Annotated in this window: 49 protein-coding genes (2 of these 49 running past the window's edge); 17 read left to right on the top strand and 32 right to left on the bottom strand. The window is 60.9% G+C overall.

Annotation, left to right across the window (positions count from 1 at the left end):
- Positions 1–179, bottom strand: the 5' end (the start) of a protein-coding gene (locus F7P80_RS09855) for a LysR family transcriptional regulator (protein ID WP_151044413.1). 787 nt of this gene lie to the left of the window's left edge; 179 of the gene's 966 nt are visible here — the first part of the coding sequence; its start codon is at positions 177–179; the stop codon falls past the left edge of the window.
- Positions 180–322: 143 nt separating this feature from the next.
- Here F7P80_RS09855 and F7P80_RS09850 point away from each other — a divergent pair, with 143 nt between their 5' ends.
- Entirely contained in the window at positions 323–535 is a 213-nt protein-coding gene (locus tag F7P80_RS09850) for a hypothetical protein (protein WP_151044411.1), read from the top strand.
- Between the two features lie 147 nt (positions 536–682).
- On the opposite strand, the gene F7P80_RS09845 is transcribed toward F7P80_RS09850, so the two are convergent.
- Positions 683–1,618 carry a LysR family transcriptional regulator gene (locus F7P80_RS09845; protein ID WP_151044409.1) on the bottom strand — a complete coding sequence of 312 codons (936 nt, stop codon included), beginning with the start codon at positions 1,616–1,618 and terminating at the stop codon, positions 683–685.
- Between the two features lie 75 nt (positions 1,619–1,693).
- Here F7P80_RS09845 and F7P80_RS09840 point away from each other — a divergent pair, with 75 nt between their 5' ends.
- On the top strand, positions 1,694–2,161 hold the full coding sequence (locus tag F7P80_RS09840; protein ID WP_054067908.1) for a PACE efflux transporter: 468 nt from the start codon (positions 1,694–1,696) through the stop codon (positions 2,159–2,161).
- Positions 2,162–2,246: 85 nt separating this feature from the next.
- Here F7P80_RS09840 and F7P80_RS09835 read toward each other — a convergent pair whose 3' ends face one another.
- The 14 genes from F7P80_RS09835 to F7P80_RS09770 form a co-directional block, all read right to left on the bottom strand.
- A complete protein-coding gene (locus F7P80_RS09835; RefSeq protein ID WP_151044407.1) occupies positions 2,247–3,311 on the bottom strand; it encodes a homocysteine S-methyltransferase family protein in 1,065 nt (354 codons plus the stop codon).
- Between the two features lie 64 nt (positions 3,312–3,375).
- The gene (gene alkB, locus F7P80_RS09830; protein ID WP_151044405.1) at positions 3,376–4,035 is read right to left on the bottom strand and encodes a DNA oxidative demethylase AlkB; all 660 of its coding nucleotides are present in this window, start codon (positions 4,033–4,035) and stop codon (positions 3,376–3,378) included.
- Positions 4,032–4,841, bottom strand: coding sequence for an N-formylglutamate deformylase (gene hutG / locus F7P80_RS09825; protein WP_151044403.1), 810 nt, complete (start codon positions 4,839–4,841; stop codon positions 4,032–4,034). The genes alkB and hutG overlap by 4 nt, the downstream gene beginning before the upstream one ends.
- A gap of 24 nt (positions 4,842–4,865) precedes the next feature.
- A complete protein-coding gene (locus F7P80_RS09820; RefSeq protein ID WP_151044402.1) occupies positions 4,866–6,257 on the bottom strand; it encodes a formimidoylglutamate deiminase in 1,392 nt (463 codons plus the stop codon).
- Positions 6,254–7,408, bottom strand: coding sequence for a histidinol-phosphate transaminase (locus tag F7P80_RS09815; protein WP_151044400.1), 1,155 nt, complete (start codon positions 7,406–7,408; stop codon positions 6,254–6,256). Before F7P80_RS09815 ends, F7P80_RS09820 begins: the two co-directional genes overlap by 4 nt.
- On the bottom strand, positions 7,398–8,684 hold the full coding sequence (hutI, locus tag F7P80_RS09810; RefSeq protein ID WP_151044398.1) for an imidazolonepropionase: 1,287 nt from the start codon (positions 8,682–8,684) through the stop codon (positions 7,398–7,400). Before hutI ends, F7P80_RS09815 begins: the two co-directional genes overlap by 11 nt.
- A 59-nt stretch (positions 8,685–8,743) precedes the next feature.
- Positions 8,744–9,325: a HutD/Ves family protein gene (locus F7P80_RS09805; protein WP_151044396.1), complete on the bottom strand. Its 582-nt coding sequence runs from the start codon at positions 9,323–9,325 to the stop codon at positions 8,744–8,746.
- Positions 9,326–9,336: 11 nt separating this feature from the next.
- Positions 9,337–11,049, bottom strand: coding sequence for a urocanate hydratase (gene hutU / locus F7P80_RS09800; protein ID WP_151044394.1), 1,713 nt, complete (start codon positions 11,047–11,049; stop codon positions 9,337–9,339).
- 39 nt (positions 11,050–11,088) lie between these two features.
- Positions 11,089–12,642, bottom strand: coding sequence for a histidine ammonia-lyase (hutH, locus tag F7P80_RS09795; protein ID WP_151044392.1), 1,554 nt, complete (start codon positions 12,640–12,642; stop codon positions 11,089–11,091).
- Between the two features lie 67 nt (positions 12,643–12,709).
- On the bottom strand, positions 12,710–13,477 hold the full coding sequence (gene hutC, locus F7P80_RS09790; protein WP_151044390.1) for a histidine utilization transcriptional repressor HutC: 768 nt from the start codon (positions 13,475–13,477) through the stop codon (positions 12,710–12,712).
- A 23-nt stretch (positions 13,478–13,500) separates the two neighbouring features.
- Entirely contained in the window at positions 13,501–14,280 is a 780-nt protein-coding gene (locus F7P80_RS09785; protein ID WP_151044388.1) for an ABC transporter ATP-binding protein, read from the bottom strand.
- Positions 14,280–15,146, bottom strand: coding sequence for an ABC transporter permease (locus tag F7P80_RS09780; protein ID WP_151044387.1), 867 nt, complete (start codon positions 15,144–15,146; stop codon positions 14,280–14,282). The genes F7P80_RS09785 and F7P80_RS09780 overlap by 1 nt, the downstream gene beginning before the upstream one ends.
- A gap of 19 nt (positions 15,147–15,165) precedes the next feature.
- On the bottom strand, positions 15,166–16,101 hold the full coding sequence (locus F7P80_RS09775; RefSeq protein ID WP_151044550.1) for an ABC transporter substrate-binding protein: 936 nt from the start codon (positions 16,099–16,101) through the stop codon (positions 15,166–15,168).
- A 427-nt stretch (positions 16,102–16,528) separates the two neighbouring features.
- Entirely contained in the window at positions 16,529–17,911 is a 1,383-nt protein-coding gene (locus F7P80_RS09770; RefSeq protein WP_151044384.1) for an FAD-binding oxidoreductase, read from the bottom strand.
- A gap of 119 nt (positions 17,912–18,030) precedes the next feature.
- Here F7P80_RS09770 and F7P80_RS09765 point away from each other — a divergent pair, with 119 nt between their 5' ends.
- Positions 18,031–19,194, top strand: coding sequence for a Fe-S oxidoreductase (locus F7P80_RS09765; RefSeq protein WP_151044382.1), 1,164 nt, complete (start codon positions 18,031–18,033; stop codon positions 19,192–19,194).
- Between the two features lie 19 nt (positions 19,195–19,213).
- Here the strand turns inward: F7P80_RS09765 and F7P80_RS09760 are convergent, their stop codons facing one another.
- Positions 19,214–20,113, bottom strand: coding sequence for a LysR family transcriptional regulator (locus tag F7P80_RS09760; protein WP_151044380.1), 900 nt, complete (start codon positions 20,111–20,113; stop codon positions 19,214–19,216).
- 159 nt (positions 20,114–20,272) lie between these two features.
- Here F7P80_RS09760 and F7P80_RS09755 point away from each other — a divergent pair, with 159 nt between their 5' ends.
- The 6 genes from F7P80_RS09755 to F7P80_RS09730 all read left to right on the top strand — a co-directional run bounded on the left by F7P80_RS09755 (position 20,273) and on the right by F7P80_RS09730 (position 27,059).
- On the top strand, positions 20,273–21,166 hold the full coding sequence (locus tag F7P80_RS09755) for an HTD2 family dehydratase (protein ID WP_151044378.1): 894 nt from the start codon (positions 20,273–20,275) through the stop codon (positions 21,164–21,166).
- Between the two features lie 75 nt (positions 21,167–21,241).
- On the top strand, positions 21,242–22,408 hold the full coding sequence (locus F7P80_RS09750; RefSeq protein WP_054067899.1) for an acyl-CoA dehydrogenase family protein: 1,167 nt from the start codon (positions 21,242–21,244) through the stop codon (positions 22,406–22,408).
- Positions 22,409–22,426: 18 nt separating this feature from the next.
- On the top strand, positions 22,427–23,611 hold the full coding sequence (locus F7P80_RS09745; protein WP_054067898.1) for a CaiB/BaiF CoA transferase family protein: 1,185 nt from the start codon (positions 22,427–22,429) through the stop codon (positions 23,609–23,611).
- A gap of 44 nt (positions 23,612–23,655) precedes the next feature.
- The gene (locus F7P80_RS09740) at positions 23,656–25,020 is read left to right on the top strand and encodes an MmgE/PrpD family protein (RefSeq protein ID WP_151044376.1); all 1,365 of its coding nucleotides are present in this window, start codon (positions 23,656–23,658) and stop codon (positions 25,018–25,020) included.
- Between the two features lie 155 nt (positions 25,021–25,175).
- Positions 25,176–26,117 (top strand): tripartite tricarboxylate transporter substrate binding protein BugD, encoded by a 942-nt coding sequence (locus tag F7P80_RS09735; RefSeq protein WP_249041437.1) that lies wholly within the window; start codon positions 25,176–25,178, stop codon positions 26,115–26,117.
- An 81-nt stretch (positions 26,118–26,198) separates the two neighbouring features.
- Positions 26,199–27,059 carry an HpcH/HpaI aldolase/citrate lyase family protein gene (locus tag F7P80_RS09730; protein ID WP_151044372.1) on the top strand — a complete coding sequence of 287 codons (861 nt, stop codon included), beginning with the start codon at positions 26,199–26,201 and terminating at the stop codon, positions 27,057–27,059.
- Positions 27,060–27,128: 69 nt separating this feature from the next.
- Here the strand turns inward: F7P80_RS09730 and F7P80_RS09725 are convergent, their stop codons facing one another.
- Positions 27,129–28,436, bottom strand: a complete 1,308-nt coding sequence (locus F7P80_RS09725; RefSeq protein WP_151044548.1) for a Glu/Leu/Phe/Val family dehydrogenase — start codon at positions 28,434–28,436, stop codon at positions 27,129–27,131.
- Between the two features lie 376 nt (positions 28,437–28,812).
- Between F7P80_RS09725 and F7P80_RS09720 the strand changes: the two genes are divergently transcribed.
- Positions 28,813–29,766 carry a fumarylacetoacetate hydrolase family protein gene (locus F7P80_RS09720; RefSeq protein ID WP_249041429.1) on the top strand — a complete coding sequence of 318 codons (954 nt, stop codon included), beginning with the start codon at positions 28,813–28,815 and terminating at the stop codon, positions 29,764–29,766.
- Positions 29,767–29,833: 67 nt separating this feature from the next.
- Here the strand turns inward: F7P80_RS09720 and F7P80_RS09715 are convergent, their stop codons facing one another.
- On the bottom strand, positions 29,834–31,099 hold the full coding sequence (locus F7P80_RS09715) for an MFS transporter (RefSeq protein ID WP_151044368.1): 1,266 nt from the start codon (positions 31,097–31,099) through the stop codon (positions 29,834–29,836).
- 81 nt (positions 31,100–31,180) lie between these two features.
- On the opposite strand from F7P80_RS09715, the gene F7P80_RS09710 reads away from it, so the two are divergent.
- The gene (locus F7P80_RS09710; protein ID WP_054067895.1) at positions 31,181–32,077 is read left to right on the top strand and encodes a helix-turn-helix domain-containing protein; all 897 of its coding nucleotides are present in this window, start codon (positions 31,181–31,183) and stop codon (positions 32,075–32,077) included.
- A gap of 17 nt (positions 32,078–32,094) precedes the next feature.
- Here the strand turns inward: F7P80_RS09710 and F7P80_RS09705 are convergent, their stop codons facing one another.
- The 6 genes from F7P80_RS09705 to mnmG all read right to left on the bottom strand — a co-directional run bounded on the left by F7P80_RS09705 (position 32,095) and on the right by mnmG (position 38,115).
- A complete protein-coding gene (locus F7P80_RS09705; RefSeq protein WP_249041428.1) occupies positions 32,095–32,955 on the bottom strand; it encodes a class I SAM-dependent methyltransferase in 861 nt (286 codons plus the stop codon).
- A 14-nt stretch (positions 32,956–32,969) separates the two neighbouring features.
- The gene (locus F7P80_RS09700) at positions 32,970–33,884 is read right to left on the bottom strand and encodes a ParB/RepB/Spo0J family partition protein (protein ID WP_151044366.1); all 915 of its coding nucleotides are present in this window, start codon (positions 33,882–33,884) and stop codon (positions 32,970–32,972) included.
- A gap of 3 nt (positions 33,885–33,887) precedes the next feature.
- Positions 33,888–34,442: an RBBP9/YdeN family alpha/beta hydrolase gene (locus F7P80_RS09695; RefSeq protein ID WP_151044364.1), complete on the bottom strand. Its 555-nt coding sequence runs from the start codon at positions 34,440–34,442 to the stop codon at positions 33,888–33,890.
- 55 nt (positions 34,443–34,497) lie between these two features.
- Positions 34,498–35,268, bottom strand: coding sequence for a ParA family protein (locus tag F7P80_RS09690; protein ID WP_054067892.1), 771 nt, complete (start codon positions 35,266–35,268; stop codon positions 34,498–34,500).
- Between the two features lie 217 nt (positions 35,269–35,485).
- A complete protein-coding gene (gene rsmG, locus F7P80_RS09685) occupies positions 35,486–36,154 on the bottom strand; it encodes a 16S rRNA (guanine(527)-N(7))-methyltransferase RsmG (protein ID WP_151044362.1) in 669 nt (222 codons plus the stop codon).
- Positions 36,151–38,115 (bottom strand): tRNA uridine-5-carboxymethylaminomethyl(34) synthesis enzyme MnmG, encoded by a 1,965-nt coding sequence (mnmG, locus tag F7P80_RS09680; RefSeq protein ID WP_151044360.1) that lies wholly within the window; start codon positions 38,113–38,115, stop codon positions 36,151–36,153. The genes rsmG and mnmG overlap by 4 nt, the downstream gene beginning before the upstream one ends.
- Positions 38,116–38,358: 243 nt before the next feature.
- Here mnmG and gstA point away from each other — a divergent pair, with 243 nt between their 5' ends.
- On the top strand, positions 38,359–38,967 hold the full coding sequence (gene gstA / locus F7P80_RS09675; RefSeq protein WP_151044358.1) for a glutathione transferase GstA: 609 nt from the start codon (positions 38,359–38,361) through the stop codon (positions 38,965–38,967).
- Positions 38,968–39,141: 174 nt separating this feature from the next.
- On the opposite strand, the gene F7P80_RS09670 is transcribed toward gstA, so the two are convergent.
- Complete coding sequence (locus F7P80_RS09670; RefSeq protein WP_151044356.1) at positions 39,142–40,818, bottom strand: methyl-accepting chemotaxis protein; 1,677 nt, start codon at positions 40,816–40,818, stop codon at positions 39,142–39,144.
- 253 nt (positions 40,819–41,071) lie between these two features.
- Here F7P80_RS09670 and F7P80_RS09665 point away from each other — a divergent pair, with 253 nt between their 5' ends.
- From F7P80_RS09665 to F7P80_RS09655, 3 genes are all read left to right on the top strand, one after another.
- Positions 41,072–41,266, top strand: a complete 195-nt coding sequence (locus F7P80_RS09665) for a heavy-metal-associated domain-containing protein (RefSeq protein WP_054067888.1) — start codon at positions 41,072–41,074, stop codon at positions 41,264–41,266.
- Between the two features lie 142 nt (positions 41,267–41,408).
- On the top strand, positions 41,409–42,596 hold the full coding sequence (locus F7P80_RS09660) for an acetyl-CoA C-acyltransferase family protein (protein ID WP_151044354.1): 1,188 nt from the start codon (positions 41,409–41,411) through the stop codon (positions 42,594–42,596).
- A gap of 161 nt (positions 42,597–42,757) precedes the next feature.
- A complete protein-coding gene (locus F7P80_RS09655; RefSeq protein ID WP_054067886.1) occupies positions 42,758–43,969 on the top strand; it encodes a GGDEF domain-containing protein in 1,212 nt (403 codons plus the stop codon).
- Positions 43,970–44,066: 97 nt separating this feature from the next.
- Here F7P80_RS09655 and F7P80_RS09650 read toward each other — a convergent pair whose 3' ends face one another.
- The gene (locus F7P80_RS09650) at positions 44,067–45,035 is read right to left on the bottom strand and encodes a recombination-associated protein RdgC (RefSeq protein ID WP_151044352.1); all 969 of its coding nucleotides are present in this window, start codon (positions 45,033–45,035) and stop codon (positions 44,067–44,069) included.
- Positions 45,036–45,321: 286 nt separating this feature from the next.
- Here F7P80_RS09650 and F7P80_RS09645 point away from each other — a divergent pair, with 286 nt between their 5' ends.
- On the top strand, positions 45,322–45,885 hold the full coding sequence (locus tag F7P80_RS09645) for a Spy/CpxP family protein refolding chaperone (RefSeq protein ID WP_151044350.1): 564 nt from the start codon (positions 45,322–45,324) through the stop codon (positions 45,883–45,885).
- 1,451 nt (positions 45,886–47,336) lie between these two features.
- Here F7P80_RS09645 and F7P80_RS09640 read toward each other — a convergent pair.
- From F7P80_RS09640 to dinG, 5 genes are all read right to left on the bottom strand, one after another.
- Positions 47,337–48,287, bottom strand: a complete 951-nt coding sequence (locus F7P80_RS09640; RefSeq protein WP_054067884.1) for a TIGR03915 family putative DNA repair protein — start codon at positions 48,285–48,287, stop codon at positions 47,337–47,339.
- 3 nt (positions 48,288–48,290) lie between these two features.
- Entirely contained in the window at positions 48,291–49,580 is a 1,290-nt protein-coding gene (locus tag F7P80_RS09635) for a putative DNA modification/repair radical SAM protein (protein ID WP_151044348.1), read from the bottom strand.
- A 252-nt stretch (positions 49,581–49,832) separates the two neighbouring features.
- Positions 49,833–50,864: a porin gene (locus tag F7P80_RS09630; protein WP_151044345.1), complete on the bottom strand. Its 1,032-nt coding sequence runs from the start codon at positions 50,862–50,864 to the stop codon at positions 49,833–49,835.
- A 190-nt stretch (positions 50,865–51,054) separates the two neighbouring features.
- On the bottom strand, positions 51,055–53,478 hold the full coding sequence (locus F7P80_RS09625) for a glucose/quinate/shikimate family membrane-bound PQQ-dependent dehydrogenase (protein ID WP_054064975.1): 2,424 nt from the start codon (positions 53,476–53,478) through the stop codon (positions 51,055–51,057).
- 380 nt (positions 53,479–53,858) lie between these two features.
- Positions 53,859–56,024 carry an ATP-dependent DNA helicase DinG gene (gene dinG, locus F7P80_RS09620; protein ID WP_080025178.1) on the bottom strand — a complete coding sequence of 722 codons (2,166 nt, stop codon included), beginning with the start codon at positions 56,022–56,024 and terminating at the stop codon, positions 53,859–53,861.
- Positions 56,025–56,863: 839 nt separating this feature from the next.
- Here dinG and F7P80_RS09615 point away from each other — a divergent pair.
- Positions 56,864–57,472, top strand: the 5' portion of a protein-coding gene (locus F7P80_RS09615) for an undecaprenyl-diphosphate phosphatase (protein WP_151044343.1). Its footprint extends 240 nt past the window's final position; 609 of the gene's 849 nt are visible here — the first part of the coding sequence; it begins with the start codon at positions 56,864–56,866; its stop codon lies off the right edge, out of view.

The raw sequence follows: 57,472 nt of genomic DNA, 5'->3' as shown, positions 1-57,472 counted from the left end.
CCGTGGCGCACCAGCAGTTCGTCGCCCAGGGCATCACGCAGGCGGCGCATAGCATTGCTCACCGCAGGCTGAGTAAGTGACAACTTATCTGCAGCACGCGTCAGACTGCCCTCTGACATGACAGTGTCAAACACACGCAGCAGATTGAGGTCCAGAAAACGGAAATCTTCAGGGTGCATACGGCCGCCATTTAAACATCACCGCTGTGAATGAATGGAATTCAAAATATAAATTTGAAATGTTTTAGGGATAACCCTAGTATTCGGGTCCCGCACCCACTGAGGCCACAAGCCATTGCCAGGGTGCTCTGGAAAGCCACACCATGACTACCTCTACCTCCACTTACTCTGCCCGCATCAATCCCAACGCCTTGCTGCCCCGCCTGCTTCAGGCATGCCTGCAGCAGTGGAAGGCCTGGCAACAGGCCCGTCGCCTGGCCCGCGCAGATGAGTTGACCTGGAAACTGGCACTGCAGGACGCACGCATGATGGCAGACCTCTCGCGCGCCATGGATGCACGCGCCGCCAAGCACTAAGCGCTGTTGCTGAGGGTGTCAGACAGGCCGCTGCCCATGCAGCGGCTTTTTTGTTATTCAAAGCATAGCTGCCAGCGCTGGATTTATGCCGAATTGCGCATGAAAGCACCTGGGAAACCAATAAACACCAGCGCAACACGCTATTTTTTAAAGAGCATCTGCTGCTGAACGTGTGCTGCCAGCCTGCACACGCCTGTCCTTGAGCGTCTGCACAAACAAAGACGCAGCCAGCCCCAGCGTGCGTTCCTTGGACCACACCCAGTCCACAAACAAGGTGTTGCCATTGCTGATGTTGACAAAGGGAATGCGCAGCAGCTCGCCCCGCGCAATCTGCGCTTCCACCAGGCTTTGCGGTAACCAGCCCCAGCACAGACCGCTGGCAATCAGCGCCAGCGCCGCTGCGTGGTTGTCAGCCCGCCAGAGCTTGTGAGAAAACACAAAACGGGTGTCGCGCAAGCTCAGATCGCGGCTGGCCACCAGCACCTGCCGCATCGTGGCCAGTTGCGACATGTCCAGCGCAGGCAGTGCCCCTTCAGACTGCAATGCGCACCAGGGGTGCTGCGGTGACATGACGGCCACCAGCGTCTCATGCCCCTGCTCGCAAAAATCCTCACGCGCATCCATGGCCGGGCGCTCGAACACCAGCGCCAGCTGGGCGCGGCCGGTGTGCAGCATGTTCAGCGCATCGTCCTGCGGCGCTGCCAGCACTTCCACCACCAGCGAGGGGTACTGCTCCACCACCGGGCGCAGTGCCTGCGTCCAGTCTGTGGTCAGCAGCTCGGGGGCAATGGCCAGCGTCAGCCGCTGCTCCAGCCCTTCGTGCAAGGCCTGGGCCTGCTGGTTGAGCAATTGCAGCTGCTGCGCCAGCAGGCGCGCCTGCGGCTCCAGCGCCAGCGCAGCTGCGGTGGGCCGTGGTTCACGCCCAGTACGGTCAAACAGCTGCAGGCCCAGCTCCGCCTCCAGCTGCCCCATGGCCATGCTGACGGCCGAAGGCACGCGCCCCAGCCTGCGGGCTGCCGCAGAAAACGAGCCGCTGTCGAGCACGGTCAGAAACAGCGGCACTTGTTCAGGAGGAAAAGGCATGGGTGCAACCTATCAAGAAATCTGAAAAGACCTGACTTTCAATGTCAATTTTCTACACATAAACTCGGCCCCCATATGTCATCCATTACTACACAACAAGCCGTGGGCCTGCAGGGCCCCTGGCGCCGCGTCGTTTTTGTCGGCCTGTATGAAACCATTGCCATCATCGCCTGCAGCGCGCTGTTCATGGCCATTGGTCAGGAAGCCGCCTCTTCCGGCGCCATGGCCGTGGTCTCCTCGGCCATCGCCATTGCCTGGAACGTCATCTTCAACTGGCTGTTTGAAAAGTGGGAAGCCCGCCAGACCAAGAAGGGCCGCTCCGTGCTGCGCCGCGTGGCCCACGCTATCGGCTTTGAAGGCGGTATTGCTGCCATGCTGATTCCGCTCATGGCCTGGTGGTTTGATATCTCGCTGTGGCAGGCCACCGTGCTGGAAGCCGGCATTCTGACCTTCTTCCTGATCTACACCTATGTGTTTAACTGGGCCTTTGACCGCATCTTTGGTCTACCCGCCTCGGCCCAGGTGCTGCAGCCACAGGCCTAAATTCACACACAAAAAAATAGCTGCCAGCGCTTGATTCATGGGCGCTGGCAGCTATTTTTTATGGAAATCTGCTCTCGCAGTGGACTCAGGCCTCTGCCGGATAGAACAGCTTGCGGCCCTTGTCTGCCGAGACAGCCTTGGCAATCGCGCCGATGTGATCCGGCGTGGTGCCGCAGCAGCCGCCGACGATGTTGACCAGACCTTCGGCTGCAAACTCATGGACCAGACGGCTGGTCACATCAGGGGTTTCGTCAAAGCCGGTGTCGCTCATGGGATTGGGCAGACCCGCATTGGGGTAGCAGCTGATGAAAGTGTCGGACGCGGCCTTGGCCAGCTCCTGGATGTAGGGGCGCATCAGGGTGGCACCCAGGGCGCAGTTCAGGCCCACAGACAGCGGGTTGCTGTGACGCACGCTGTGCCAGAAGGCGGTGACGGTCTGGCCCGACAGGATGCGGCCAGAGGCATCAGTCACCGTGCCGCTGATCATGATGGGCAGCACTTCGCCCGTAGCATCAAACGCTTCTTCCACCGCAAACAGCGCTGCCTTGGCGTTGAGTGTGTCAAAAATGGTTTCGACCAGGATCACGTCCGCGCCGCCTTCGATCAGCGCCACGGTTTGCTCAAAGTAGGCTTTGCGCAGGGTTTCAAAGTCCACATTGCGTGCGCCGGGGTCGTTCACATCGGGGCTGATGGAGGCCGTCTTGGGTGTGGGGCCCAAAGCGCCTGCCACATAGCACTTGCGGCCATTGACGCTGTACTTGTCGCAGGCTGCGCGGGCGATCTGCGCGCTCTTGAAGTTCATCTCGCGCGCCAGATCAGCCATGCCGTAGTCTTCCTGGGCCACGGTGGTCGCACCAAAGGTGTTGGTCTCGATCAGGTCGGCACCTGCGGCCAGATAGCGCTCGTGAATGTCACGAATCACGTCAGGGCGAGTGATGGACAGCAGCTCATTGTTGCCCTTGACGTCACGGGGGAAGTCCTTGAAGCGATCACCTACCCCATCCGCGCCGGTATAACCGTCGCCACGGTACTGGGCCTCACCCAGCTTGAAGCGTTGGATCATGGTGCCCATGGCGCCATCGAGGATGGCGATGCGTTGTTGCAGCAATGCGGGCAGTTCTTGGGCGCGGGTGTAGTTAGGCAGGCTCATAGGGCTCGATTGTAGGAAGCTTGCCGATGCCCCAGCCGCTGACAGGTCGATGGGAGAGGCTGCTTCAGCCGCGATAGCTGCGCTGCGCCATGCGAAAGGTCAGATTCCAGCGCTGCGCACCCAGCAAGTGATGCTGCCCGGCCTGCAGCGGCCGTACACCATGAAACACCATGCGCGAAGCGCCGCCCCAGACCAGCACATCGCCATGCTCCAGCCGGAAGCTGCGCACGGGGTCTGAACGCTGCAGGCCACCCCAGACAAAGGTGCATGGCAGCCCCAGCGACACGGACACGATGGGCGCGGTTTGGTCTTTTTCATCGGCATCGTGGTGCAGGCCCATCTTGGCGCCGACGTCGTAGCTGTTGATCAGACAGACATCCGGATCAAAGCCCGGATAGCCCGCCTGCGCAGCCAGTGCCTGCGCCTGCTGCTTCAAAAATGTGGGCATGGCAGGCCAGGGCATGCCTGTGGCTGGATCGCTGCGCGTATAGCCATAGCCGCTGCGGCTGGCGGCCCAGCCCCATTCCCCGCAGTTGCTGGTGCGCACCGACATGGGTAAGCCACTGGCGGTGAATGCCGCCTGAAACGGTTGCTGGGCGAGCACCTGTTGTACGGCGGCGATCCATGCATGTGCATGGACGGCTGCCCAGCCGCGCAGCAACACCGCCCCGTCCGCAATGACCTGCGGGGGCAGTGGCTCTGCGTCAAACAGGGGCAGGGTCATGCAGTGGCAAAGGCCAGCGCCTTGCCAAGCAGTTGCTCCAGCGTGGGCTGGATGGCGGCAGCGCGTTCCGGCAGGTAATCAAAAGGCAAAGTTTCCTGCATATAGCTGCACTGTGTCATCTCCAGCTGCACCGCATGGATGTTGCGCGCCGGATCGCCATAGTGGCGTGTGATGTAGCCGCCCTTGAAGCGACCGTTGAGCACGGCAGTGTAGCCCGGTGCCTGCTGCGTAATTTCCAGCAGCGCGTGAGCCAGCGCGGGGTCACAGCTTTTGCCGTCGGCCGTGCCCAGGTTCAGGTCGGGCAGCTTGCCCGTGAAAAAGCGCGGCAGCACGGAGCGGATGGAGTGCGCATCCCACAGCACGACCTTGCCATGCACGGCCAGCAGGCGTTCCAGTTCTGCCTGCAGCTGGTCATGGTAGGGCTGCCAGTACAGGGCCTTGCGGCGTTCCACTTCCTCGGCCGCCACCGTTTGGCGCTGGTCCAGGTAGATCGGTGTGTCGTCAAAGGTATCGACCGGGCACAGCGCGGTGACACTCTGGCCAGGGTACAGGCTCTCGCCGTTGGGAGGGCGGTTCAGGTCCACCACATAGCGTGAATGCGTGGCCGCCAGCAGCGATGCGCCCATGGCCTTGGCAAAGGCGTAGAGCTGCGGCAGATGCCAGTCGGTATCGGGAACCTGGCGGGCTTCGTCGGTGAACGTCTGTGCAATGTCCGGCGGCACATGGGTGCCGGCATGGGGCATGGAAACCAGCAGGGGCACCGAACCCTGGTGGAAGGTGGACATGGGAAGCGAGCAACTGTGCATGACAGACATCTTTCTCGTCAGGGGCTAGGAAGCCGCCAGCATCTGCTGGCGGACGCGAATGAAATCATGGGCAGCCTCAGTGTGCAGCGCGTGCCGCCCCTGGGCCACACGCTGTTGGCCGGCCACCCAGACAGACTCCACGGCAGAGCTGCGCTGGCTGGCAAACACATGCCCGGCCAGCGCCTGATCGGCATCCAGCCCAGCCAGCGCCACATGGTCGGCAGACAGCAGCACAAAGTCCGCCTGCTGACCCACAGCCAGCCCAGCGATGGGGCGTGCACTGGCCTGCGCGCCACCGGCGACGGCCTGTTGCAGCAGCGCCGTGGCCACGGCTGGATGTGAGGCCGATGCGCCCACATTGCGCTGGCGCAGTTGCAGGCGCTGGCCGTATTCGAGCAGCATCAGCTCTTCGGCGACATTCACACAGACATGGCTGTCCGAGCCCACGCCCCAGCGTCCACCATGTGCCAGCCACTGTGGCAGGTCGAAGATGCCATCGCCGAGATTCGCCTCCGTGGTGGGACACAGGCCTGCCACCGCACCGCTGCGTGCAGCGCGCGCGTATTCATCGGTCGTCATGTGTGTGGCGTGTACCAGGCACCAGCGTGCATCGACAGGCGCATGCTCCAGCAACCACTGCACTGGGCGCTGGCCGCTCCATGCCAGACAGTCCTGCACTTCCTGTACCTGCTCGGCAATATGGATGTGCACCGGTGCCTGCGGCAGCAGCGCATGCAAGCCTTGCACGGCTTGCTGCAGACTCTGCGGCGGCACTGCACGCAGCGAGTGCGGGGCCAGACCGATGGCAGCACCCTGGGCCGCGCAGCGCGGGGCCAGTGCTTCAATCCAGCCAAGCAGCGCATCGGTCTGCTGCAGAAAGCGGCGCTGGTCCTCGCGGGCCGGCTGGCTGCCAAAACCGCTGCTCTGGTACAGCACTGGCAGCAGCGTGAGGCCCATGCCCACGGTCTGCGCCGCATCGAGCAATGCCTCGCACATGGCCGTGGGCGAGGCATAGGGCTGCCCGCCCGGCTGGTGGTGCACGTAATGGAACTCGCACACCGAGGTGTAGCCTGCTTCCAGCATCTCGGCATACAGCCAGGTCGCGATCTGGCGCAGCATGTCCGGGCTGATGCGCTGGGCAAAGCCATACATGAGCTGGCGCCAGCTCCAGAAACTGTCCTGGACTTGGCCTCGGTACTCAGTCAGCCCGCTGAAGGCGCGCTGAAACGCATGCGAGTGCAGGTTCGGCATGCCGGGAATCACATAGACGGCCTGCACCACACCCTGCGGCGGCACCTGGTCCACCAGCACCTGCGTGAACTGCCCCTGCGCATTCCAGCGCAGCAGCACATTGCACTGCCACCCTTGCGGCAGCAAGGCATGCGCCGCAAAGCACTGCTGCAGGTGCTCGCTCATGTTGCGTCCTCCACGGTCTGCATCGCCTGGACCAAGGCCTGCACCAGGCGGGTGTTGTCGGCCTCGGTACCAATGGACACGCGCAGGCAGTGGGTGTAGCCCGCTTCCTTCCATGGCTTGACGATCACGCCCTGGCGCAGCAGGGCTTCGGCCACGGTGGCACTGGGCCGGCCCAGGTCCAGAAACAGAAAGTTGGTGGCCGATGGTGCAATGCGCAGCCCCGCCAGTGGCTGGCCCGGTGCAGCCAGTGCCAGCAGCTGCGCGCGCAGCGCCTCGCGCAGGGCCACGGTTTTTTCCACGCATTGCTGCATGTGTGCCGTGTCCTGCCATGCCGCCAGCGCAGCGGCCTGGGCCAGGCTGTTCACATTGAAAGGCGTACGCACTTTGTCCAGCCAGCCCGTCAGCACCGCATCGCCCGCAATGCCATAGCCCACGCGCAGGCCTGCCAGCCCCCAGGCCTTGGAGAAAGTGCGCAGCACCATCCAGGGGCCGCGACGCTGCTGCAGCAAGGCCAGCGTGTCCGGATAGCCCGGTGTGCAGCGGGCGTATTCCACATAGGCCTCATCCACCACCAGCAGCGTCTGCTCGCTGGTGGCAGCCACAATGCGCTGCATCGCCGCGTCATCGAACATGCAGCCCACGGGGTTCGAGGGATTGGGCAGGAAGGCCAGCTTGGGCACGCGCGCCAGCGCGTCGCACCAGGCATGTACATCCATCTGCAGATCCGGTATCAGGTCCAGCAGCTGCACCTGCGCGCCCATCATCTCGGGGTAGATCTGGTGCAGCCCAAACGTGGGTTTCTGGGTCAGCACCGTATCGCCGGGCGACAGAAACACTTCGCACAGGCACTTGATCAAGTCTTCCGAGCCGTTGCCAAAGCACAGCTGCTGCGCATCGATGCCCAGATCCTGTGCCAGCTGCTGGCGCAGCGCGCTGGCCTGGGCGTCCGGGTAGTCGCCCACCCGGGTGCTGGCAGCAGCCAGTGCCCGGGTAACAGCCGGGCTGGCACCCCAGGGGTTTTCGTTGCTCGCCAGACGTGCAACATGCTGCACGCCATAGCGTTCGTGCACCAGCACCGAAGACAGACCGGCGTTGTAGGTGGGCAGAGCACGCGCCGCAGGGCGCGCAAAGGCGGCGTAATCAAAGGGCATGGGACATATCCTGAGGCGGGAAAACAGTGCTGCGCGCAATGCGCCCCTGGCGCACGACGGTGCAATCGGGTTTGTGGCCAAGCCAATAGACCAGCTCCGCCGCATGCTGCACGGGCCACAGCACCATGTGGGCGGGGCGGCCTGCGGCCAGCAAGCCGTGCGCATCGGCCAGTCCCAGCGCCTGCGCGGCGTGACGGGTGATGCCGGCCAGCGCCTCGGGCACGGTCAGGCGAAACAGCGTGCTGGCCATGTTGGCCATGAGCAGCACGCTCAGCGCGGGGGAGGTTCCGGGGTTGTGGTCGGTGGAAACCGCCATGGGCACACCGGCCTGGCGCAGGGCTTCTATCGGTGGCAGCTGCGTATCGCGCAGCGTGTAGAACGCGCCGGGCAGCAGCACAGCCACGGTGCCGGCGGCCTGCATGGCGGCAATGCCGGTGGCGGACAGGTGCTCGATATGGTCGCAGGACAGCGCGCCATAGCGCGCGGCCAGTGTGGCGCCTTCCATGTTCGACAGTTGCTCGGCATGCAGCTTGACTGGCACCTGCAGGCGCTGTGCGGCCTGAAAGATCTGCTCTGTCTCGGCCAGCGAGAACGCGATGCGCTCGCAGAACACATCGACGGCATCAACCAGCCCTTCCGCCACCAGTGCGGGCAGCATCTCCTCGCACACCAGATCAACATAGGCCTGGCTGCACCCCGCGTATTCGGGCGGCAGCGCGTGCGCACCAAGGAAGGTGGTGCGCACCGTCACCCCGCAGTGTGCGCCCAGGCGACGCGCCACGCGCAGCTGCTTGCGCTCATGCTCCAGCGACAGGCCATAGCCGGACTTGATCTCGATGGCACACACACCCTCATCCAGCAGCTGCTGCAGGCGTGGCAGGGCTAGGGCAAAAAGTTCGTCTTCCGAGGCTTCACGCGTGGCTTTGACGCTGGAGACAATGCCGCCCCCGGCCTGTGCAATGGCTTCGTAGCTGGCGCCCGCCAGCCGCATGGCGAACTCGTTGGCCCGCTCTCCGCCATAGACCAGGTGCGTGTGGCAGTCCACCAGACCCGGCGTGACCAGCATGTGCCGGCCATCGTGCACCGGCAGCGTGGCATAGGCTGCGGGCACGGCGTTTTCCGGCCCGATCCAGGCGATCTTGCCGGCCTGCACCACCACACAGGCCTCGCTCCCCTGCGGCACAGGCACATCGGGCTGCACCAGCCCCTCGACCAGCCGTACCGGCCGCCAGCAGCCATCGGCACTGGGCATCTTCTTGCAGTCATACGGCGTCATGCATTACCTCTTTATTTCATTGCTGCTTGTGCTTGCTACATCTGCGTTAGCAGCCAATTTCATACAGATTCCAGATGCCGCAGCAGCACCTGCACCATGCGTGCCTGTGCCGTGCACGGATGCCATGCCCCCAGCGCTGCCGGAGCGGACCACCACAGGCCCTGCTCCGCCTCGAACCGCTGCCCCCTGGCATCTTCCCAGCTGCCTGCCAACACCATGTACAGCCCGGCGTCGCTTGCGGTGGCAGTGATCTCATCCTTGTGCACCACCACCTGTGCGGTCCACTGTCCACGCCGCGTCATGACATTGAAGTCCCGCGACACACGGCCCAGCAGCGTGCAGTCCAGCGGCACATCGCCCAGGAAGGGAAACGGTTGCCAGCACTGCTGCAAGGTGTGGTCTATGTCGGTCTGCGCATCCTGGCTGCGCAGCTGCACACCACCACCGTCCAGCAGCATGATCTGCCGGTCAATACCGGGAAAGCGCGAGAAAGCACCATCCCGGCCAATGGTGGCCACGCTGATGCGCCAGGCAAAGTCATCCATGTCTGACCCTGCAGGCCAGCAGGCGATTTCCTGGGTGCTGCCGCCCCCGTTTTTCCAGGGGCTGGGGCCAATGGCCGTCAGGTCAAAACGCTGCATACGGCCATGCCTTACTTGACCATGGGCAGCTGCAGGCCGTGACGCTTGGCAGCCGCAATCGCGGCGTCATAGCCCGCATCGGCATGGCGCATCACGCCCGTGGCAGGGTCGTTCCACAGCACGCGGTTCAGACGGGCCGCCGCCTCATCCGTGCCATCGGCCACGATGACCACGCCCGCATGCTGCGAGTAGCCCATGCCCACGCCTCCGCCGTGGTGCAGGCTGACCCAGGTCGCGCCACCTGCGGTGTTGAGCAAGGCGTTGAGCAGCGGCCAGTCGGACACTGCATCCGTGCCGTCCTTCATGGCTTCGGTTTCGCGGTTGGGGCTGGCGACCGAGCCGGTGTCCAGGTGGTCACGGCCAATCACGATAGGGGCCTTGAGTTCGCCGTTTTGCACCATCTCGTTGAAGGCCAGTGCGGCCTTGTGACGCTCGCCCAGACCCAGCCAGCAAATGCGTGCAGGCAAGCCCTGGAAGGCGATGCGCTCGCGTGCCATGTCCAGCCAGCGGTGGGTGTGCTTGTTCTCTGGGAACAGCTCCTTGATCTTGGCATCCGTCTTGTAGATGTCCTCGGGGTCACCCGACAGCGCCACCCAGCGGAACGGCCCCTTGCCTTCGCAGAACAGAGGGCGGATGTAGGCAGGCACAAAGCCGGGGAAGTCGAACGCATTTTTCACGCCTTCATCGAAAGCCACCTGGCGGATGTTGTTGCCATAGTCCACCGTTGGAATACCCATGGCCTGGAAGTCCAGCATGGCCTGCACATGCACGGCGCAGCCCTGGGCTGCGGCTTTTTTGAGCGTGGCGTGCTGCGCAGGATCGGCAGCCGCCGCTTGCCATTGCTCCACCGTCCAGCCTGCGGGCAGGTAGCCGTTGACCAGGTCGTGGGCCGAGGTCTGGTCGGTCACGATATCGGGCCTGGGGCCGCCGGCCTTGGCGCGCCTGACCAGCTCCGGCAGGATTTCTGCGGCATTGCCCAGCAGCGCAATGGACACGGCTTCTCCGCGTGCCGTGTGGTGCGCAATCAGCGCCAGCGCATCGTCCAGGTCCTTGGCCTGCTTGTCCACATAGCGCGTGCGCAGGCGAAAGTCGATGCTGCTTTGCTTGCACTCAATGGCCAGCACGCAGGCACCGGCCAGCACACCCGCCAGAGGCTGTGCACCGCCCATGCCACCCAAACCCGCGGTGAGAATCCACTTGCCGGTCAAATCATTGTTGTAGTGCTGGCGACCGGCTTCCACAAAGGTCTCGAAAGTGCCTTGCACAATGCCTTGCGCGCCAATGTAGATCCAGCTGCCAGCGGTCATCTGGCCGTACATGAACAAGCCCTTCTGGTCCAGTTCATTGAAGTGTTCCCAGTTCGCCCATTTGGGCACCAGGTTGGAGTTGGCCAGCAGCACGCGCGGGGCATCGGGGTGGGTCTTGAACACGCCCACGGGCTTGCCCGACTGGATCAACAGCGACTCATCGGCTTCCAGCTTTTTCAGCGACGCCAGAATCTGATCAAAACACTCCCAGTTGCGTGCGGCGCGCCCAATGCCACCGTACACCACCAGCGACTTGGGGTTCTCGGCCACGTCGGGGTCCAGGTTGTTCTGGATCATGCGGTAGGCCGCTTCGGTCAGCCAGTTTTTACAGTGCAACTGCGTGCCGCGCGGGGCACGGATTTCGCGGCTGGCGTCGTAACGTGGATTTGCGGCAACGGGCGTTTGGGGTGTATTCATGGCAAAGCTCCTGCAGGAAAAATGACGTGGAAACGATACTCAGACGTGGCTGGGCAAATGGCGGGTGATGGCACTGGGCCACACGCTCTGCAAGGCCCACAGACGCATGCGCTCGATGTCGGGGGCCAGACAGCGGTCTTTGTCGAGATACGGCACCTGGCTGCGAATCTGTGCGTACTGCGCCTCCATCAGCGAGGAACTAGGCAGGCTGCGGTCAAAGTCCATGCCCTGGACGGCGGCCATGGCCTCGATGCCGACGATGACGGCGGTGTTGCGCGTCATGTCGCCCAGGCGCCGTGCGCCGTAGGTGGCCATGGACACATGGTCTTCCTGGTTGGCGGATGTGGGCAGGCTGGTGACACTGCTGGGATGTGCCAGGCACTGGTTCTCAGCAGCCAGTGCGGCGGCCGTGACTTGGGCGATCATGAAGCCGGAATTCACGCCGCTGTCTTCCACCAAGAAGGCCGGCAGGCGCGACAGGCCGGTGTCCAGCAGCAAGGCCATGCGGCGCTCGGAAATGGCGCCGATCTCGGCCACCGCCAGCGCGATGATGTCGGCCGCGAACGCCACGGGTTCGGCGTGGAAGTTACCGCCTGAAATCACGTCGCCGTTGTCGAACACCAGGGGGTTGTCCGATGCGGCATTGGCCTCGGTCACCAGCACGCGGGCCGCATGGCGCAGGTTGTCCAGGCAAGCACCCATGACCTGGGGCACGCAGCGGATCGAATACGGGTCTTGCACACGGCCACAGTTTGGGTGCGAGGGGTCAATGGCGCTGCCTTCGAGCAGATCGCGCACGGCCGTGGCCACATCGATCTGGCCCAGCTGCCCGCGTGCGGCATGGATGCGCGCATCAAAGGGCTTGACCGAGCCCTTGATGGCTTCCAGCGTCAGACAGCCAGCCACCAGACCCGCAGCAAACACGCTTTCTGCCGCAAACAAACCCGACAAAGCCAGTGCAGTGGAAACCTGCGTGCCATTGAGCAACGCCAGGCCTTCTTTAGGACCCAGCTCAAAGGGCTGCAAACCCACATGTTCCAGTGCTTGTTTGCCGGAGACCACCGTGCCGTTGACCTTGGCCTGGCCTTCACCAATGAGCACACAGGCCAGGTGCGACAGGGGCGCCAGGTCACCGGAAGCACCGACCGAGCCCTTGGCGGGAATCACCGGCAGCACATCGGCGTTGTACAGCGCCAGCAAGGCATCGACCAGGCTGCTGCGCACGCCGGAGTGGCCGCGTGCCAGGCTGATGGCCTTGGTGGCCAGCACCAGGCGTACCACCTCGTCCGGCAGCGGATCGCCCGTGCCCACGCTGTGCGACAAGACCAGATTGCGCTGCAGCTCGGCCAGGCGATCCTGCGCAATCTTGGTGGAGGCCAGCTTGCCAAATCCGGTGTTGATGCCATAGACCACCTGGTCTTCTTCCACGATGTGCTGCACATGCGCCAGCGCGGCCTGGATGGCTGCATAGGCCGCGTCTTCCAACTGGAGTGGCGCCCCACCCTGCGCGATCGCGCGCAGCTGCGCAAGGCTGACATGACCGGGGTCGAGCACCAGGCCCGCTGTCGTACAAGAAGCTGTGTGAAGTTGCATGGCTATACCTGTCTATACATTTAAAAAAACCGTGCATGGCCTGCGTCATGCAGCGGTGCAAAAAGCTTTACATCTCGTGCACGGACTCCGTGCGAAAGCGGCTCCCCAGCCGGTAGCGCATGCCGGGGTGCACGCACTGAACCCAGGTCACCGGCGTGCCACGCAGCCAGGTGCGACGCGTCAGCACCAGGCAGGGCTGCTCGGGCGGCATCTGCAGCCAGCGCGCCTGCTCGGCGGTGGGCAGCACGGCATCGACCACGTGCTCCATCTGGTCAAACTGCACATTGCGCACCAGATAGGCCGAGGGCTGTTCACGCGTGAAGTCCTGGGCCATGAAATCCGGCGCCATGCGCGGATTGACGTAGCGGTTTTCCAGCTGCACCGGCACTTCGTTTTCAAAGTGCACGCCCTGCAGATGGAAGACGGAACTGGCCACCTCCAGCTCCAGCGCTGCAGCGACTTCTGGCGAGGCCGCCACACGCTGCATCACGATCAGCTCAAAACGGTGGTCATGCCCGCGCTGGGCAATTTCCTGCGCGATATTGGCGATGCGCAGCAAATTCGATTGCGGCTTGTTCTCGGCCACAAACGAGCCCACGCCGGGCACTCGCACGATCAGGCCCTGCTCCGCCAGTTCGCGCAATGCACGGTTGACCGTCATGCGAGCCACGCCAAACTGCTGCACCAGCGTCTGCTCCGAAGGCACGCGTGCCCCCGCCGGCCATGAGCCGTCCGCAATGTGCTGGGTCACATGGCTTTTGATCTGCTGGTACAGCGCCACAGGGTGTTCGTGCGCCGCAGTGCTGTGCAGTGGTTCGGTGTGCCCGGTACGCATGTGGAGTTCCTGGCTGCGCTGTGTCAGTGGGCGGCCGCAGCCAGCGTCTCGGCGCGAATTTCTTCGGTCAGCCGTGCCTTGAGTTCCATGAACTCGGGCGAGGTCTTGATCGTGTAATACCGCGGATGCGGCAGCGGCACTGGAATGTCCGACTTGATGCGTCCCGGGCGCGCGCTGAACACCGCCACGCGGTTGGCCATGAAGATGGCCTCGTCAATGTCGTGCGTGACGAACAGCACGGTCTTGCGCTCGGACTCCCAGATGCCCAACAGCAGTTCCTGCATCAGCACGCGGGTCTGGTTGTCCAGCGCACCAAAGGGTTCATCCATGAGCAAAATCTTGGGGTCGTTGGCCAGCGCCCGCGCAATGGCCGTGCGCTGCTGCATGCCACCAGACAGCTGTTTGGGAAAGTGCTGCTCAAAGCCGCGCAGCCCGACCTTGGCAATGAAGTAGTCGCTGCGTTCCTTTTGTACGGCTTCGCTCAGCCCTTTTTCGCGCAGGCCAAAGCGGATGTTCTGCTCAATCGTCAGCCACGGAAACAGCGTGTAGCTCTGGAACACCATGCCGCGGTCGGCACCCGGACCTTCCACCACCTGGCCATCGAGCAGCACCCGGCCCGTCGTCGGAAAGTCCAGCCCCGCCACGATGCGCAGCATGGTCGATTTGCCGCAGCCCGAAGGGCCCAAAATGGTGACGAAATCGTTTTCGCGCACCTCGAAATCCACAGGCAGCAGGGCCTGGGTACTCGTGCCCTTGGAGTTGGTGAACGTGCGCGAAACACCTTGGATCGAGAGCTGGTTCATCACAGGGTGCTCCACTCAAACATGCGACGGTTGATGGTCTTGAAAATGAAGTCCGACACCAGCCCGATGAGGCCAATCACGATGATGCCGAAGATGATCTGGCCGGTATTGAGCAACGCCTGGCTGTCCGTGATCATGTGACCGATGCCCGAGGACGAGCCGATGAGCTCTGCCACGATCACATAGGTCCAGGCCCAGCCCAGGACCAGACGCAGCGTTTCTGCAATGCCGGGAGCAGCGCCCGGAATCAGCACGCGGCGCACGATGCCGGCATGGCTTGCGCCCAGCGTGTAGGCGGCCTCCACCAGGTCCTTGCGGGCACTGCCCACGGTGACGGCCACCATGAGCGTGACCTGGAAGAACGTGCCAATGAAGATCACCAGCAGCTTTTGCAGCTCGCCCACCCCGGCCCACAGAATCAGCAGCGGAATAAAGGCCGAAGCAGGCAGGTAACGGCAAAACGACACAAAGGGTTCAAAGAAGGCCTCAATGGGCTTCCATGCCCCCATGGCAATGCCCAGTGGTACGGCCAGCGCAGCGGCCAATACAAAGCCGCCCATGACACGCCAGACGGTCATGCCGATGTCACGGTGAAAGCCGTATTCGGTAAACAGCAGCACGGCTTCCTGCGCCATGGTGACGGGGCTGGCCAAAAACGTGGGAGACACCATACCCCCCAGCGTGGCCGCGCTCCACACCAGCAAAAACAGCACGAAGAAAGCAACGCCCAGCACCCATTTGGCCGTGCCAGACACTGGCTCTAATGGTGCCCAGCGGCGAGACCTAGAGGGTTTGCGCGCAGGAGGCAATACCGCTTTTGCCGCAGCCTCAGAGGTGGTCTGAACAGAAGGAGATACCGCTTCCATACTCAATCCTCGTCTTGGCTTACTTGATGAAGCTGGTGTCGTACATCACGCTGTAGTCGTCCGGCAGCTTGCGGATCACGCCCGCGTCCTTGAGGATGACGGCAGACTCCTGCATGAAAGGCAGCAGATCGTTGGCAAAGAATTTCTGGTTGTCTTCCTTGTTGGCCCATTTCAGGAACGACGCCGATTTGCCAAACTGTTCGCCGGTCTGCTTGACCGCAGCGCCCATGATTTCAAAGCTCTTGTCTTGCTCGGCCGCAATCATGTCCAGCGCTTCAAAGTACGACTTGGTCAGCGCCTGCGCGGCCTCCGGATGGGCCTTGAGCCACTTGGGATCACATCCCACGCTGTCCATCACCCAGGGGTAATTCAGCGTTGTCGCTAGGATCTGGCCAGCCGCCGGGTTGTCACGAATCGTGGACAGATAGGGCTCATAGGTCATGGCCGCATCGTTCTGGCCCGCGACAAAGGCCTGCGCTGCCGGCTGGGGTTCGAGCGAAACCGTCTTCACGTCCTTGATCGACATGCCGTTCTTGCTCAACATCCACGCCAGACCAAAGTAGGGCGAAGTTCCAGGTGCACTGACGGCCACTGTCTTGCCCTTGAGATCGGCAAAACTCTTGATGTCATTGCGCGCCGCCATGCCGTCAGCGCCATACGACTTGTCCATCTGGAAGATCTGCACAATGGGCACGCCATTGGCATTCCAGGCCACATGCGTCTCAATGGTGGTCGCTGCACACTGGATGGCGCCGGAGGCCAGCGCCAGATGACGGTCTTTCTGCGGAATCATCTTGAGATCCACCTGCAGGCCATTCTTTTTGAAAATACCTGCCTTTTCCGCCAGCGTCAGCGGCGCAAAACCTGTCCACCCCGACATGCCCAGCACAATCTTGGTTTCTTGTGCTGAAGCCGTGTGTATGGCTCCCACTACGCACGCAGCTACCAATCCCATCTTCCAAATGCGCGCATATCTGCGCTGTGATGTCGAGGCCATGAACCCTCCTAGGTCAAGGTGGAAACAACAGATCCACACCAGCACAAAGCCACCAGCGTCCGCCAGGCCATGCAACCAGTGCGCAAGGGGTTGATCAGTCATGTCTAGACAGCTTAGCCCGCCTCCACTACCTCGTTGAATGTGCGGTCCGCCAGTGCGACATGTCCTATCCCTGCGAGTACTGCAAACCCTGTGCCAGCCTGCATGGTCACGAAAAGCCCTTTGCCACAGCCCTGACACGCTCTGGCGCACCTCGAACAGGCAAGGTGCGCACCACCTTTGCACGCTTGCGACCGACACCTGGATTCCTTCGCACCACAAAAAAAGCCCGATGGCACCAACGCCATCGGGCTTCGCACGAATACGGAAATCAATGCCAGTCGTGTCAGAACACCTTGCCAGGATTCATCAATCCGAGTGGGTCCAGCGCAGCCTTGATGGCGCGCATGGCGGCCAGCTCCTGCGGCGTGCGGCTCAGCGCAAGATAAGGCTTTTTATGCAGGCCAATACCGTGCTCGGCCGAGACGGAGCCGTGGAACTCACCCACGATGCGGTACAGCTCGGCTTCTACCGCATCGCACTCGCCATTGACGGTCTTGCCGTCGGTAGAGACGTGCAGATTGCCGTCGCCCACGTGGCCAAAGAAGATGGAGTGGTTGCCGGGCCAGCGTGCATCAAATGCTGCTTGGCAAGCCTGCGCAAACTTGCCAATTTCAGACTGGGGCAGGCCCACGTCAAAGTTGATCGGTGGGTGCATATTGGCATTCATCTCGGCCGGTGCTTCACGCAGCTTCCACAGGGTCTTGGCCTGGGTCTGCGACTGGGCAATCACGGCATCGAGCACATCACCAGCTTCCATGGCTTCGCCCAGCGCTTCTTCCACGGCTTCGCACAGGCTGGTTTCGTCCTTGCCGTCGATATCGATCAGCGCAAGGAAGGGGTGGCTTTCAGCAAACGGGGCCTGCAGCCTCTGCCAGCGGATGGAGGTCTGCACAAAGCTGTCCCACATCAACTCAAACGCGGCCACGCTGTTACCGAAATGCTGCTGCATGCGCTGCAGCACAGCCAGCGATTCGTCAAAGCCAGGCATGGCAACCAGTGCCGTCACTTTGGCACGAGGCTGCGGACGCAGGCGCAGCAGCACGCGCGTAATCACCCCCAGCGTGCCTTCCGCACCGATGAAGAAGTGCTTGAGGTCATAGCCCGTGTTGTTCTTGATCATGGGGCGCAGCATGGGCAGCACCGTGCCGTCGGCCAGCACCACCTCCAGGCCCAGCACCTGCTCACGCATCATGCCGTGCTGCAGCACACCGTTGCCGCCCGCATTGGTGGAGACATTGCCGCCAATCTGGCAGCTGCCGCGTGCGCCCAGGTCCACGCCAAACACCATGCCGGCTTTCACAGCCGCTTCCTGCACCGCCTGCAGTGTGGCACCAGCCTGCACCGTCATCAGCATGGAGCGGGAGTTGATGTCTTCGATGGCGTTCATGCGCTCCATGGAAATGGCAACGCAGCCTTCCACGGGCACGGCCGCGCCGGCCAGCCCCGTCAGGCCGCCCTGAGGTACGACGGCAACGCGATGCTCATGACACAGGCGCAGCGCTGCGCTGACTTCTTCGGTGGTGCGGGGGCGCACCAGCGCCAGGGGCTGCACCGGCGGCGTGCCGCTCCAGTCCGTGTGGTAGCGCGCTTCAATCGCATCACCAGTCAAAACGACATCCGCTCCGAGGCGGTTTTGCAGGGCAATCAAGAATTCTTGCTGAGACATATCCAGACCTTTCACTGCCGCCATTGTGCGATGTATCAAAGCTGCCTAGATGCATGTCTGCTTGCATCGCCGCTGGTGCAATGTGTGCCCGGGCCGTGGTTTTCCTCTAGAGTGGCGGTGTGACTCCCAGCATTCCACCCTCTTCCGTCATACCTATTCAGCCCATCCCACCCAGCTCCGGTGGTGATGGCGGCAGCCATGGCGGATCAGCTTCTGCCACCACTGGCACAGCCCCCAGTGCACCGGCTGCACCAGCCGGCAGCACCAGTCCAAGCGCAGCGCTGGCCCCCATCGTGCAGGCCATGCAGTCTGCGCTGGCCAACACGGTAGACCTTTCGCCACAGGCCCAGCAGGCCATCAAGCTCGAAACATTTGCCAGACTGGTGCAGCAGCTGGTCAGTCAGGTGCAACCCACCAGGGTGGACATGCCCGCCAGCTGGCCTGCAGGCGGTGTCACTCCCCAGATGCAGCAATTGCTCTCTGCCTTGCTGCAGCAGTTCACGGCCCAGCAGCCCCTGCCACAGCAGCTGGTGAGCGTGCAGTCCTGGTCTGCGCAGTTGACGCAGGCCGTGCTGCAGTCTGCGGCCACCGCGCAGACCTCCACAGCCGCCGGCAGCGCTACCGCACATACGGCCCAGCGCCCTGCGGGTTCCGCCCCTTTGCCGCCGCTGCAGAACTGGCTGGTGCAGCAAGGCAGCATTCAGGCCGCAGATGGAGAACGCGCCTTTACGCTGACCCTGCGCGTGCCTGCCGCATGGGCGCAGGCCCAGCCCACGCTGGCGGCCGCACTGCCTGGTGCCTTAACAGGTACACCAACACCAGGAACGGGCCTGCCTCCCCTGGCGTTTGCTGGCAGCGTGCAGCAGCTGGCCAGCGGCAGCTTTGGCCTGGTCATGCAGCCTCAGGCCATACCGGGCAATGCTGCAGCAGCCGCTGCACAGGCCATGCGCACCAGTGCCATCCTGCAGCTGGAGTTTCAGCCCCTGGCACAGGCCATGCAAAGTGCACAGGCTGCCTCGGTCTATATGCCCGCTGCCATGCTGCCGCAGGACATGCAGGCCATGCTCCAGAACAAGGGGACAGACCCATGGCTGCTGATGCTGCAAAACCAGGCCGATGAAAACGGCAAAAAGCAGCCCAGAAACGGCAATGAGCACAACCAGAACTTCTGCAACCGCGCAGGCTGCCAGTACCAGGGTCGTGCCGTATGTGCACAGCCGTTCTGTGCAGAAATGAATTACCTGTGGTCTATCGACCGGGCGCACCGTTCATCGCGGCTATGATGGGTTGTGCGGCGGATCTTTAGAGGCTTGTGTGGTGATATTGCTCAACCGCCTGCATCAGCTCTTGCACATGGCTGCCCAAAGTGACGCCTTCGCGCACCAGCATGTAGCGCGGTCGCACGGCCCAGCTATCCATCAGCTCAATTTGTAGCAAGCGCGCCAAGCTGCTGCTACGCTGGGCTGCACTTTCAGGCACCACGGCTACGCCAACACCGGCAGCCACCATGCGGCACATGGCGTCATAGTTCGAGACTTGAATACGCAGTTTGAGTGTGTGCCCCAGCTGCAGTGCAATTTGGCTCAAAAAGGTTTGCAAGGTACTGTCGCGGTGCATGCCTACAAAGCGTTCATGCAGCACCTGAGAGAAGTTCACGGCCTGGAGCGAACTCCAGCGTGGTTCGTCCGGTGCCACCAGCACCAGCCGGTCGGTGCTGAAGTGCACACTGGTTAAACCATGTGTATCCACCTCGCCCGCGATGATGCCCAGATCCGCCCGGCCTTCACGGATGTCTGAGGCAATCACGGCATTGGAGCGCTCTTGCAAGTCCACGCTAATGTGGGGGTGTGCCGTGAGGTAAGAGGCCAAGATGTCGGGCAAAAACTCCGTCACCGCCGTGGTGTTGGCAAACACGCGCACATGGCCGCGCAGGCCTGCGCCGTACTCCTGCAAATCGGCTTCAAGCTGCTGCGCCTGCTGCAGCATGGCACGGGCATGGAACAGAAAAGCCTCGCCCGGCGGCGTCAGGCGCACACCGCGAGCCTCTCGAATTAGCAAAGGCATGCCCGCTTCCTCTTCCATGGCCTTGATGCGGGCGCTGGTGGCTGCCAGCGACAGAAAGCATTGCTCTGCAGCCCGCGTCAAACTGCCGGTTTTGGCCACCTGGACAAAGAGCAAAAAGTCTTTCAATTCGAGCTTCATGGGGTGTTCTGGTTTCCACTGAGGTGGGAAAGACTTTTGAAAAACCGAAGGCTTGCTTGCAAAAGCTGTGATTGTAGAAAGCTTTTTCGAGCGCCAAGATGCATTGCAACTGATCGCCAGAAGCCACGGGCGACACCTAAAGCAAAGCATGGATTGGTTATGACCGAGAGCACGATTCCCCAAATTGATGCCACCCAACTGGCACACCTGCAAACATGGCAAGGCCGCAGCGAGACCACGCCCGACACCATCACGGCTGCGCCCCTGCGTGCACTGTCTGCCACCTTAGACCGCGATGACGCCCCCGTGGCAGCGGGCAGCACCGTACCGCCGCTGTGGCACTGGATGTACTTTCTACCGCACGCCCGCCACAGCGAGCTGGGCCCGGACGGCCACCCGCAGCGCGGCGGCTTTCTGCCGCCCGTGCCCCTGCCGCGCCGCATGTGGGCCGGCGGTCGTTTGCGCTGGGAAAGCGCCAATCCCTTGCGCGTAGGCCAAGAAGCTGAGCGGGTCTCGACTATCCAGTCCGTCAAGCACAAGACAGGCCGCAGCGGCGAGCTGCTGTTTGTGCAGGTGGAACACCGCTTTGGCAATGCCGATGGCCTGTGCCTGACCGAAGAGCATGACATCGTCTACCGCGCCGCGGCCCAGCCTGGGGAGGCAGCACCGGCCCCCCAAACGCCGCCGCTGGCCGGTCAGCAGCAATGGTCGCGGGTCATTACGCCGGATGATGTGCTGCTGTTTCGCTACTCCGCGCTCACCTTCAACGGCCACCGCATCCACTACGACCGCAAGTACGTGACCGAGGTGGAAGGCTACCCGGGTCTGATCGTGCACGGCCCCCTGATTGCCACGCTGCTGGTGGACCTGTTGCGCCGCAACCTGCCTCATGCGCAGTTGCACAGCTTTGCCTTCAAGGCCGTACGGCCCACGTTTGACCTGCACAGCTTCAGCGTGCACGGCAAGCCATCGGCTGACGGCAAAACCATGGAACTGTGGGCGCAAGACCATGAAGGCTGGCTGACCATGCAAGCCACTGCCACGCTGGCCTGAGAGATTTCAAAAACAAGAGCTACCAGCGCTTTCTCAATAAGCGCTAGATGCCCAAACAATGCAAAGAGACACACCATGATCGAGTTGACCCAATCGAACAACCACCACGAAATCCGCGATGCCATCCGCGACCTGTGCGCAGCCTTTCCGGATGAGTATTTCCGCAAGGTGGACGAGGAACGCGCCTACCCCGAGCAGTTCGTCAATGCGCTGACGGAAGCCGGCTGGATGGCGGCGCTGATCCCGCAGGAATACGGCGGCTCCGGCCTGGGGCTGACCGAAGCCTCGGTCATCATGGAAGAGATCAACCGCTGCGGCGGCAACTCCGGCGCCTGCCATGGCCAGATGTACAACATGGGCACGCTGCTGCGCCACGGTTCTGCGGAGCAAAAGCAAAAGTACTTGCCCAAGATTGCGACCGGCGAATGGCGTTTGCAGTCCATGGGGGTGACCGAGCCCACCACGGGCACGGACACCACCAAGATCAAGACCACCGCCGTGAAGAAGGGCGACAAATACGTCATCAACGGCCAGAAGGTGTGGATCAGCCGCATCCAGCACAGCGACTTCATGATCTTGCTGGCGCGCACCACGCCGCTGGCCGAGGTGACCAAGAAAAGCGAAGGCATGTCCATCTTCATGGTGGACCTGCGCGAGGCAGAGAAAAAGGGCATGACCGTGCGCCCCATCCCGAACATGGTCAACCACGAGACCAACGAACTGTTCTTTGAAAACCTGGAGATTCCCGAAGAGAACCTGATTGGCGAAGAAGGCAAGGGCTTTAAATACATCCTCGACGGCCTGAACGCCGAACGCACGCTGATTGCCGCCGAGTGCATTGGTGATGGTTACTGGTTCATGGACCGTGTGACCCAGTACGTCAAAGACCGCGTGGTGTTTGGCCGCCCGATTGGCCAGAACCAGGGAGTGCAGTTCCCGATTGCTGAAACCTTTATCGAACTCGAGGCCGCCAACCTGATGCGCTGGAAAGCGTGTGAGCTGTACGACAAGCACGAGCACATGGGAGCCCAGGCCAATATGGCCAAGTACCTGGCGGCCAAGGCCAGCTGGGAAGCTGCCAATGCCTGTCTGCAATTCCACGGTGGTTTTGGCTTTGCCTGCGAGTACGACGTGGAGCGCAAATTTCGCGAAACACGTCTGTACCAGGTGGCGCCGATTTCGACCAACCTGATCTATTCCTACGTGGCCGAGCACCTGTTGGGTCTACCACGTTCGTTCTAAAAATCGGGGGAATCTGACATGGCAGCCTCTCAACGCCCTCGTCCGCTGGACGGCATTACCGTCGTTTCGCTGGAACACGCAGTTGCTGCACCGTTTTGCACACGCCAGCTTGCCGATCTGGGTGCCCGCGTAATCAAGGTCGAACGCCCTGGCAACGGCGACTTTGCACGCGGCTATGACCAGCGTGTAAACGGGCAGTCCTCACATTTCATCTGGATCAACCGTAGCAAAGAGAGCCTGGCGCTTGACGTCAAACAACCTGCGGCCAAAGCGGCCCTGCTGGAGCTGTTGAAAACCGCCGATGTGCTAGTGCAAAACCTGGCTCCTGGCGCGACGGCACGCATGGGCTTGTCGTACGAGACGCTCAAGGAGCTCAATCCCAAATTGATCGTCTGCGACATCAGCGGCTATGGGGCCGATGGGCCCTACCGCGACAAGAAAGCCTATGACTTGCTGATCCAAAGCGAGGCTGGCTTTTTATCGGTGACCGGCACGCCGGAGACCCCCAGCAAATCGGGCATCTCGGTGGCCGATATTGCAGCGGGAATGTATGCCTACACCAACATCCTCTCGGCCCTGCTACTGCGCGGCAAGACGGGGGCGGGCAGCCACATTGATGTGTCCATGCTGGAAGCCATGGGCGAGTGGATGGGCTACCCCTTGTACTACGCCTACGACGGCGCACCGCCACCACCACGCACCGGAGCTTCCCACGCCAGCATCTACCCTTATGGGCCTTTCCAGGCAGGCGATGGCAAGACGGTGATGCTGGGCCTGCAAAACGAGCGCGAGTGGACGGCCTTCTGCGACACCGTGCTTCTGCAACCCGATGTGGCTACCGACACCCGTTTTGACAGCAATGCTCAGCGCAATGCCAACCGCGAAGCACTACAAGCCTTGATCGTGCAAACCTTTGCCGCACTGACTGCGGCCCAAGTGGTGGAGCGTCTGGAGCAAGCTGGTATTGCCAATGCACGCGTCAACGAAATGGCCGACTTGTGGGAGCACCCGCAGCTGCAAGCACGCCAGCGCTGGCGCACCGTAGGCACACCCCAAGGTGATGTCCCCGCACTGCTGCCGCCCGGAGTGAACAGTGCTTTTGACTACCGCATGGAAGCCGTGCCTGCCGTGGGCCAGCACAACGCCAGCATCCTGGCGGAGCTGGGCTGGAGCGCAGAGCAAATCGCCTCGGTGAATGCATAAATAAAAAGCAGGTAATGCAAGCGCTGCCTGCTCTGGAGACAACCATGAAACAAGACAAACAAGTTGCTGTGCATCCCCTGGCACAGTTTGCCGCCACACTGAAGTGGGACGATGTGCCGGAAGCGGTGCAGTGCAAAGCGGAAGATTTGTGGGTGGACTGGTTTGGCTCGGTGCTGGCCGGGCAAAGTGCCCGCCCGGTGCAAAGCATTGCGCGCTTTGCGCTGTCGCAAGGCCCGGCCCAAGGTCCTTGCGAAGTGATCGGTCAGCGCAGCACCACCTCACCCATGATGGCTGCGCTGGCGAATGCCGCCGCATCGCACGTGGCTGAGCAGGACGATGTGCACAACGGCTCGGTGTTCCACCCTGCGGCCGTGGTGTTTCCACCCACAGTGGCTGTGGCGCAGAGCATTGGTGCCAGCGGTGCACAGCTCATGGCTGCTTGCGTGGCGGGCTATGAAGTCGGCATCCGCGTGGGTGAGTTTCTGGGCCGCAGCCACTACAAAATTTTTCACACCACCGGCACCGCAGGCACGCTGGCAGCGGCCGCTGCCGTGGGCAATTTGCTGGGGCTAACACCCGCCCAAATGCAGCATGCCCTGGGCTCTGCGGGTACACAGGCTGCGGGTTTGTGGGAGTTTTTGCGCACGGCGGCAGACAGCAAACAGCTGCACACCGCACATGCTGCCTCTGCAGGCTTGACTGCAGCGTACCTGGGCAAAGATGGATTCACGGGCGCACAAGACATCTTCACCGGCCCGCAAGGTCTGGCCGCCGGCATGAGCACGGATGCCAATCCCGCAAAACTCACCGAAGGGCTGGGTACGCGCTGGGCCACGGCAGAGACCAGCTTCAAATGGCATGCCTCCTGCCGCCACACCCATCCAGCTGCAGATGCCCTACTGCAAGTCATGCAGCACAACGGCTTGCAGCCTGCCGATTTGGCGCAAGTGACCTGCCATGTACACCAAGGCGCCATCGATGTGCTCGGCCCCGTAGTGAACCCCAGCACCGTACACCAGAGCAAATTCTCCATGGGTACCGTGCTGGGCTTGGCCGCGCGCTTTGGCTTTGCCGGATTGAGCGAATTTGACGCCCACTTTCAGGCCCCGGAAACCGTAGCCTTGCGCGACAAAGTGGTGATGCAGCTGGACCGCGAAGTCGATCAGGCCTACCCCCAGCGCTGGATTGGCAAAGTGACTGTCACCACCACCGATGGCCGCACCCTGCATGGCCGCGTGGATGAGCCCAAGGGCGATCCCGGCAACACCCTGAGCCGTGCAGAAATCACCGACAAAGCCCTGCGCCTGGCGCGCTATGGCGGGGCCGTGGCCGCGCCACAGGCCGAAGCGGCTGTGGCGCGACTGTGGCAGGTGGCGCAATGGCCTCAGATTGGGCGTTTGCTGCCCTGAACGCACGCAGCGAGGGCAGGCGGGGGCCTGCACCCGCGCGGCTTACATCCCATAGAGGGTGCTTCAGCACCCCTCACTTTCACCCTGACAAGGAGACAACCATGACAAAGAGCTACCCACTGGCACGCCGACACCTGATCAGCGCTTGCGTTTTGATGAGTTTGGGCATGGGTTCGGCCATGGCCGACAACTGGCCCAGCAAGCCCGTGACCCTGGTCGTCCCGTATTCCGCCGGAGGCCCCACCGATGTGGTGTCGCGCCTGCTGGCCGTGCCAATGGGCCAGGTGCTGGGCCAGCCCGTGATCGTGGAAAACACTGTCGGTGCGGGCGGCACGATTGCGCCCACCCGTGTCGCCAAATCCAAGAACGATGGCTACACCATCTTGATCCACCACATGGGCATGGCCACCGCTCCGGCACTGTACAAAAAACTGCCCTACGACCCCATCGCAGACTTTGAACCCATTGGCCAGGTGCTGGATGTACCCATGACGCTGCTGTCGCGCAAGGATTTCCCGGCCAACAACTTCCAGGAACTGCAGGACTACGTCAAAAAGAACCCCGACAAAGTGTCCCTGGCCAATGCCGGGATAGGGGCAGTCTCGCAGCTGTGCGGCATGCTGCTCATGCACCAACTGGGAGTGAATCTGACCACCATTCCCTACAAGGGTGCCGGCCCTGCCATGAACGATTTGATGGGCGGCCAGGTGGATTTGCTCTGCGACCAAACCACCCAGACCGTGCCGGTGATCAAGGTCGGCAAACGCGCCAAGGTTTTTGGCGTGACCACGCCCGAACGCCTGGCCTCGCTGCCCGATATTCCCACCTTGGACGAACAGGGTCTGCCAGGCTTTGACGTCAAAGTCTGGCACGGCATGTACGCACCTAAGGGCACGCCTCAGGCCGTGATTGCCAAGATCAACGAAGCCCTGAACGTGGCCTTGCAGGACGACGTCGTCAAAGCCCGCATCAGTGATCTGAGTGCCGACCTGGTCTCGCCCGAGAAAGCCTCGCCCGCAGGCCTGCGCAGCCACCTGGCCGCCGAAGTGCAGCGCTGGGCCAAGGTGATCAAGGAAACCGGGGGGAGCGCGGAATAAGCGCTGCCCCCACCGCACCGCGCAGGGCTGTGCCTCTGCGCGGTTTACGCCGATTTTTCTGCCTGCCACCGAACTGCTGCCATGTCTGATTTGCTGCGCCACGCCTGCTCGTTTCTGTTTGTTCCTGCCTCCCGCCCCGAGCGCCTGCACAAAGCCCTCGCCAGCAGCGCCGACATGGTGATTGCCGACCTGGAAGATGCTGTAGCCCCCGACGACAAAGCCAGCGCACGCACAGCGCTGGCAGCCCTGGTGCCCACACTGGATGCGGCCCAGCGCACACGCCTGCTGGTGCGCATCAACGCAGCGGGCACCGCATGGGTCGATGACGATGTGCACACCGTGGCTACGCTGGTCTCACGCGGTCTGGCTGGCGCCGTGGTGCCCAAAGCCGAATCGCCCGAATACCTGAACCAACTGGCCCAGCAAACCGGTACCGGCTGCGCGCTGGTGGCCCTGATCGAAACCGTGGCCGGCATGGATGCCTTGCCAGCCTTGGCCCGCGCAGCCCAGGTGCAGCGCCTGGCTTTTGGGCATCTGGATTTTCAGGTGGATGCGGGCATGCAATGCGCGCCCGACGAAGGCGAGCTGCTGCCTACCCGCATGGCCCTGGTCATGGCATCGCGCCGTGCAGGCCTGCCCCCGCCCATTGACGGAGTCACGGTGGACACCCAGGACCCCGCACGCCTGCACAGCGACACCGCACGCGCGCTGCGCATGGGTTTTGGCGGCAAGCTATGCATCCACCCCGCACAGCTGGAAGGCGTACACGCCGTATTTGCCCCCGATGCCCTAACCGTAGAACACGCCCAAGCCGTGGTGCAAGCCATGGAGGCAGCCAACGGTGGTGTGTGTGTGGTCAACAGCAAGATGGTCGATGCCCCTGTGCTGCACTTGGCACAGCGCACGCTGCAACGCCATGCTTGGGCCATGCAGCGCAGCTGAACTACAGTGCACGCAGCCTTACAACAAAGCGGCCAACTGGCCGCTTTGTTGCTGTGTACCGCCCCTGAATCAGGGGTACAGGCCACGCGCCTCGCGGGCGTGCAGAATGCGCTTGCAGGCCACGATAAAGGTGGCAGTACGCAGACTGACCTTGTTGTCCTGCGCCACTTGCCACACGGCGGCGAACGCCTCCTGCATGATGCGCACCAGACGGGCGTTGATCTCGTCCTCGCTCCAGAAGAAGCTGGAGAAATCCTGCACCCACTCAAAGTAACTCACGGTCACGCCACCGGCGTTGGCGATCACGTCAGGCAGCACCAGCACGCCCTTGTCGTGGAGGATGTCGTCGGCCTCAGGGGTCGTGGGGCCGTTGGCTCCTTCGATCACCATGCGTGCCTTGATGCGCTCGGCGTTGTCCTTGTTGATCTGACCTTCCAGCGCAGCGGGAATCAGAATGTCGCAGTCCACGGACCAGAAAGCATCCGTATCGATGGCTTCTGCACCAGGAAAGCCTTTGACACCACCGTGTTCACGCACATGCTCCTGCAAAGCAGCGGCATCCATGCCCAGCGGGTTGTAGATGCTGCCTGTGTGGTCCTGCACCGCCACCAGCTGCGCACCTGCTTCTACAAACAGGCGACCAGCAGTGCCACCCACATTGCCAAAGCCTTGCACGGCCACCCGTGCACCCTGTACAGGCAGGCCGATCAGCTTGGCCGCTTCCACACCCACAGTAAACACGCCGCGACCTGTGGCTTCCACACGCCCCAGTGAGCCACCCAGATCAATGGGCTTGCCCGTGACCACACCTGTGGCCGTTGCGCCGGTGTTCATGGAGTAGGTGTCCATCATCCACGACATGATCTGGGCATTGGTGTTCACGTCCGGCGCAGAAATGTCCTTGGTGGGGCCGATAAGCAGACCAATCTCGCTGGTGTAGCGACGTGTCAGGCGTTCCAGCTCACCCTTGGAGAGCTTGCGCGGATCGACACGGATGCCGCCCTTGGCTCCGCCATAAGGCACGTTCACAGCCGCGTTCTTGATCGACATCCAGGCCGACAGCGCCATCACTTCCGACAGCGTCACATCCTGGTGAAAACGCACGCCGCCCTTGCCTGGGCCGCGGCTCAGGTTGTGCTGTACGCGATAGCCCTCGAAGTGAGCGATCGTGCCATCATCCATTTCGATGGGGACATCCACCACCAGAATGCGCTTGGGACGCTTGAGCGTCTCGACCCAGCGGGCCAGAGAGCCCAGATAGGGTGTGACGCGATCGACCTGCTGCAGGTAAGTCCCCCATGGGCCGATCTCATCTGCATTCAGATACGACGGCAAGGCATGCTTGGTCGCCAGGGCGGATTGCTCATACACAGACATATGCACCTCTCGTGAAGAAACCCCTTCCGCTGGTATCTGTGGAGACTGGTGTGCGGCAGCAACACCCACATCCGTCTCCGCAGACACGCTGCTGCCGGAAGTCATGCTGACAGGCTACGCGCAAGCCCTGGTGCTGTCCAACGCCGCCTGTTTCTTCACTTATAAATTTCTTGCATATTCATGCAATGACGGACATCACCACGATATTTCGTACGAGACATACAGCAATTTCTGCAAATTTCATGCAGCGCCATTACGTAACAAACCTTTCCAAGTTCCCACCCCAGATCTGTCTTCTGGGCGGGCAGCACTTGCATTCCTGTCTGCGCTGTGCGGGCACATGCACCCCAGCTTCGCAATGCCGCCAGGTTTTGCCATGATTCGATCTATGTCGACCGAATCCAACAAAGATTGCTCCACGGGCTACTGCTCCACAGGCCCCTCTCCCTTTGCCAACCAGCCCCCGCTGGGCTTGAACCTGCTGGCCAAGGACGACCCTGAAGACATCCTGCCTGACTGGGTCAGGCTCACTCCTGAACTGCCACAGGACTGCTACTCCATTGCCGATGCGCTGTGGTGGAGCCACAAGCTGGGCGAACGCACGGCCAGCGGCGCTGACGTGGCCTATATGCTGCGTGATGCGGCCGATGCACGCGCAGTGCAAAGCGCGCTGGCACTGGTACGTCAGTGGTGGCCTCAGGGTAGCGTGCCCCGCTACTGGAAGTCTGGCGGCCCCGCACGTGATGCCGCGCAGCTGATCCATGCCCCCCTGCCTGAGCCTGGCATCCAGGCCGAAGTGGACACCGCCAGCGCGCCCGCCACCGTCTTCAGCCTGCGTGGCGTGGAAGGCGAAATTGCACTGCGCATTGCACAGAACGTGACACAGGAGCAGGCTGCAACACTCACGCCAGCATCTGCGCGCGAGCTGGTCGATGCCTATGCAGTGGCCATCGAATTTGTAGACAGCCGCTGGCGCGAAGGCCTCCAGGCCCCTGCACTGACGCTGCTGGCTGACGGCCAGTGCCATGGCGGCCTGGCACTGAGCGCCTGGCAAGACTTTGCCCCGCTGCGCGAGCACGACTGGACACAGCAGGTCTGCACGCTGCAGGTCAATGATGGCGAAGCCCAGCGCTTTACCGGCAGCCACAGCCTGCAGGACCCCACCTGGCTGCTGGCGGACTGGCTCAAGCATGTGACGGCCCATTACGGCACGGTCAAGGCCGGCACTGTGGTGACGACCGGCACCTGGACAGGCTGCCCTGAAGTGCAGGCGGGTGACCTGGTCACCGTGTCCTTTGAAGGGCTGGGACAGGTACGCTGGCAGTTCTAAGCCGTACAGATGACGCATCAACAACCAAGGCCGCTTTCGCGGCCTTGGTTGTCTGCAGCACAGCTTTTCAGGCCGCGCGCGGGGTGTTTTTCTGGTGCAGACTCCCCCCCACCGCCGTTGCCGCCCACACGCTCAGTGCCAGCGCAATGCCAGCGCCATAGAACACCTGGCTGTGCAGATGGTGGTCCATCATCCAGCCAAAGATGGGGGCAGCCAGCGCAAAGCCTGAATCCAGGCCTGAATACACGGTGCCGTACACCCGGCCCGTGCTACCTGCCGGTGTGGCGCGCTTGATCAGCATGTCGCGCGAAGGGCCTGCCAGCCCGTGACCAAAACCGGCCACCGATGCCACGACCAGTGCCACCGAACCCGGCAGCCAGCCCGTGCCCACCAGTGCCAGACAGCCTGCAGCCAGCAGCAGGAAGATGGCAATCGTCAGCTCCAGACGGCGCACATACTGGGCCAGAAAGCCACCACCCACCATGCCCACAGCCCCGCAGAGCATGAAGCCTGTGACCACCAGCGCGGTCTGTGTCAGCGGCAGTTCATACATCAGGTTCAGGGCTGTGCTGGCGTAGTTCTGCACGGCACTGAGCCCCACGGTGCTGAAGAAAAAGAAAGCAAAACACAGCCACACCGCTGGCAGCTTCAGATAGGCAAAGGGGCTCTCTTCCACAGCCTCCGCACCGCCCTGGGACGAAGCAGCCTTGGGCGCAGCAGGTACGTCAAAGGCCTTGTCATCCAGCCAGCGGCGGTTGATCAGCATGACCGTCAGCACCACAGCCGCAAACATGGCGCCACAGAAGCAGGCCATCCGCCAGGAGCCTGTGGCCGTGGTAATGCCCATCATGAACACGGGAGCCGCGGCCCAACCCAGATTGCCGGAGATGCCGTGCACGGAATACGCGTGGCCGATGTGCTTGGCTGTGACACGCTTGTTGAGAATGGTGAAGTCCACGGGGTGAAACGGCGCATTGCCCAGCCCCGCAAACAAGGATGCCGCCAGCAGCATGGCGTAGTTCTGGGCCACGGAAGCAATCAGCCCCGCCACCACAAAACTGGTGAGCGCCGCAAACAGCACACGCTGTGCACCCACCTTGTCCACCAGAAAGCCTGAGAGCATCTGCCCCACACCAGAGACCACGTAGAACAGCGACACCATGACCCCGAGCTGTGCATAGCTGTAGTCAAACTCCGCAATCAGCCACGGAAACAGCGGCGGCAGCAGCAGGTGAAAAAAGTGGGAAGAGCCGTGAGCCAGGCCTACCAGGCTGATGGTGCGGATATCGCTGCGCACAGGCGGTGTCGCAGAGGTCATGGAAGCAGTCGTCATGCCGCGCATCTTAGTCAGCGCGACTGCGGCAGGTATGCGATAGTCTGCCAAAAGATCGCGCATATCTGCCAATTCCAGACCATGTCTCAAGCCGCCCCCTCCAGCAGCAATCCACACCGCCATGCACGCACCAGAGCGGCAATTCCGCTGCTCGACCCCATGCTCTATCAACCGCATGCGCAGCGGCCTGTGCGCTCCAAGATGCGCGAGCTGGACAAAGACACCCTGATCATGCCGCACCGCCACGCCTGGGCGCAGCTGGCAATTTCTACGGGCGGGGTCATACGCGTGTCCTTGCCCGATGCCACCTATCTTGTGCCACCGCACCGTGCCGTGTGGGTGCCACCCGGAGTGGAACACGCAGTGACGCTGGTGGAAACGGCACGCCTGTACACGCTGTACTTTCTGCCCGAAGCCTGTGGTGGCGGCGTGCAGGCACGCTGGATGAACGATGCCATCTGGCAGCAATGCCGCGTGCTGGAAGCCTCTGCCCTGCTGCGGGCACTGGTCGTAGAAATGGACACCCGCAGCGATCAGGCGGAGCCATTGACACCCGATTTGCTGGAGCGCGAAACCCATCTGAGCGCCCTGCTGTGCGGCGAAATCCGCCGTGCACCAGTGATTGAGCTGGGGGTACGCCTGCCGCAGGACAAGCGCCTGAAGCACCTGTGCGAAGCCGTGATTGATGACCCCACACGCCATGAGACCCTGGAGCAATGGGCGCTGGACACAGGGGCCAGCCTGCGCACCGTGGCCCGGCTGTTTCGCAGCGAACTGGGCTGCACGTTTACGCAGTGGCGCCAGCAAGTGGTGCTGGCCAAGGCCGTCGCTCTGGCGGCGCGGCGCTTGCCGATTGCCCAGATCGCTGCAGAGCTGGGCTACACCCCCAGTGCTTTTAATGCACTGGTGCGCCGTACCGTGGGTATGAGCGCGACCAGCTTTCTGGGGCAGCAAAAAGGCGCAGCAACAACGCTCTGAAGCGGATCAGCGCGTATTCAGCGACGCTTGGGTGTGCCGCCGGGGCGGCCCCTGCCGGGATACAGGCGCTGGCCATTGACCACAATGCCCTGCGGGCTGGGAGCGAGCATGCCAGCCACTTCATCGGCTTCCACACTTTCGCGGTCTACCTCGGCCAGTGGCGCGCGATAGGCGTAAACCTCACGCCCATCATCGAGCTGATCGATATAGGTTGGTGTGACATCAGGAATCGGAAAATTCAGGCTCACCAGCCATGCGCCTTCACGCATTTCACCGAGGGATTTGACGGCTGCGCGGCTCATGGTCTCAGGCCGCTGGAACAGATAGACCATATCGTAGGCCGACCAGTCCACACCCCACATATCACCACGCCGCACACGCGCCCTGGGGCAGCGCAGCTGGCTCACCCAGCGCAGCGGCCAGCTCCATTCCACGCCATAGACCCTGGCCTGCGGCCATGCGCGGTGCAGCGCCTGCAGGCCATCACCCATGCCACAGCCGGCATCGAGCAGCTTGGCATCTGCGGGCAAAGCAATGTGCTGCGCCAGGCCATCGAGCGCCCCCGCAGGCGTGGGGAAGACTGGCGCATCGCGCCAGGCATTGAGGGGGTAGACCAGCAGCAGCAAGGCCAGTGGAATCAGCCAGCCCCATGCCGGAATCTGGCCTGCCGCCAGCACCAGCCAGGACAGTGGAAAGCCTGCTGCAATCATGCAGCGCCGCCACCAGCCATGGCCCAGCAGGCTGGCCGCAGACCCCAAGGCACAGGCCAGCAGTACGGCACCCCACCAGGGCAGCGTATGGCTGGCTCCCAAAAAAACTGCCCAGGACGCAGCCCAGGTCAACAAAGCGGGCAGCGGCCAGGGCAGCAGTCGAGTCATTTCAGGTTCGTGCCTTAAGCGCGCAGTTTTTCAATCAGCCCATTGAGCTCTTCGAGCGAACCAAACTGGATGGCCAGCTCGCCCATGTCGTGGAACTTGCCGTCGCGCTTGACGCGTTTTTTCACGCGCACTTCGACTTGTGCCATGAGCAGGTCAGACAGCTCTTCTTCCACGCGCAACACATCGCGGGACTTGGCAGCTTTCTGTGCCTTGGCGGACGCTGTGCCATCCGCGCTTTCGGCCATTTTCTTGACCAGGTTTTCTGCCTCACGCACGGACAGTTTCTTGGCGGCGATCTGGTTGGCTGCGTTGATCTGCTCGGCCCGGTCCAGTGCCAGCAGGGCACGGGCATGGCCCATGTCAAGGTCACCTGCCATCAACATGGTCTGCACAGGTTCTGCCAGATTCAGCAGGCGCAGCAGATTGGATGCGGCAGAGCGCGAGCGGCCCACCGCCTGCGCGGCCTGCTCGTGCGTGTAGTTGAATTCCTTGACCAGACGCGCCAGGCCCTGGGCTTCTTCCAGCGGGTTCAGGTCTTCGCGCTGAATGTTTTCAATCAGCGCCATGGCGGCAGCGGCTTCATCGGGCACATCGCGCACCAGCACGGGCACCACCTCCAGCCCCGCCAGCTTGGAGGCACGGAAACGGCGCTCACCGGCAATGATTTCGTACTTGCCTGCATGCTCGCCCTTGGCCAGCCTGCGCACCAGAATCGGCTGCATGATGCCCTGCGCCTTGATGCTCTCGGCCAGCTCATACAGCGCGCCTTCGTCCATGCGCGTGCGGGGCTGGTACTGGCCCGCCACCATTTCCGTCACAGGCAGGGTACTGGGCACATCGGTGCTGACTGCGGCTGCGCTCTCTTCCACCTTGGGGCCTAACAGGGCTTCCAGGCCACGTCCCAGTCCTTTGGGTTTCTTTGTCACCATGGCTTAGTCTTTCATCAGTTGTTGCAGCAGGGCATGACCGGCATCCCAGTCACCCAGCCCGCTGTCGGAATTGATATGGCCGGCATGACCCAGATCCACCAGTTCCGAGCCCCAGGCCTGCGCCATCTGCTGGGCGCGGGCGAAGCTGCAGTACGGGTCATTGCGGCTGCCCACCAGCACGCTGCGAAACGGCAAGCGCTGCAGCATGACGGGCGACCAGCCGGGCAAGATCTGGCGCAGATCTGCCTGCTCCACATCACCCGGTGCGACCAGCAACGCAGCCTTCACCCTGGTTTTGGCCAAGGGTGAATGTGCGGCCCACCAGGCCGCCAGCATGCAGCCCAGGCTGTGCGCCACCAGTACCACGTCACGCTCGCTGTCCAGCACCGCCTCCTGCAGCTGGATGGACCAGTCACCGCGCAGCGGGCGCTGCCAGTCATGCTGCTGCACGCGGGTGTAACCATAGCGCTGTTCCCACAGGCTTTGCCAGTGGCTGGCATCAGAGTTCTGCCATCCGGGCAGCAACAGAACATGGGGGGTGGAGGGGAAAACTGTCACTTTGTATAGCTGCTCGCGCTTGCTGGATCTGCGTTAGAGGTCAATTTGGCTTGCATTACATCTTCTGGATGCGTTTGACCATTTCCTTGGCAAAGTCCACAAAGGCCTTGCTGCCCTTGGCCGAAGGGTCAAACACTACGCCGGGCAGACCATAGCTGGGCGCTTCTGCCAGACGTACATTGCGGGGGATGACGGTGTCAAACACCTTGTCACCGAAATGGGCCTTGAGCTGGTCGCTGACCTGCTGCTGCAGCGTGGTACGGGGGTCAAACATCACGCGCAGCAGGCCAATGATCTGCAAATCCTTGTTCATATTGGCGTGTACCTGCTTGATGGTGTTGACCAGATCGGTCAGACCTTCCAGCGCAAAGTACTCGCACTGCATGGGCACGATCACGCCATGTGCCGCACACAGGCCGTTCAGTGTCAGCATGGACAGGCTGGGTGGACAGTCCACCAGCACGAAGTCAAAGTCCTGGTCTGCGGCCTGAATGGCAGCCTTCAGGCGATCATTGCGGCGCTCCAGCGACACCAGCTCGACCTCGGCACCGCTGAGCTCACGGTTGGAGCCCAGCACGTGGTAGCCGCATTTTTCAGCCAGCACGGCGGCTTCCTTGATCGAAGCCGACTCCAGCAACACGTCATACACACTCAGTTCCAGCGCGCGCTTGTCCACGCCCGACCCCATGGTGGCATTGCCCTGGGGGTCCAGGTCCACCAGCAAGACCCGCTGACCGACTTTGGCCAGACCTGCTGCCAGATTCACTGCTGTTGTTGTTTTACCGACGCCGCCTTTTTGGTTGGCAATACAGAAAATTTTGGCCATGAGAAATCGCTGGTGAACGGCGCGTAGCGCCTGAAAAGAAAACACGCTGTGAGCACGGCATGTGCTGCTGGCACACAAAGCAAAAAGGCCCAGCGAAACCGCTGAGGCCTTTCAATGTGGGCACTGGTGCGTGCCCTGTGGAGGTGTACGGTCTGCCCACACTGAAAACTCTGAGTGCAAGACCCGAGTTTATGCGAGGGCGCAGCCGCTCGCATATTCAATGTGTGTCAGCGACGGGTTTCGCCCACACAATGCAGCGCTCGGCATCCAGGCCAGGCACCTGCAATGGTTCCACGTGAAACACTTGCACGCCTTTGCCCAGGGCGTCGATCTCGTCCTGAGGGTGCTTGCCCTTCATGGCAAACCAGATGCCGTTGTCTGCAATCGCACGGCGCGACCAGGTGGTGAAGTCAATCAGCGACGCAAAGGCGCGGCAGCTCACCACCTCGTAAGGCCCCTTGAGTGTTTCCACGCGCGCGTGGATGCCCTTGAGGTTGGGCAGCTTCAGGCTCACGGCCGCCTGCTGCAGGAAGGCCGCTTTCTTGGCCACGGTATCCACGCAGTCAATATCGACTTCGGGGCAGCAGATGGCAAACACCACACCGGGCAGACCACCACCAGAACCGACATCCAGCTGGCGCGTGTGTTCGCCGGCAGCCTTGCCCAGCGAAGCCACATGGCGCTGCAGCGCAGGCACGGCCGCCAGGCTGTCCAGCATGTGCAGCGACACCATTTCCTGCGGATCACGCACGGAAGTGAGGTTGTAGACTTTGTTCCACTTTTGCAGCAGGTCCAGAAAATCCATGAGCTTGTCGAACTGCTCCACGCTCAGGTGCAGGCCGAGCTGGGCCGCACCCTGCTCCAGTTGCTGGCGCAGATCGCTCATTCGGAAGCCTCCTTGGCGGCAGCGGTAAAGCCGCGGAAGCCGCCCTTCTTCAGGTGAATCATCAGCAGCGAGATGGCCGCGGGTGTCACACCGGAAATGCGCGATGCCTGACCCAGTGTCTCAGGGCGGTGCTTCTGCAGCTTCTGGCGCACTTCAATCGACAGGGCCGAGACCTGCATGTAATCCATGTCGGCAGGCAGGTGCAGGGTTTCATAGTGTGCAGCACGCTCCACTTCTTCCTTCTGGCGGTCGATGTAGCCAGAGTACTTGGCGGCAATCTCTACCTGCTCCACCACATCGGCATGCAGATCACCCAGCGTTTCACGTGAAACAATTTCGGACTGGTACTTGCCTTCGTTCATGGATACCAGCGCGTTGTATTCCACACCGGGACGGCGCAGCAGATCAAACAGGTTGTATTCGTGCTCAATGTTCTTACCCAGCACACGTTCTGCTTCTGCCGCAGGCAGATTGCGTGGATGCACCCAGGTGGACTTCAGGCGCTCTGTTTCACGTGAAACAGCATCGCGCTTGCGGTTGAACATATCCCACTGTTCATCACCCACCACACCCAGTTTGCGGCCAATTTCGGTCAGGCGCATGTCTGCATTGTCTTCACGCAGCTGCAGGCGGAACTCTGCACGGCTGGTGAACATGCGGTAAGGCTCGGTCACACCTTTGGTAATCAGGTCGTCTACCAGCACGCCCAGATAGGCTTCGTCGCGGCGGGGCGTCCATGCTTCCATGTCACGTGCCTGCAGACCAGCGTTGATGCCGGCGAACAGTCCCTGGGCCGCAGCTTCTTCATAGCCGGTCGTACCGTTGATCTGGCCCGCAAAGAACAGTCCGTTGATCTGGCGTGTTTCAAAGCTGGACTTCAGGCCACGGGGGTCAAAGTAGTCATACTCAATCGCATAACCGGGACGCAGGATGTGCGCGTTCTCCAGACCCTTCATGGAACGCACCAGCGCCAGCTGAATATCAAAAGGCAGGCTGGTCGAGATACCGTTGGGGTAGAACTCGTGCGTGGTCAGGCCTTCGGGCTCCAGGAAGATCTGGTGGCTGTCCTTGTCCGCAAAGCGGTTGATCTTGTCTTCCACGCTGGGGCAGTAGCGAGGGCCAACGCCTTCGATCTTGCCGGTGAACATGGGGCTGCGGTCAAAACCGCTGCGGATGATTTCGTGCGTACGCTCGTTGGTATGTGTAATCCAGCAAGGCATTTGCTGGGGGTGCATGGCGGCATTGCCACGGAAGCTGAACACCGGAATCTGGCCCTCGTTGGGGCCACCTGGCATACCGTCACCGGGCTGCACTTCGCACTGCGCAAAGTCGATGGTGCGTCCGTCAATACGTGGGGGTGTCCCCGTTTTCAGACGGCCCTGTGGCAGCTTGAGTTCTTTCAGACGTGCAGACAAAGTCACCGCTGGAGGATCTCCCGCACGGCCTGCTGCGTAGTTGTCCAGGCCCACGTGAATCTTGCCGTCCAGGAAAGTACCTGCGGTCAGCACCACGGTCTTGGAGCGGAACTTCAGGCCAATCTGCGTGACGGCACCGACGACGCGGTCGCCCTCGACCATCAGGTCATCGACCGCCTGCTGGAACAGCCACAGATTGGGCTGGTTCTCCAGCATCTCGCGGATGGCTGCCTTGTACAGAATACGGTCTGCCTGCGCACGTGTGGCACGCACGGCTGGGCCCTTGGAGCTGTTCAGGATGCGGAACTGGATACCGCCCTTGTCCGTGGCCAGCGCCATGGCACCGCCCATGGCATCCACTTCCTTGACCAGATGGCCCTTGCCGATACCACCAATCGATGGGTTGCAGGACATCTGGCCCAGGGTTTCAATGTTGTGGGTCAACAGCAGGGTTTGGCAGCCCATACGGGCTGCAGCCAGCGCCGCTTCGGTGCCAGCATGACCGCCGCCAACGACGATCACATCAAATTCTTGGGGGTACAACATGGGTTCTCTCAACTCCGTCGCAGGCGGCTTCTGCGCCCTGCGCAGCCGTTCGGGTGCGCGATGTGTGCGCCCGCGCAGCTCGCAATTTTTCAGGCGCAGGCAAAACCCTGAATTTTCCCACCCTTTCCCCATCTTGTCTTTGGCCCTTTCATCCACATGTTCAAGCAGCTGAGGCAGCATGTGCAATGTCTGTGGCATGCCTGTCCATGCACTCTCCAGCCCTCATGAAAGGATGAAAGAACTATGAAGCTTTATTACAGCCCCGGAGCCTGTTCGCTGTCGCCCCATATCGTGGCCGAAGAAGCTGGCCTGCCCTGTGAGTTCATCTTGGTCAGTACCAAGAGCCACAAGCTGCAGGACGGCACCGACTTCTACAGCATCAATCCGCTGGGCTATGTGCCTTTCCTGGTGCTGGACGATGGCCAGACACTGCGCGAAGGCCCCGTGATCGTGCAGTACCTGGCAGACCAGGTACCCGAGAAAAAGCTGCTGCCCGCCGTCGGCAGCATGGAGCGCTACCGCGTGCTGGAGTGGCTGAACTTCATCGGCACCGAGCTGCACAAGAGCTTTGGCCCCCTGTTCAAGCCCGGCACACCCGAGGACTACAAGCCTTCCGTGCGCGAAGCGCTGCGCGGCCGCTTTGAGTGGGTGGAGCAGCAGCTCGCAGGCAAGGACTACCTGATGGGCGAGCAGTTCACCGTGGCCGATGCCTACCTGTTCACCGTCAGCGGCTGGGGCAAGTTTGTAGGCCTGGATCTGAGCGATCTGCCCCACCTGCAAGCCTATCTGGCACGCGTAGGCAGCCGCCCTGCCGTGCAGGCCGCGCTGCGTGCTGAAGGTCTGCTCAAGTAAGCAGACCCGGCAAGCCTCAACAACACAAACATCAGAAAAAACGGGCTTCCTTCTGGAAGCCCGTTTTTTTATGTGATGTATCTAAAAATATAGCTGCTTGCGCTTGTAGTTCCTTGATTTTAAATAGATAAATATCTGAAAGCTTTGATTTTCAAGCGCTGGCAGCTACTGTTTTTATTGCAGCAATGCCTGCTCCTGTCTGTCACGCAGCTGTGCCATGGCCACAGCAGGCTGCACGCTGTGTGGCGCAGGGACGGAGCGCTGGTAGGCGTGCAGCTGCACTGCCTGCTGCAGCAGGCGGAACTGCTGCACCATTTCGCCCAGGCGCGCAGCCTGGCCCTTGAGCGAATCTGCCGCTGCAGCCGATTCTTCCACCAGCGCGGCATTTTGCTGGGTCATGCGGTCAATGTCGTTGACAGCCTGGTTCAGCTGCGCAATGCCGCGTGACTGCTCGCCCGATGCGGCCGTGATCTCGGCAATCACATCACTCACGCGCTGAATGCTCTGCACCACATCCTGCATGGTGCGGCCTGCCGCTTCTACGTTCTTCACGCCACCATTGACCGCGCCCGTGCTGCTTTGAATCAGCTGCTTGATTTCGCTGGCCGCCTGGGCACTGCGCCCTGCCAGCGCACGCACTTCGCCCGCCACCACGGCAAAGCCTCTACCCTGCTCACCGGCGCGAGCGGCTTCCACGGCGGCATTCAGGGCCAGGATATTGGTCTGGAAGGCAATGGTGTCGATCAGGCCGATGATGTCGCCAATCTTGCGGCTGGTCGTGGCAATTTCTTCCATGCTGTGCACCACCTGCTCTACCACGGCACCGCCCTGCGAAGCCGTCTGCGAAGCCGATGCCGCCAGCTGATTCGCGACCTGCGCCGACGATGCCGTCTGCTGCACCGAGGCCGTGAGCTGCGTGAGCGAGGCCACGGTCTGCTCCAGATTGCCCGCCGTCTGCTCGGTACGCATCGACAGGTCGCTATTGCCCATGGCAATTTCGCTGGTCGCCGTTTCAATGCTGTGGCTGGCATCGCGCAGCCCGCCGACCATGCTGTTCAGATTGGCCTGCATGGTCTGCAGAGCGCGCTGCAGCGCTGAGACCTCATCCTTGCCCACCACATGCAGCTGCTGCGTCAGATCGCCCTGAGCAATCGCATCAGCCAGCTGCTTGGCATCACGCAAAGGGCGGCAGATGGAAATCATGTTGAGCAGCGTCAGCGGCGCCACCACCACCACCGTCACGACCAGGGCCAGCGCAAACAGCCACTGTGTCTGCGATGCCACGGCGCTGCCGCTGTCCTGTGCGGCCTGCGCCTGCTGCTGCAGCAGCTGTGCAAAGGTATGCAGCTGCTGCTCGGCCACCTCATAGGCCTGCTTGGCCTTCTGGCCCACACGCTGCGCCACAGTGGCACTGTCATAACCACTGGCCAGCAGCTGGCGTGCCACGGGTGCAAAAAATTCTTCGTACTGCTGCAAAGACAGCTGCAGCTGCTGCAGGGCTTCACGCTCCTGCGGCGATGCCTGCTCGGCCAGCACCTGGCTGTCTGTCAGCACGGTCTGCAGCCCAGCTTTCCAGCGCTCATGCGTCTGCGCCAGCTGTGCGGGCTGCTCGTACTGGATGATCATGTCCTTTTCCAGCGCCTGCACCCGTGCCATGCCTTCCTGGACTTTGGACAGCTGCCCGGTCTGCTGGAAAGGCCCATTCAAAAAGCTCTGGTTCAGCGCATGAATGCGGAACATGCCAAACATGCCAGCACCACCCAGAATGCCCAGCAATACCAGCACCACCACAATGGCGCCAATCATGCGGGTCCTGATGGTGAACAGGCGCAACAATCCAAACAGATCCATGATCTGAAATCCTCCCATGGCTTGCCAGAGCCCATGGCTCCAGCGTCAGATTCAAGCTGTGTCTCTGCCCATGCCCGATGGCACAGCACGGTAACAATTTGTAGAGTGTGCCAGACATGGTGCACAACCCATGCTTAAGGAAATCCCTTTGAGGGCTTTATTGCAAGAATTGTGCTGCCCACACTGTTTCACATGAAACACATACTGCCCGGCGCAGTACAGTTACACCATTTCCCGAAATCAAGGAGTTGCTATGGAACACGTTTTTCAAGTCAGTGGTATGACCTGCGGCCACTGCGAACGCGCAGTGCAAAACGCCATTGCTGAAGTGGATGCACAGGCCCAGACCAGCATCGATCGCGCCAGCGGCAAGGTGGTGGTGCAAAGTGAAGCTTCCCGCGAAGCACTGAGCCAGGCCATACAGGAAGAAGGCTATACCGTCGCCTGAGGTGGCCAGCAGGCGTCAGCCCCGGTGCTGGCTGCGCCTGCTGCGATGAAAGCAACAGGCCTGTCTCCCACAGGCTAGGCAGCGGAAAGCGTGCTGCGCACAATGGTGTGGACACTTCATCCACAACAATGGGAGACAAGGCATGAGCACCCGTGAGATTTTTGTCGTCAGCGCTGCACGTACCGCCATCGGCACCTTTGGCGGCAGCCTCAAGGACGTACCCAACACCCAGCTGGCCACCACCGCCGTCAAGGCCGCCATCGCACGCGCAGGCATTGCGCCAGACATGGTGGGCCATGTGGTCATGGGCAATGTGATTCCCACCGACACCAAGGACGCCTACCTCTCGCGCGTTGCCGCGATTGACGCAGGCTGCCCCATCGAGACCCCGGCTTTCAACGTCAACCGCCTCTGCGGCTCGGGCCTGCAGGCCATTGTTTCGGCCGCGCAGGCGATTGCACTGGGCGACTGTGATGTCTCCATCGGCGGCGGCTCCGAATCCATGAGCCGCGGCCCCTACTTCGACACGGCTGCCCGCTGGGGCGCGCGCATGGGCGACGCCAGAAGCATTGACTACATGCTCGGCATCCTGCACGACCCCTGGCAGAAGATTCACATGGGCATCACCGCCGAAAACGTGGCAGAGCGCTACCGCATCAGCCGCCAGCAGCAGGACGAGCTGGCCGTGCTGAGCCAGCAGCGCGCCGCCGCAGCCATTGCGGCAGGCTACTTCCAGGAACAGATCGTGCCCGTGGAAATCCAGACCCGCAAAGGCACGGTAGTGTTTGACACCGATGAGCATGTGCGCGGCAGCACCACGCTGGAAGTGCTCAGTGGCATGAAGCCTGCCTTCAAGAAGGAAGGCGGCACCGTCACCGCAGGCAATGCTTCGGGCCTGAACGATGGTGCAGCAGCCGTCACATTGGTTGCGGGTGAGCGTATCGCATCGCTGGGCGTCAAGCCCCTGGCCCGGCTGGTGGGTTATGCCCATGCCGGGGTAGATCCTGCCTACATGGGCATTGGCCCCGTGCCCGCCACACAGAAGGTGCTGGCACGCACAGGGATCAAACTGGAGCAGATTGACGTGATCGAGGCCAACGAGGCCTTTGCCGCCCAGGCCTGCGCTGTCATTCAGGAGCTGGGGCTGGACCCCGCCAAGGTCAACCCCAATGGCTCGGGCATCTCACTGGGCCACCCAGTGGGTGCCACTGGCGCCATCATCACCACCAAGGCCATTTACGAGCTGCACCGCACCGGCGGCCGCTATGCGCTGGTGACCATGTGCATTGGCGGTGGTCAGGGCATTGCCGCCATTTTTGAGCGCGTCTGAGCACAGCGTTTTTGGGCATGAAACAGGGCTGGCCTCCGCAAGGGGCCAGCCCTTTTGTCTTAGCGCAGGAAGTGCACAGAATGCGCCTCTAGACTACAGCCAGCAGTCTGGTTTTCCATTGAGATACACGGCTTACTCTTGTTTCAGAATTTCACACTTTTATGTTTGCTGCGCGCCCCGATCTGTTCACCGCCCTTGGCCTGACCGCCGTTTCCGCTTTTGTCACGGCGTGGATGCTCTGGGCACTGGGGCGACAGCACTGGAGACAGGGCACAGGCCTGGCCGTGCTGGCCGCCCTGCTCGATGGTGCCGCCTACACCTGCTGGACCCTGCACATGCTGCTGGGCATGCCGGCACTGAAGATCGCAGCCGCTGCCCTGCTGAGTGCTGGCCTTTCTGCCTTTACGCTGGCGCTGGACACCTACCCCAGCTGGCGGCATCGCTGGCACCGCCTGGCCATTGCCCTGATTCCGGTCTGCCTGGTACTGGTGGCCGGCCTGTGGCAGGCACAGAACATGGTGCGCTTTGAGCAGCTCTATCTGGGTCTGGCACTGGTACAGACCATGTATCTGCTGGGGGCCACGACTGGCGTCTACCGACACACACCAGGCCGTGGCTGGAAATGGATGAGTGCGGCCACCAGCTTGCTGCTGCTCGCCGTGCTGGTCCTGCTGGATATCCACCACGAAACCATGCTCCCATGGAGCCAGTACACGAACAGCATGGGCCTGCTGCTGGCGGTGCTGTGCAGCATCCCACTGATAGCCCGCAGCATGCTGGCCACAGGCTTTGTGCTCATGCAGGTCGATCGTGAATCCGCCACCACGCTGTCCAGAACCCAGCTCGATGCACTGACCCAGCTGCCTAACCGCGCAGCCCTGATTACCTATCTGCACCAGAAGATGACATGGGCTGCACAGCACCGCCAGCCTCTGGCCCTGATGGTGCTGGATATCGACCATTTCAAGAGCGTGAATGACAGCTACGGCCATCTGGTGGGCGACAAGGTCATTCAGAGCGTGGCGCGCACCCTGTCCCTGCAGGCACGTTCCAGCGACTTTGCCGCGCGCTACGGTGGCGAAGAGTTTGTGATGGTGCTGCCCGGCACCCATGCACGCGACGCATTTCACCTGGCCGAACGCCTGTGTCAGGCCATACGCAAAGTACCGCTGACGCTGGCAGACGGCCAGGAGCTGCACATCAGCATCAGCATTGGCGTCTATGTAGATACTCCCTCCCCCGGCAGCCAGTGGGAACGCTGGATGGGAGCGGCCGATGAGGCCATGTACACCGCCAAGCGCAACGGGCGCGACCGCGTCTACATGTCTGCGCCTGTGCAGGCCATGCATGCGCCGTCAGCGCACAGCTTCTGAGCGTTTCACGCGCCACCTGCGATAGAGACAAAGCGCAAAGCCTTGGCCGCACTCACCGTACGCCAAGGCTTTGCAACGATGCTGCCAGGGGCAGACCTTAAAACGGCGCTGCGTCAGGTTCCGTATCTACAGGTGCTGTCGCTGGGCCGGTCATGGCTGCGTTGATGGCATTGCCCACCTCGCTGCGGCCCTCGCCACCCAGGGCTTCGATGAGATCCGGAATCAGCTTGGACAGCTCACCCGTGGCAATGGCCACATCGGTGTCAAAGCCGCCTTCATCGCCAGCCTGATCGAGCACCGTGTCAGTGAAAGCAATCTTTTTGATCTGCAGGCTGTCAGCCAGGATGAAGCTCACGCGGTCATCCCAGGTCATGGCCAGCTTGGTGGGCAGCTTGCCCTGCTGCACATGCAGGCGCACTTCTTCGATATCGAGCGGGTGGCGGGCATAGCGCACCACCGCCTTGGATTCATCAGCAGCCTTGAGCTCGCATTCACGGTCAATCGAAAAGCCCGCAGGAGCCTCCTGTGACAGTAACCAGTGCGCCATGGCAGCCTGGGCGCTGGTCTGGGTATCAAGCAAGGCCACACCAAAGCCCTGCAGGCTTTCTACCAGCAGTGTCACCACCTCATCGGCCTTGCCCTGTGCACCTGTATCCAGCACCAGGAACTTGGCCTGAGGGTCTATCCAGACCCACATGCTGGACTGTTTGGTAAACGCCATGGGCAGCAGATCCAGCTTGGCCTCATCCTTGAGGTCACGCTTTTCCTTTTTGCCGGGCTTGCGGCCAAACTCCTTTTCAATCGCATCGGCCTTTTCCTGTACCTTGCGGTTGAGCACGCTGGCGGGCAGCATCTTGCTCTCGCTCATGAAGCGCAGCATCCACTGCCCTCCCACACTTTCAGCCAGAGCGCCATGGGCTTCACCACGCGGTGGCACCCAGCCCATGGACTTTTCCTGTGTTGCACCACAAGGCACAAAAGGCGTCTTCTGCAGCGCCTCTTCCAGTTGCTCCAGCGAGCCCTCCCATTGCGCCGCAATGCGGTACACGATCATGTTCTTGAACACGCAGCCACCTTCTCTTTCATGATTTAGACCCGCCCACACCACGTCGTGACCGTGCGGTGCACCAGCGGTACAAGATTCTCAAAATTCTGTAGCTGCCAGCGCTTGCTACATAAGCGCTAGAGGCCAAAAACATTCAAATTTTTCAGCCACAGACAGACACAGCTTTGTATTACTTTACACAGCAGCAGCAAAGCCTCACGAAGGGCTTACACAGAGTCCTCACACTGGCATCCATGGACACAGCAATCGCTGGTCTTTTCCTCCACTGACAAGAAAGGAACTTGTGATGCAACGCTTCCAACGAACATTTGCTACCGCCATCGCCGCTGCCGCCCTGCTGGGCACCGCTGCTTTCAGCGCACACGCACAGCCCCAGACCGCCGCTGCACCTGCTGCACAGACAGCGCCCGCCCATGCGCACAAAGCCCAGAAAGTAGATCTGGCCCAACGTCATGCGCAGCGCATGGATCACCTGAAAACGGTTTTGCAGATTCAGCCCAGCCAGCAGGCTGCCTGGGACAAATACGTCAAAGCCATCACACCTGAGCCACGCGCCAAGGCCGACCGTCAGCAACGCCCAGACCTGCGCAAGCTGAGCACACCAGAACGTCTGGACCTGGCACAACAGCTGCGCAAGGAGCGCAATGCCAAAGCAGAACAGCGCGAGCAGGCCACACGCAGCTTCTACGCCAGCCTGAACCCCAGCCAGCAAAAGGCATTTGATGCCATCAGCGCCCAGCGCCACAGCAAGTCTGCCAAACACAAGGAAGGGCATGGCAAGCGCCTGGACGATCACCGTGGCCCACGCCACCATGGCGCAATCGCTGCCCCGACAACGGCAGTGCAATAAGCCCCTCACACCCGTATTTCCTCTCCTCGGGTTCTTCACAAGCAGGCGTAACGCCTGCTTTTTTTCGTCTTCACGAAAAGCTTTTTTCACTGTGCACAGCAGCAGATGGAAATACGCCCTGGTGTGAACAGAAGATCTTTTCTGCCAAGCACTTGCTGGATATCCCCCCGCCGCCGCCTCCAACACGGCAAAGCGAAAACCGGCTCAGATGCTTGCCTGTACTGCCTTCAAAGCTCTAAAAACAATAGCAGTTACATCAAAAATCAAAAATAAAAACAAGCACTTAACTTCAAATTCCATCGATTTTGGTAACTCAGGGTTTTCCCTGTAATTGCGTTACAGACCAGCGTTACCACTGAATTCGTAACGAAGTTACATCCGTCACCCGCTCTGACTCACCGCCAAAAACTGCCTGTGGATAACTTTGGGCAAAAAAAAAGAGCAAGTTCATCCTTATCCACATCAGATCGAGACTTGGAAAACTTGTACCCAAATCAGAGACTGACCGTACCTGTCTTCAGACACATACTTTGTGTTTTTCTAAGCAATTGATCTGAAAAAAGATTTTCGAGTTATCCACAGCAAGCCGCGATGCTTACTATTACTACTAATTAAAAATAGAACTTCTAAGGAATAACAACAGCGCGAAAAAATTCGCGCAAAAGAGCGAACCATCCCCACCCATGACGTGTTTTTCAGAATCTTCCGCTGGCGCTGCTCCGGCCTTGCCTGTTCACATATACAGTGCACTTTAGAAGAAAAAGCTGTTTGATAAGTTATTAACATCAAAATTTATAGCAACAAGTCTTTATTTCACTTGCTTTTAAAACTGAAAACTGAGTTACATCAGAGTGCATATGCACTTGTGGATAGAGCGCATGTAAAACCAGAGATATCCACAAAAATTCAAAAAATTTGGAAGTTATCCATGTAGGCAGGACATCAGCAACAGGGCATGGCCCACATCTTTCACTGGCTGACAAGTGCTTGATATCAGTATCCAAAGTGAAGTTATCCACAGATGGAGCACTTGCTTACTACTACCTACTATCCTTATAAAAAATGAAAAAGAACAACCAAAGGAAGAAGACAGGAAGAAAAGATCGCACATGTCTACAGCATGCAAATGCTTGTCAGGCATTGAAAAGATTTCTTCAGCAGGATGAATGCCTCAGGCAGAGCAGTCAGCAGGCGGAAAGTGCAGACATACATTGAAAAACCTCTGTCGGTCAGAAGTTATTCTTTCTCCAAATGTTATACACAGGAAGTTATTCACAGCAGTGCATAGCTCGGGTGCTGGCGTGCAAGCCTGAAATGCCCCATCGTTCAAAAAAATTCAATGCTTCGCTAAGTGCTTCTAAGCACAGGTGAAAGCGCTGTTTTCAATGTTTCGAAAACAATTTTTCAGCCTTATCAGGCGCGCAGGCTTACGCCTCCAGGGCAGATCGCTATCAATTCCAAGCGTTTTTACGCGGCAGCCTGCGCTGTGGTGTGCTGGGCGCATTGCTCAGCATGGCTGCGGATCGGCGCTGCGCTGCCTGAATCAGTGGAGCAATCAGCTGGGCCTCTGGCAGGTTGTGCCAGTACCTGCGAGGCATTTCCTTGCGCATGGCTGCCACTTTGAGACGGGCTGGATTGAAAATGTGCGCGTAGTAAGTGAGCCATAAGGCTTCTCCTGCGTCTGCAGGGGGGGCATCACATGCCTGTGCACCAGGCCCCCAGCTTAAAACGCCTGGGCGGCCTCTGAGAGGCTGTAGCGCATGGTCTTGGTTGACGCCCTGCCCTGCCAGTTGCGTGACATCTGCAGCCTGGGGCCACCAGCGCAGGCAGCACTGTGGGGTCAGGATGCTCCAGCGCATATGGGTGAAGCGCTTCACAAAGAAAGGTGCGGCTGCCTGCACGATGTGGTGCTCAGGTTCAAACCAGGCCACATGCAGCGGCCCCGTGCCGTCTTCCGGGCTGTCCGGGATATCCACCGGGCGGAAACGCACAAAGGCATGCATCTTGTGCACTTCTCTGCGCACAGCCTTGGCCCATAGCTGCAACTGCACACGGTCTGGATCCAGCGGGTCATGGCGCAAGGCAGCATGGTGCTGCATGCGCCAGAACATGCGGTAGAGCACGCCAAAGCGCTCAGGGGCGCTGTTGAGCAAGGCGTGCTCGGCCAGCGTCATCCAGGCCCTGGGAACGGTTACGACCATATCCGGTGCTGCAGGCAGATCCTGCAGCTGGGTCGCGTGTTGGGGAGCGGCAAAGAGATCAGGGTGGTATTGCTGACCCGACTCAGTCAGCCAGGTGACATGCTCTGGCGGCACCTGCTGTGCCCAGAGCCAGCGGGCCATGCTGCGCCAGGAGGCCAGATCACTGCCATCACCGGGCAAGACGATGCTGTGGCGCTGCATGGCTCAGAACAGGCTGGCCTGCACGGGCTGCGGGGCCATGGGCTGCACCAGCTTGGCCGCCAGCATGGGGTCATCCAGGCTGCGCCCGGGCTGCCATCCCACACATTCCACAAAGGGCAGGATTTTGCCCAGCGGCACTTTGAGCTGGTTCAGGTCATGGCGGTGCAGCATGCGCCAGCGGCGAGCAGCCAGCAGCTTGTCCACCGACTTCACACCGAGTCCGGGCACGCGCAGCAGCATCTCACGTGGTGCCGTATTCAGGTTGACCGGAAAACGCTCGCGGTGCGCCAGCGCCCAGGCCAGCTTGGGGTCGTGCTCCAGTGACAGCATGCGCTTGCCGTGCTCGCCCACAGGCACGATTTCCTGTGCTTCAAAGCCGTAAAAGCGCATCAGCCAGTCGGCTTGGTAGAGGCGGTGTTCACGCACCAGTGGCGGTGCGATCAAGGGCAAATCGGCGCTGGCATCCGGAATCGGGCTGAAGGCCGAGTAATACACCCGGCGCAGCCCATAGCCGGTGTAGAGCCTGGCGCTGGTCAGGATGATGTCGCCGTCGTCAGCGCCATCAGCGCCCACAATCATCTGCGTGCTCTGGCCACCGGGCGCAAAGGCCTTGGGTTTGGCGGCTTGTGTGCGCAGCGAACGCGGCATGGAAGTCACCGAGGTTCTGGCGGTTTCCTTGCGCTCGGCCTTGGAGCTAGCAATGTGTTCGTGCAGCTGCCCCATGGCCTGGTGGATGGTGGCGCTGTCTTTTTCGGGCGCAAGCTGGTTCAGGCCCTGCACCGTGGGCAGCTCGATATTGATGCTCAGGCGGTCGGCATACAAGCCCGCCTCTGCCAGCAAGACTGGGTCTGCATCGGGAATGGTTTTGAGGTGGATATAGCCCTTGAAGCCATGCTCCAGGCGCAGGCTGCGCGCTACGCCAACCAGTTGCTCCATGGTGTAGTCAGGGCTGCGGATGATGCCGCTGGACAGAAACAGTCCTTCGATGCAGTTGCGCCGGTAAAAGTCCAGTGTCAGATCCACCACTTCCTTGACCGTAAAACGTGCCCGCGGGATGTTGGATGTGACGCGGTTGACGCAGTACTTGCAGTCGTAGATGCAGAAGTTGGTCAGCAGGATTTTGAGTAGGGACACGCAGCGCCCATCAGGCGTGTAGCTGTGGCAGATGCCCATGCTGGTGGTCGAGCCTATGCCGCCTGCCGTGGCATTGCGCTTGGCGCTGCCGCTGGAGGCGCACGATGCGTCGTATTTGGCCGCATCCGCAAGGATCGCGAGTTTGTTTTGCAGTTCCACTGTATGAATATACAGCACTGGGCAAGCCATTACTTTGGGCGAGGAAAACAGCTTTTGAGCCTGTTTGGGCTGCTGCTTTGGTATTTTGAGTGTTTTTGGCCTTCAAGCCAGATGCAGCAAGCGCTGGCAGCTATGAATTTTTCAGCATAAAAAAACTCCCTGCCCATTCCTTGCGAAACAGACAGGGAGCTCCCTTGGTGCTCTTTAGAGCCACGGCTGCCGTCCAGACAGCCATGGGCAGGTGCAGATGATTTAGAAGCTGTGTGACACGCCCATATCCATGGCGCGCACGTGCTTTTCACCATCGGTTTTCTTCACGCCGCCGGTGACATACAGGTGGGTGCGCTTGCTCAGGTGATGCAGATAGCCCAGACCGATGTGCTGGGTCTTGATGCTGTCTGCGGCAGGAGTGATCTGGCGGCGGTCCAGGTTGTATTTGGCACGCACGGAACCTGCTGCACCTACTGGCACAGCCACACCCAGGTCATAGGTGGTGCGCTTGCCATCGGGCTCACCGTTTTCGCCACCGTCCACGACCATGCCGTTGCCCTTGCCGTCGTTGTGCGCCACGGTCAGGAAGGTCTTGGCCACGCCAAAGTCATAAGTGGCAGAACCGCCGTAGGCCTTGTCCTTGTTGGCACGCTGCATGTAGCCCAGCGACGAAGCCAGGTTGCCGTTCTTGTACAGCACAGTCACGCCAAAGGGGTTCTTGGCGCGTGCTGTGGCGGTGTCGCCATGGTTCTTCAGTGTGGCGCCTTCGGCAAACGCTGCACCGACGATGGCCTGGAAGCCATACATCTCGGGCGTGAAGTACATCACGCCGTTGTTCCACTTTTCATCGGCACCGGCACGGCGGTTGCCGCGGCCACCCACGTAGTCACCACCAAAGGCGTCAGGATCGGCGGCGATGTCCAGTGTGTTGTCCGAGCGCCCCATGCGCACGACACCAAAGTCACCGCTCAGGCCCAGCACGGAGATGTCGTTGAAGAAGTGCTGTTTGTCCTTGGCTTCGCCGGTGGAGGCATCGAAGCGGTGTTCCATCTTGAAGAAGGCCTTCAGGCCGCCACCCAGATCTTCCTGGCCCTTGAAGCCCAGGGCGCTGTAGGTGCCGGAGTCCATCTTGGTGGTGGACTTGCCCAGGGCTTTTTCGCTGCTCTGAAATTGCAGACCCAGATCCACACGGCCATACATGGTCACGTCGGATTGGGCGAATGCGGAGGCTGCAGACAGCGCGGCTGTAGCCGTCAAAGCGCAGACCAGGGTGTTACGAGCAAAGTTTTGCATGAGATTCAATCAAGCCACCGCTGTTTTTGGCCACAGCGGCGCCAGACCTGTACAGGCCTGCATGTGTGCTTGAGGGTGGAAATTCAGTTCAAAAAAAGAGGCCTTTTCAAGCACTCTGTGCAGAGCTTGAAAAGGCCCGGGGTGCCAAATCAGACGCAGCCGGTTTGAGCAACTGCGCCTGTATGCGGCATTACTGCTTCAGCTTGTAGGCGATGACGTAGTCACCTGCCTTGGTGCCGATGGAGCCGTGGCCACCTGCGACCAGTACCACCATCTGCTCACCCTTGCTGTTCAGATAAGTCATAGGAGTGGCCTGACCGCCAGCGGGCAGACGTGCATCCCACAGGACCTTGCCAGTAGCAACGTCGTAAGCGCGGAAGTTGTTGTCCACAGCAGCGCCCAGGAAGGCTACGCCAGTCTTGGTCATCAGAGGACCACCGATACCGGGCACGCCCATGTTGATTGGCAGTGGGATGGGCGACAGGTCGCGGATCGTGCCGTTGCGGTGCTGGTAGGCAATCTTGCCGGTGCGCAGGTCAGCTGCGGCCACGGTACCCCATGGTGGAGTCTGGCAAGGTACGCCCATCGGCGAGAGGAAGGGGTGCATCTTGACGGCATAACCAGCGCCTTCGTTGGCGTTGATACCTTGCTCGCCCAGGTTCATCACGGTGTCGCCAGACAACGCTTCGCGAGGAATCAGTGTCGAGACGAATGCCAGATATGTAGGCATGCCGAACATCACCTGACGCTCTGGGTCCACAGCGACGGAGCCCCAGTTAAACACGCCAAAGTTGCCGGGATACACGAGGGTGCCTTGCAGCGAAGGTGCGGTGTAGCGGCCTTCGTAGCGCAGTTGCTTGAACTGGATACGGCACATCATCTGGTCGATCAAGCTGGCGCCCCACATGTCCTTTTCGGTCAGTGCAGGTGGCTCAAAGCTCAGGGCCGAGAAGGGCTGTGTAGGCACAGTGTGTTCGCCAGGAACGTCGGTACCCTGAGGGGCAGGACGTTCACCCACAGCGTGGATAGGCGTGCCATCGCGGCGGTCCAGCACGTAGACGTCACCTTGCTTGGTAGGCAGCACCAGCGCAGGTGTGCGGCCCTTTTCCAGGTCCAGGTCGAGCAGCACAGGTTGCGAAGCCAGGTCCATGTCCCACAGGTCGTGGTGCACGGTCTGCTGGTGCCACTTGAGCTTGCCGGTCTTGATGTCCAGCGCTACGACTGCAGCGGTGTACTTTTCTTCGTCTTCGTTACGGTACTGACCCAGCTGGTCAGGCACACGGTTACCCAGGGGTACGTAGACCAGACCCAGTTCAGCGTCGGCCGAGAACACGGTCCAGCTGTTAGGCGAAGAAGCCTTGTATACCTGATCAGGATTTGCGGGGTCGAAGGGTTCGGTTGCATCTGCATTGCCCGAGTCCCAGTTCCACAGCAGCTTGCCGGTGTGCACGTCGTATGCACGGATCACGCCCGAAGGAGATTCCACCGCATAGTTGTCGTTCACCGAGTGGCCGATGATCAGGATGTCACCCACGATCACAGGAGGCGATGTGGGGTTCAGGTAGCCAGGCTGCTTGGCAGGCATGTTGTGCAGCAGATCGATGGCACCCTTGTCACCGAAGTCTTCACACACAGCACCTGTTTCGGCGTCCAGCGCGTACAGCTTGGAGTTCGAAGAAGGCAGGAAGATGCGGTTCTTGCAGTGTGCAGCGTTCTTGGCAGCAGTGGCCTGTGCCACAGGCGCTTCCAGTGCAGCAGCAGGTTGTTCGCCAGCCACCTCAACCACGGCAGCTGCCACGGGAGTGACATCAGCACCGCGGTAGAAGGACACGCCACGGCAGGTCTGGTGCTGACGGTTCGATTCCAGGCCAGCCTGGGGGTCAAAACGCCATTTTTCAGCGCCAGTGTCTGCATCCAGAGCGATGGCCAGGCTGTGCGGTGTGCACAGATACAGGGTGTCACCGATCTTGATGGGGGTGGCCTGGTAAGTGGTCTCACCCACGTCGCCAGGGCCCTTCATGTCGCCAGTGCGGATCTGCCAGGCCACGTCCAGCTTGTTGACGTTTTCAGGCGTGATCTGCGACAGCTTGGAATAGCGTTGACCGTGGTGGCTACCTGCGTAGGCTTCCCAGTCGCCTTCAGCCTGTGCTGTGTCACCCGTCTTGGCATCAGGGTTGACCACTTCCATGGACAGCTTGCCATCGGTCTCATGCTGCAGATTGAATGGAATACCGATGATGGCCACCACTGCCGACAGCAGCGATGTAGCCAGCACAGGCTTGCCAGACGCAAAAGGCTGAGAGCCGCTGACGTCGCGACGCGAAGCGGGGATAGCCAGCACAAAGCCGATGATGGCAGGCAGACCCAGACGGGTTGCCAGAGGCCACCAGTGCAGGCCGGATTCCCACAGGGACCAGATCAGCAGCACCACCAACCAGGCGGCGTACAGAGGCAGTGCCCAGCGTGTGCGCTTGATGAAACCGAATGCGGTTGCCAGCACCGCCAGACCGCTGAGGAAGTAGAAGGGACTGCCGCCCAGAGCGAGCAGGTAGGCGCCACCAAAGGTCAGTGGCAGGCCGAGAATGGCCAGAAGAACAAGGCTCAGAACACGCATGGTGTGTACCCCTTGTCAGAGAAATGAATGACGCTTGCCATGGTTGATATATGGTTTTTTATGGATAAGAGCCCACGCAAAAGCCGCTGTTTCTGGCGCAGATGGAAGTTCTTTTTCCGATCTGCAGAAACAGCGGCCTTGCATGGACAAACGTCATCATATTTGCCGGCATCACTCCTTGTCGGCTCGCGCTGGAGCTTTGAGTAAGCACTAACAGTTTCATCAATTTCTGTTCTTACCGAAACAAAAAAATGATTTGTGTTGATATGGGGTTAACCCTGATTTTTTTTGTCGACGATTCGTTTTTCCTTGTTATAAATCCATTTTGCAAAAAGGGGTGTCATCACGCGTGAAATCTGCGCCCGGAGTGCATGCAACGCTTATGCATTGCGCTTTTCAAGGCTGAATGGGGGCAGTCCTTTGAGCAATTGCGTGCCATAGCTGGTGGCGACCAGACGTCGGTCATAGCAGTACACATGGGCCTGATCCTCTTCGGTTCGGATGGCGCGCCCTACCCACTGCGCCAGGCGGATGGCGGTGGCGGGCACGACCAGTTCATTGAACGGATTGCGGCCACTGCTGCGCAGCCATTCCGCACGTGCCTCGCCCACGGGGTCATCTGGCGGTGCAAACGGCAGCTTGGTGATGAACAGCGATTCGCACAGTGCGCCCGGCAGATCCAGACCTTCACCAAAGGACTGCATGCCAAAGATGATGGACGGCAGTCCCTGCTCCACACGCTGGCGGTGCTCGGCCAGCAGCACGGCGCGTGGCATGGCGGTCTGCACCAGTACCTGGTTGCGCATGGACGATGGCAGTGCATCCACGGCCAGGCGCATCTGTTCGCGGGAGGTAAACAGCACCAGTGCACCGGCTTCAACATGGCTGATGTCGTGCATCAGCCGCTCGACCATTTCACGCGTGAATGCCGCAGCCTCGCGTGGGTCTGTGCGGGTCTGGTGGGCAATCAGCGTGCCCTGGGCGGCATAGTCAAAGGGGCTGGCCACTTCCAGGGTCTGTACAGCGGCATCGTTGTGCAATCCCGCTTCACGCAGAAAGAAGTCAAAGCTGCCGCAGCTGGTGAGGGTGGCGCTGGTCAGCACGGCGCCGCGCACCTGGCTCCACAGATGGTGGCGCAGCGTGGCTCCGGGCAGGATGGGGCTGGCATGGCCCTTGACGACGATGTAGTCGCCCTCGACTTCCAGCGTGAACCACTTGGCATTGGGCACGGTTTCCGTGCCGTCTTCACGTACCTCGGGCTGCTGGCTCAGCAGCTGGGCGCAGTCATGCACGGCTTCCAGGCGTGGCGCCAGTGTGCCGACCTGGGCGTACAGCTGTGACAGGCGCTGGGCTTCATCGGGCTTGTCCTTGATCTCGGCCTTGAGCCCCTTGGCAATGGCGCGCAGCACGTCCAGAAAGCCGCTGGCGTGGTGCATGACCTGGGCCAGCGGCTCCAGCAGGGGCGCTGGCAGATCACCACGCGGCACGCGCACCCGCGCTGGCCCCCAGCTGTCTTTCTGACCCTTGAGTTGCTCGCCATAGACCTCCATGACGAGGCGGGCCAGCTCAGTCAGATGCTCGCGCAGACCGCTGCTGTAGCCCGCCAGATCGGCAATTTCGTCCAGATCGAGCAGCTGGCCCACGCGCAGTGCACGGCTGGCCAGCTTATCAATCCACTGCAGGCGGCTCATGTCCATCTCGCAGGCAAATTGCGACAGGGCTGTCTGCGGCAGGTGGTGGGCTTCGTCGAGGATGAGCAGGCTGTCATTCAGGTCTGGCAGCAGGCGTGCGCCCAGGCTGGAAAGCAGCAAATCATGATTGGCAACAATGACTTGCGCGGCCACCATCTCCTTGCGGCGCTCGTAATACGTGCAGTCATTGAACACCGGGCAGTGCTTGCCGGTGCAGGAGCTGCCTTCTGCAGCCACGGGGCTCCAGGCTTCCGCTTCCGGTGGGTTGGGCAGGCTGTCGCGGTCGCCATTCCACTCTCCGGCTGCCAGCGCATCGGCCATGGAGGCATAGAACTGCATGCGCGCTTCTTTTTCTGCCTGTGGGCGTGCACGGCGCTGCTCGGCGGCTTCTTCGGCAAACAAGTCGTCCACTTCCTCGCTGTTTTCACCTGAGCTGGCCAGGCGCTCGAGCTTGAGCTTGCAGACAAAGCGGCCACGCCCCTTGGCCAGCGCAAATTTGAAAGGCATGGGCATCTGCTGGGCCAGGGCTGGCAGATCCTTGTTGACCAGTTGCTCCTGCAAAGCCACCGTGGCCGTGGAAATCAGCACCCGTGTGCCGCGCATCAAGGCCATGGCAATTGCGGGTGCGGAATACGCCAGTGACTTGCCCACGCCCGTGCCTGCCTGCACTACGGCAATCGATTTTTGAGGCTCTGGAGCCCCGTCTTCCTGCTTGCCCAGCTGTGCGGCAGCCAGCGTCTGTGCCACCTGGGCAGCCATTTTTCGCTGACCTTCGCGAACGCGAAACCCCGGGATGGAGGCAACCACAGCATCAAAGGATTCCAGGGCCAGCTCGGCCCATTTTTCTTGGCTCATAACGGGGAAATCAGGCAGCAGTCTGCGTCTCAGACGGCTGAAAAATTGTTTTCAATACACAGAAGCAGCATGTCATCCATTGTTTTATTTATCTTCCGCAGACCGTAGTCACCATGAGTTGCTGAAAAATACAGCACAAACAGACGGTGATTCATTGGTCTGAAAACGATTTTTCATGGAGACACAATGCTGTGGAAAATTCATTATAGGTTGTGGATTTTTTTGCTGTGTAGCTGCGGTTTCGTGCCGCTATCTTGTGGTCAATACTGTGAGAAATGTTGTGGAAATAGGATGTGATTGTTGGATGAGATGATTGAAAAATCTTTTTCAATCATCTATCAACCATCCACAAGTCTGGATACAGACATGCTGTGGATAAGCTGGAGCTTTTGCGTTTTCATGCATGTGAAGTTATCCAGAATTTTTCAAAGAAAGTTATCCACAGTCAGTGTGTAAGATGTAAAGCCCATGCCTGCATCTGGATGGTGTACACATGGCTTCAAGATCCTGAAGCCAGGCTTGCTGAGCAAGCCGTAGCTGTGAGAAAAAAATAACAATGCACCAGGAAAGCATTCTGTAAAGGAATATGAAGCCGCTCAGTGGCTTTTGTGTACGCGTCACCAAGAGGAGCTTTTATTGTAATTTTTATTACTCGATGCATCCTGTGAGATTCATGTTTGTATAAAAAAATATGGATCTGGCAAGGCGTTGCTTCCGGCGTGATGAGTTTTTGGTCCAAATCTGCCGCAAACATGGGCTGTCTGCGTGTGATACATGGTGCTCAGGGGCTGGCGCTACACTGCGGGGCTGCTTTTTGACGCTACGTAGCACAGACGTTTATGCACTCCACTTTTGGCTGGCTGGATGCCCTGGTTCTGGGACTGATCCAGGGACTGACAGAGTTTTTGCCCATCTCCTCCAGCGCACACCTGCGCATTCTTGGCCCCCTGCTGCCCGGTGGCTCTGACCCCGGCGCCGCGTTCACGGCCATCACGCAGCTGGGCACAGAGCTGGCGGTGCTGATTTATTTCCGCAAGGATGTGATGCGCATGCTCACTGCCTGGTTTGCCAGCCTGCCGGTCATTGGCAGCCGTAAGCCTGGTGAGGCTTTGCACCCGGATGCCAAGCTGGCCTGGCTGGTGATCCTGGGCACCATCCCCATCTGCGTATTGGGTCTGCTCTTACGCGACTGGATTGAAACCACCTTCCGCACACTGGCGCTGACTGCTGTCATGCTGATCGTCTTTGGCCTGATTCTGGGCTGGGCGGAAAAGCGTGGTGCACAGACGCGTCAGATTGGTCATCTGGGCTGGAAGGACGGCATCTTGCTGGGCTTTGCCCAGGCCATGGCGCTGATTCCCGGGGTGTCGCGCTCGGGTGGCACGATTACTGCAGGCCTGCTGCTGGGCATGACGCGTGAGGCGGCTGCACGCTTTTCCTTCCTGCTG

Source organism: Comamonas kerstersii (genome assembly GCF_008801935.1).
In the GTDB taxonomy this organism is placed as follows: Bacteria; Pseudomonadota; Gammaproteobacteria; order Burkholderiales; family Burkholderiaceae_C; genus Comamonas; species Comamonas kerstersii.
The sequence above is the reverse complement of the archived record's forward strand: the minus strand, read 5'-3'. Positions and strand labels throughout refer to the sequence as shown.

What these genes read in the sequence shown, in the direction of transcription:
- F7P80_RS09850 (WP_151044411.1), top strand. Translation starts at nt 323, where the DNA reads ATGACTACCTCTACCTCCACTTACTCTGCCCGCATCAATCCCAACGCC.
- F7P80_RS09845 (WP_151044409.1), bottom strand. Translation starts at nt 1,618, where the DNA reads ATGCCTTTTCCTCCTGAACAAGTGCCGCTGTTTCTGACCGTGCTCGAC.
- F7P80_RS09840 (WP_054067908.1), top strand. Translation starts at nt 1,694, where the DNA reads ATGTCATCCATTACTACACAACAAGCCGTGGGCCTGCAGGGCCCCTGG.
- F7P80_RS09835 (WP_151044407.1), bottom strand. Translation starts at nt 3,311, where the DNA reads ATGAGCCTGCCTAACTACACCCGCGCCCAAGAACTGCCCGCATTGCTG.
- alkB (WP_151044405.1), bottom strand. Translation starts at nt 4,035, where the DNA reads ATGACCCTGCCCCTGTTTGACGCAGAGCCACTGCCCCCGCAGGTCATT.
- hutG (WP_151044403.1), bottom strand. Translation starts at nt 4,841, where the DNA reads ATGCACAGTTGCTCGCTTCCCATGTCCACCTTCCACCAGGGTTCGGTG.
- F7P80_RS09820 (WP_151044402.1), bottom strand. Translation starts at nt 6,257, where the DNA reads ATGAGCGAGCACCTGCAGCAGTGCTTTGCGGCGCATGCCTTGCTGCCG.
- F7P80_RS09815 (WP_151044400.1), bottom strand. Translation starts at nt 7,408, where the DNA reads ATGCCCTTTGATTACGCCGCCTTTGCGCGCCCTGCGGCGCGTGCTCTG.
- hutI (WP_151044398.1), bottom strand. Translation starts at nt 8,684, where the DNA reads ATGACGCCGTATGACTGCAAGAAGATGCCCAGTGCCGATGGCTGCTGG.
- F7P80_RS09805 (WP_151044396.1), bottom strand. Translation starts at nt 9,325, where the DNA reads ATGCAGCGTTTTGACCTGACGGCCATTGGCCCCAGCCCCTGGAAAAAC.
- hutU (WP_151044394.1), bottom strand. Translation starts at nt 11,049, where the DNA reads ATGAATACACCCCAAACGCCCGTTGCCGCAAATCCACGTTACGACGCC.
- hutH (WP_151044392.1), bottom strand. Translation starts at nt 12,642, where the DNA reads ATGCAACTTCACACAGCTTCTTGTACGACAGCGGGCCTGGTGCTCGAC.
- hutC (WP_151044390.1), bottom strand. Translation starts at nt 13,477, where the DNA reads ATGCGTACCGGGCACACCGAACCACTGCACAGCACTGCGGCGCACGAA.
- F7P80_RS09785 (WP_151044388.1), bottom strand. Translation starts at nt 14,280, where the DNA reads ATGAACCAGCTCTCGATCCAAGGTGTTTCGCGCACGTTCACCAACTCC.
- F7P80_RS09780 (WP_151044387.1), bottom strand. Translation starts at nt 15,146, where the DNA reads ATGGAAGCGGTATCTCCTTCTGTTCAGACCACCTCTGAGGCTGCGGCA.
- F7P80_RS09775 (WP_151044550.1), bottom strand. Translation starts at nt 16,101, where the DNA reads ATGGGATTGGTAGCTGCGTGCGTAGTGGGAGCCATACACACGGCTTCA.
- F7P80_RS09770 (WP_151044384.1), bottom strand. Translation starts at nt 17,911, where the DNA reads ATGTCTCAGCAAGAATTCTTGATTGCCCTGCAAAACCGCCTCGGAGCG.
- F7P80_RS09760 (WP_151044380.1), bottom strand. Translation starts at nt 20,113, where the DNA reads ATGAAGCTCGAATTGAAAGACTTTTTGCTCTTTGTCCAGGTGGCCAAA.
- F7P80_RS09755 (WP_151044378.1), top strand. Translation starts at nt 20,273, where the DNA reads ATGACCGAGAGCACGATTCCCCAAATTGATGCCACCCAACTGGCACAC.
- F7P80_RS09750 (WP_054067899.1), top strand. Translation starts at nt 21,242, where the DNA reads ATGATCGAGTTGACCCAATCGAACAACCACCACGAAATCCGCGATGCC.
- F7P80_RS09745 (WP_054067898.1), top strand. Translation starts at nt 22,427, where the DNA reads ATGGCAGCCTCTCAACGCCCTCGTCCGCTGGACGGCATTACCGTCGTT.
- F7P80_RS09740 (WP_151044376.1), top strand. Translation starts at nt 23,656, where the DNA reads ATGAAACAAGACAAACAAGTTGCTGTGCATCCCCTGGCACAGTTTGCC.
- F7P80_RS09735 (WP_249041437.1), top strand. Translation starts at nt 25,176, where the DNA reads ATGAGTTTGGGCATGGGTTCGGCCATGGCCGACAACTGGCCCAGCAAG.
- F7P80_RS09730 (WP_151044372.1), top strand. Translation starts at nt 26,199, where the DNA reads ATGTCTGATTTGCTGCGCCACGCCTGCTCGTTTCTGTTTGTTCCTGCC.
- F7P80_RS09725 (WP_151044548.1), bottom strand. Translation starts at nt 28,436, where the DNA reads ATGTCTGTGTATGAGCAATCCGCCCTGGCGACCAAGCATGCCTTGCCG.
- F7P80_RS09720 (WP_249041429.1), top strand. Translation starts at nt 28,813, where the DNA reads ATGATTCGATCTATGTCGACCGAATCCAACAAAGATTGCTCCACGGGC.
- F7P80_RS09715 (WP_151044368.1), bottom strand. Translation starts at nt 31,099, where the DNA reads ATGACGACTGCTTCCATGACCTCTGCGACACCGCCTGTGCGCAGCGAT.
- F7P80_RS09710 (WP_054067895.1), top strand. Translation starts at nt 31,181, where the DNA reads ATGTCTCAAGCCGCCCCCTCCAGCAGCAATCCACACCGCCATGCACGC.
- F7P80_RS09705 (WP_249041428.1), bottom strand. Translation starts at nt 32,955, where the DNA reads ATGACTCGACTGCTGCCCTGGCCGCTGCCCGCTTTGTTGACCTGGGCT.
- F7P80_RS09700 (WP_151044366.1), bottom strand. Translation starts at nt 33,884, where the DNA reads ATGGTGACAAAGAAACCCAAAGGACTGGGACGTGGCCTGGAAGCCCTG.
- F7P80_RS09690 (WP_054067892.1), bottom strand. Translation starts at nt 35,268, where the DNA reads ATGGCCAAAATTTTCTGTATTGCCAACCAAAAAGGCGGCGTCGGTAAA.
- rsmG (WP_151044362.1), bottom strand. Translation starts at nt 36,154, where the DNA reads ATGAGCGATCTGCGCCAGCAACTGGAGCAGGGTGCGGCCCAGCTCGGC.
- mnmG (WP_151044360.1), bottom strand. Translation starts at nt 38,115, where the DNA reads ATGTTGTACCCCCAAGAATTTGATGTGATCGTCGTTGGCGGCGGTCAT.
- gstA (WP_151044358.1), top strand. Translation starts at nt 38,359, where the DNA reads ATGAAGCTTTATTACAGCCCCGGAGCCTGTTCGCTGTCGCCCCATATC.
- F7P80_RS09670 (WP_151044356.1), bottom strand. Translation starts at nt 40,818, where the DNA reads ATGGATCTGTTTGGATTGTTGCGCCTGTTCACCATCAGGACCCGCATG.
- F7P80_RS09665 (WP_054067888.1), top strand. Translation starts at nt 41,072, where the DNA reads ATGGAACACGTTTTTCAAGTCAGTGGTATGACCTGCGGCCACTGCGAA.
- F7P80_RS09660 (WP_151044354.1), top strand. Translation starts at nt 41,409, where the DNA reads ATGAGCACCCGTGAGATTTTTGTCGTCAGCGCTGCACGTACCGCCATC.
- F7P80_RS09655 (WP_054067886.1), top strand. Translation starts at nt 42,758, where the DNA reads ATGTTTGCTGCGCGCCCCGATCTGTTCACCGCCCTTGGCCTGACCGCC.
- F7P80_RS09645 (WP_151044350.1), top strand. Translation starts at nt 45,322, where the DNA reads ATGCAACGCTTCCAACGAACATTTGCTACCGCCATCGCCGCTGCCGCC.
- F7P80_RS09640 (WP_054067884.1), bottom strand. Translation starts at nt 48,287, where the DNA reads ATGCAGCGCCACAGCATCGTCTTGCCCGGTGATGGCAGTGATCTGGCC.
- F7P80_RS09630 (WP_151044345.1), bottom strand. Translation starts at nt 50,864, where the DNA reads ATGCAAAACTTTGCTCGTAACACCCTGGTCTGCGCTTTGACGGCTACA.
- F7P80_RS09625 (WP_054064975.1), bottom strand. Translation starts at nt 53,478, where the DNA reads ATGCGTGTTCTGAGCCTTGTTCTTCTGGCCATTCTCGGCCTGCCACTG.
- dinG (WP_080025178.1), bottom strand. Translation starts at nt 56,024, where the DNA reads ATGAGCCAAGAAAAATGGGCCGAGCTGGCCCTGGAATCCTTTGATGCT.